Below are 41,680 nucleotides of genomic sequence, written 5' to 3'. Positions count from 1 at the left end.
CCGGTCCCCAATCCCGGTCCCACTAACACGCTCTGTGGGAGAATAAGGGTCTCCGCTTCCAGCGGTGTTCCCCTCCGCTTCCATAGACGCCCATGACCCAGCCCACCCGCCGCCAGCTGGCCAACGCCATCCGTTTTCTTGCCGCAGATGCGGTCGAAGCCGCCAAGTCCGGTCATCCCGGCATGCCGATGGGCATGGCCGATATCGCCGAAGTGCTGTGGAACGATTATTTCCGGCACAACCCCAACAATCCGCAGTGGTTCAACCGCGACCGTTTCGTGCTGTCCAACGGACATGGGTCGATGCTGCAGTACGCGTTGCTGCACCTGTCCGGCTACGACCTGCCGATCGAGCAGCTCAAGCAGTTCCGCCAGCTGCACAGCAAGACCGCCGGTCACCCCGAGCGCAGCGAAACTCCCGGCGTTGAAACCACCACCGGCCCGCTCGGGCAGGGGTTTGCCAATGCGGTGGGCTTTGCGCTGGCCGAGAAGTTGCTGGCGCAGCGCTACAACCGCCCGGAGCTGGAAATCGTCGATCACCGCACTTGGGTGTTCATGGGCGACGGCTGCCTGATGGAAGGCATTTCGCACGAAGCCGCGTCGCTGGCCGGTACCTGGGGCCTTGGCAAGCTGGTGGCATTCTGGGACAACAACCAGATCTCCATCGACGGCAACACCGCCGGCTGGTTCAGCGACGACACCCCGGCGCGTTTCGAGGCCTATGGCTGGCACGTGATCCGCGATGTGGACGGGCATGACGCCGACAAGATCAAGGCCGCCATCGAGACGGCGCTGGAAAAGACCGACAAACCCACGCTGATCTGCTGCCGCACCAAGATCGGCTTCGGTGCGCCGACCAAGGCCGGCAAGGAATCCTCGCATGGCGCTCCGCTGGGCAAGGACGAACTGGAAGGCGCACGCAAGGCGCTGGAATGGCCGTACGGCCCGTTCGAAATCCCCGAAGAGATCTATGCCGGCTGGCGTGCCGGCGGTACCGGGACTTTGCGTCAGGCCGAATGGGAACAGCTGTTCGACAAGTACGCCAAGCGGTACGCCAGCGAAGCCGACGAGCTGACCCGTCGCTCGCACGGCCAGTTGCCGGCCGACTTCATCGCCAAGGCCGATGCCTACATCGCCAAGGCGCAGGAAGAGGGCCAGACCATCGCCTCGCGCAAGGCTTCGCAGCTGGCCATTGAAGCGTTTGCGCCGCTGCTGCCGGAGTTGATCGGCGGCTCGGCCGACCTGGCGCACTCCAACCTGACCTTGTGGAAGGCCAGCAAGTCGGTCGCCGCCGACGACCCGGACGCCAACTATGTGTATTACGGCGTGCGCGAGTTCGGCATGACCGCGATTGCCAATGGCCTGGCGCTGCATGGCGGGTTCATTCCGTTCGATGCCACCTTCCTGGTGTTCAGCGACTACGCACGCAACGGCGTGCGCATGAGCGCGTTGAACCCGGCGCATGCGATTCACGTGTATACGCACGACTCGATCGGCCTGGGCGAAGACGGCCCGACCCATCAGCCGGTGGAACACCTGGCCTCGCTGCGCTACATCCCCAACAACGATGTGTGGCGCCCGGGCGATGCGGTGGAATCAGCAGTGAGCTGGAAGGTGGCCATCACTCGCAAGGACGGCCCGAGTTGCCTGATCTTCAGCCGTCAGAACCTGCAGCATCAGCCGCGCAGCGCCGAGCAGATCAAGTTGATCCAACGCGGTGGCTACGTGCTGGCCGATGCCGAAGGCGGTACGCCGGACGTGATCCTGATCGCCACCGGCTCGGAAGTCGGTCTGGCAGTGGACGCCAAAAAGACGCTGGATGCGTCCGGCCTGAAGACGCGCGTGGTGTCGATGCCCTCGACCGATGTGTTTGATCGCCAGGATGCGGCGTACCGCGAATCCGTGCTGCCGAACGCCGTGCGCAAGCGCGTGGCGGTGGAAGCGGGCGTGACCGGTTTTTGGCGCAAGTACGTGGGCCTGGATGGCGATGTCATCGGCATCGACACCTTCGGCGCCTCGGCGCCGGCCGATCAGTTGTATACGTACTTCAAGATCACTGCCGAGCACGTGGTGCAGGCGGCGAAGGCGCTGTAAGCGCACAGATGGTTGTAATTGAAAACGCCGGCGAAAGCCGGCGTTTTTTGTTGATTGCCTCGGCGCGACGCGTGTCCTGCACGGGCATTGCCATGGGCCGATGACGCAGAGCGTGTGCATGCCGGCGCGCTTGAAGGCACGCTGCGTGCGTGCGCAACGTGGGCCTGCCAGGGACGCTGAGCGCCAACTACTGCTACGTCGCACTCAGGCAGGTGGAGGCGACCCTTCACCCAGCGTGGTACAGCGTGCATGGAGTACACCCGGTCACTGGCCGTGCATGCCCGAGTTGCCGACGTGCTAACGGCCAGCAACACGGATCGAAGATCCGGGCATCGACAGGCGGTGCCGCCAGTCGCGGACCCGGGTGAAATCTCCCCCGTCGGCAAATCGGGATGCAGGGCCTTGCTGTCGCGGTCGCCTTTGCGCCGGAGACGTCGGCACGTGGTCCTGATGGCTCCCGTCGCGGTGCCAGACGGCATCCTCACAGGGGTAAACCTTGGCCCGGCACAGGCCTGCGCGGCCCGGAATCCTGCTGAAGCGTTCGCTTTGACGCGCAGCCGCGGCAGGCAATACGTGTACCACCTGTTTAAAATGTGAATCATTCCCATTAAAATGGTGCGCTGCCGCGGCGACGTGGCGGTCCTCCCCTATGTTCGCCGTCCGGCACTGCCGTGATGGATGCCTTCGACTGTCCGTGCAGGAGCTGTGATGAATCGTCCTACCGTAATGCGTCTCCTTCCCATTGCGCTGCGACCGCGCGCGCGGTCGCATGCGGTGTTCGCTGCGCTTTGCACCTTGTCGGCAGGGCCGGCGCTAGCCGAAACGCCGGCCGGCGATGCGGAGGTCACCACGTTGGACCGGATGATCGTGCAGGGCGAGCAGGCCCAGGGCTACACGGTGGAAAAAACCTCCGCCGGGACGCGCATGAACCTGGCGCTGCGCGAGATTCCGCAGTCGGTCACGGTGATCACCCGCGACCGCATGGACGACCAGAACTTGCAGAGCATCACCGACGTGCTCAACAACGTCGCCGGTATCTCGGCGTCGCAGAACGACAGCGAACGGTTGGACTTCTATGCGCGTGGCTTCTACATCGACAACTACCAGTTCGACGGCATCCCGGTGTACATGGAGCAGGCGTGGAGCTACAGCGATTCCGCGCTGGACCTGGCGTTGTACGATCGCGTGGAAGTAGTACGCGGTGCGACCGGTCTGTTGACCGGTTCGGGTAATCCGTCGGCGTCGATCAATCTGGTACGCAAGCATGCAGTCAGCCGCGACTTCACCGGCACCGTGTCGGTGGGCGGCGGTGACTTCAACAAGACTCGCAGCGTGGCCGATGTCACCGTGCCGTTGAGCCCCAGCGGCAACGTGCGCGCTCGCGTGGTGGGCGTGTATCAGGACGGCGAATCGGATATGGATCGCTACAGCCTGCGCAAGAAGATCGGCTCGGCGATCATCAATGCCGACCTCACCGAGAGCACGCTGTTGAGCGTGGGCTATGAGTACCAGAAGAAGGAATCGGACGATGTCACCTGGGGCGGCTTCCCGCTGTTCTACAGCGATGGCACGCGTACCGACTACAAGCGCTCGTTCAATCCGGCGGCCGACTGGACGTTCTGGGACACGCGTCTGCAGCGCACCTTCGCCAGCCTGCAACAGAGCTTCGACAACGGCTGGATCCTCAAGGCCAATGTGAGCCACGAAAAGACCGAAGCGACGAACCACCTGTTCTATCCGTACTACACGATCTTCGGCTTCGATCGCACCACCGGCGGTGGCGTAGTGGCGTATTCGGGCAACTACCAGACCGAGCGCAAGGCCGACGGCGCCGACGTGTATGCCCAGGGCCCGTTCCAGCTGTTCGGCCGCGAGCATCAGTTGGTGGCCGGCGCCAGCTACAACCGGCGCGAGTACGTCAATAACGGCACCTTCGATTTCCCCGCACCGCTGGACAGCTACCTGGGCTGGAATGGTGCGCGGAGCCTAACTGGAGCCCGCGCACGGTACAGAGCGAAGGCACCATCACGCAGAAAGCCGCCTATGTGGCTGCGCGTTTCTCGCTGGCCGAGCCGCTGACACTGCTGCTGGGCGCCAGATATACCGATTGGCAGATTGATGGCCGCAACGTCGATGCGACGCAGGGGCTTGTCCCGTTCTCCGACACCCAGACCGAAGTCACTCCGTACGCCGGGCTGGTGTACGACATCGACGATGTCTGGTCGACCTACGTCAGCTACACCGAGATCTTCAACCCGCAGACCTTGCGCGACGCCAACGGCGGTTACCTGGATCCGTTGAGCGGCAAGGGCTACGAAGCCGGCGTCAAGGCGGCCTGGTTCGACGATCAGCTCAATGTCTCGCTGGCTCTGTTCCGTATCGAGCAGGACAACCTGGGTGTGGCGACGAGCACTTTGGTGCCGGGGAGCAGCGATTTTGCCTATGTCGCTGCCAATGGTGTGGTCAGCGAAGGTTTCGATTTCGAACTCTCTGGCTGCCTGACCCAGGGCTGGAACGCCACCTTGGGCGCTTCGCACTACACCGTACGCGACGACAGCGGTGCCTCCATCAATACGCAACTGCCGCGCACCACCATCAAGCTGTTCAGTAGCTACACCCCGCAGGGCGCGTGGAGCGACCTGACCGTGGGCGGCGGCGTCAACTGGCAGAACCGTTCGTACTATGTGGACCCGGCGTACGGCACCTTCCAGCAGAGCGCGTACGCACTGGTCAGCGCGTTCGCGCGCTATCGCCTGTCGCCGCAGTTTTCGGTGCAGCTCAACGTCGACAACGGACTCGACAAGCGTTACTACGCGCAGTTCAACAATGGCTATGGCGCGTGGGGCGCTTCGCGTAACGGCATGCTGACTTTCAACTACACGTTCTGATCTGGATCGACATCGGCCGCTATGACGCTCGCTGCGATTGCGCTTTGGCACAGGCATCTTGCGAAAGATGCCTGTGCTTTTTTGGGGCTTCGACTTGCAGCCGATTGCAGGAGTGCACTGCCGCGCAGGACGTGCGTCAGCCGCGCTGATTGCGTGATCGTGGCATGCCAGGCATTGGGATGCCGATTGTCGTGAGGCAGCTGCTGTGCCATCGATACAACAGCAGGCCGTGTGCCGGCCATCAACGGCACAAATATGCTGCGAAATACGCAATGCCGAGTCGCTGTGCGTGACTGCCCATGCGCGCGGCACGCTGCGCTGATGTGCGCGCTGCTTATTGCGAAAGCAACAGTTGCAGATGCGGCGCCGTCACCTCTGCCGCCCAGTCCATGAAGGCGCGCACGCGTTGCGGCCGGTGGCGGTGCTTGCACAAGACGCAGGCCTTAGCGAGACCCATTTGAGCGACCACTTCACTGCAGGAGCTGGTCCCCGTGCAACACCCGATAGGGATTGAGCGCCTCGCCCTTCCACCACTGTTTTTCCGGCCCCAGCCGATGGATCTCGAAGTGCAGATGCGGTGCGGCGGGATTCGCGTTGCCGGTGCTGCCGACATAGCCGATGACCTGGCCGCGCTTGATGGATTGTTTCTCCGCCAGGCCGTCGGCATAGCGCTCCAGATGCGCGTAGTAATAGCAATATTTGCCGCTGGGTTCGAACTGGTAGACGGTCAGGCCGCCCCGGTCGCTGGTGAACAGTTTCTCCACCATGCCGTCGGCAACTGCCACAACCGGTGTGCCGGTGGGAGCGAGGATGTCGATGGCATCGTGCACGCGGCCCTCGCTGCGCGCATCGGTGAAGGTGTCCTGCAGCTGGCCGGCGCCGATGCCCTGCACCGGAATCAGCAAGCCGCTGCCCTGCGTCGCAGTGTCGGGCGACTGCGCTAGGTTGGTGGCGACAGGCATGCTCGCGGGCGCGGCATCGGCGACGGGTGCTGAGGCAACCATCGGTGCCGTCGCGGCCGCTGGTGCCGAAGCCGCCACCGGCGCGGCACTCGCTGCGTTGCGGTCTGCTGCGATGGGTGCAGCGCCGGATGACGGCTCTATTTTCGCTTCCGGCGCGGTGCGTTCCAGCCACCAGTAGCCGGCTGCACCCAGCAAAACGCCCACCACCAAGGTCATCAGCAGTTTCATGTTTATTCCTGCATCACCACCGGTACCGACGGGCCCACCACGCTGGCGAGGTTGACCACGTCCCAGTTGGTCAGACGCACACAGCCATGCGATTCGGTCTTGCCGACGTGGCCGGGTTCTGGTGTGCCATGCAAGCCGTAATGCGGTTTGGACAGATCGATCCAGACGCGGCCGACCGGATTGTTCGGGCCCGCGGGCAAGGTGGCCTTGTGCTCGCCCTTTTTCGCGTCCCAGAACAGCTTGGGGTTGTAATTGAACACCGGGTCGCGCGCGATGCCGAGAATTTTCCAACGGCCAATCGGCAGCGGGTCGTGCTTGCTGCCGGAAGAGACCGGGAATTGCGCGTAGACCTTGCCGTCGGCGTCGAATAGCCGCAGCGTCGAATCGGATTTATCCACCACCAGCTTGGCCGGCTTGGCCAGGAGCGGTACGCCGTCGATGTTGGGTACCTGGATCACGCTGCCGGCCTTGCTCAGATCCACGCCAGGATTGAGTTGGCGCAGCAGCGCGGGGTCTGCGTGGAAACGTTCGCCCAGGGCTTCATCGACGGAGGCGTAGCCGAGCGCAGTCAGCTTGGCCTGCTCGGCAGGTCCTTTGGGAATGGGTTGGAACGGGCCGGCGACATCGGCATCGGTGAGCGTGTACTGCACCAGCGCCGGCGTGGTGTCGGCCTGCAAGGCTTGCCAGGTGGCGTCATCCAGCTCGCCGGTGGCCTTGATGTTGTGGGCGGCCTGGAAGCCGGACACTGCGCGCTTCTGATTGGACCCGCGCTCGCCGTCGATCTGCCCCGGCGAAAAATGCGCGCGATCCAGCAATACCTGCGCGTGCAGATCCGAGCGCGCTCCGGTGGGGACAACCTTGGCCGCGTGAGCCGTGGCCGATGCAGGCGCAGCGGCGGGCGCGGGCTGCTGCGCTTGCGCCAGCGCAGACAAGGAGGTGCCCAATGCAAGGGCAAGCAAGCGGGCGCGAGCGTAGGGGCGTAGTGGCATGGGCAGGTCCGAAAGAGGCATGCGAGCACCTTGCCGCAGCCGCCTGCGTTTTCTGCGTGAAATCGCTGCACCGGTACTAACTGGCAAACGATGCGATGCGTCATTGCTGTGGCCATTGTTGCCGGCGCAATCGACTGACGCAGCACACCGTTGTGATGGAGCCTCACGTGCCGATACCGATACCGATACCGCGGCGCCATGATGCGGCGGTGGTGCAATCGCGTATCGCGCAACGGCGCTGCGCCAGCCGCCAAGTAGCACGTAGGCGGTGGCCGCAGCGGTGTACTTTCCGATGGAAGATCGCCGCTGCAGCGTGCATGCCGCTGTCGATCAGTACGTGTAGCCCAAGGTCAGCATGTAGGTGCGCCCGGTTTGCACATAGGCACCGTCGGCGCCGGGATCGTAGGCCATGTAGCGCTTGGACTTGCCCTGCGTTTCGTAGAACGTGGCGGCATTGAGCAGGTTCTTTGCCGACACGCCGACATCGATATGGTGCGGCAGGTGATAGGTCGCGTTAAAATCCAGCGACTTCACCGGCTGCAGGTAGTAATTGAGGCGGTCGGTGGTGAGACCCAGCAGTTGCAGGCCGGTGTAGTTGTAGCTCAGGTCCGTGCGCAGGTGCGTGTCGTCGTAGAACAGATCCAGGTTGTAGATGCGCTCCGGTGCGCGCGGCAGCCAGGTCGTTTCCGGCTGGTCTCGGCGTTTGCTATCTGCCTGGCTGTGCTGCAGCGTGAGGTTGGCGGTGACGCCGAAATTGCTCCAGAGGCCGGGCAATTGGTGCAGCCGCTTGCTCGCTGCCAACTCCAGCCCATAGAGCTTTGCGGTGCCGCCGTTCTGCGGCATGGTCACCGGCACGCCGTTTTCGAAGGTGGTGCCGGTTGGCACCAGGCCGCCCAGGGTGCTGTCGTTGCTGGTGGCCGATTGCGAGGTATAGATGAACCCATTGATGCGCTTGTAGTACGTCGAGGCGCTGAGCACGCCGCCCTCGTGGTCGTAGAACTCGGCAGACAGGTCGGCGTTGTCGGCGGTGCTCGCCTGCAGGTTGGGGTTGGGCTTGGAGATGCCGACTACCTTCTGGGTGTCGTCGATCGAATACACCGTCTCGCCGGAAATCAGCCCGAACGCCGGGCGGCTGAAACTGCGGCGCAACGATGCGCGATACACGGTGAGATCGTCCGGCCGATAGTTGACGCTGATGCCGGGCAGGAACTTGCCGTAGGTACTGCCGCTGCCGACGAAACTGCCGGTGCTGCCATTCCCGCTGGATTGCCAGGAATCGGCCGAATACTGGGTCAGTTCGTAACGCACGCCGGGCAGGATGCTCACCTTGCCGAGATGCAGCGCGGCCATCGCATAACCCGAATAGATCGCCTCGGTGCTGGAGGTGGTGTTGGCGTTGTAGTCGTTGGCGGTATAGATGCCTGCGCCGTTCGGATCGTCGACGTATTTGTAAGGCAGCGCCTGCGCGCGCATCCAGCCGCGATCCAGCAGTTTGAACGGCCCCGCGTAGTGACCATCGAATGCGTTGTAAGTGATGCGGCCGGGAATTGCACTGAGCTGCGGGCCACCGGCGGTGGGGAATGCGTAGTTCGGGCCGCCAAAATACGGGCCATTGGTGACGAAGTTGCCATCCTTGTGGAAGAAGGGGTGATCATAGGCGTCGCGCTCGGAGTGATCGGCCGACAGGCCAAGCTTGACGCTGTCCAGCACAGCGCCATCGACCTGGTACGCGATATCGGTATGCGCGTTGAAGCGGTTATCGTGGCTGCCGGCGTCGTGGCCCTGCACCTTCCACAGCAGCGAAGAATCCAGGTTGTAGAAGAAGTCCTTCAACGCCGGCGAGCTTGGGCCGATGCTCGGGTAGGTGGGGTCGCTGAGGTCGAAGGCGAAGCTGCCCCGGGTAAACCCATACAGGCTGGCGGATACGTAATCCGGCCGGCTGCGGGTGCCGCGGCCGAACGAGGTGCCGTAGTCGAGGTGCAAGCGGTCGAGTGTGGTCTGCCCACCCAACTGCACCGTGGCCAGGGTCTCGTCGATATCGTGCGTGTTGAAGTAGCCGCCGCGCACCGCCGTGGGCCGATTGCGATAGGTCTCCAGGCGCGCACTGGACTGGTCCTGCGTGCCGGTGACGCCATAGCTGCCGTAGATGGCACGCGCATACAGCGCGCTGCTCTCGCCTTGCCAATCCAGCGACAGGTTGCCGCCATAGCGTTCGATCTGGCTGGCGTACACGCTGTACTTGTAGCGCGTGCTGATCAACGGGCCGACATCGCGCAAATCGGTGGCTGCGGCGAGCGCAGGGTCGGCGGGCACGTATTTGCTGTTGGGCGCCGGGGCCTGCGCCATGTTGTTGTTCTTGCCGTAATAGGCCGATGCGTAGATGCCGAAGGCATCGCCTTCCCCGAACTTCCAGGCCAGCTCCTGCTGGAAGGTACCGCCGCTGTCCTTGCCGCCCAGATGGTTGGCCAATGCGTTGAACTGGCCTTGCGCGGTGCTCTTGGCGTACACATCACGGTCGAAATCGAATGCATTCGGCGTGCGCATGTCGATCGCGCCGCCGATGGCATCGCCGGGCATGTCGGGCGTTGGCGATTTAGAAACCTGCACCGACTGGATGCCGAACGGTGCCAGCATGTTCAAGGAGATGGCGCGTGTCGAGGAGTCGGTTTCCGGCATGCCGAACCCGTTGAGCGTGTATGCGTTATAGCTGGCGTCCATGCCGCGGATGCTGACGTAGGCGTTCTCGCCGGTGGTGGCCTGGCCAAGATGCATGTCGCTGTAGGACGACAACCCCGGCATGTGCGCCACCACATCGGCAATGCCGCCGGAGGGGATTGCATCGATCTGCTGCTTGCTCATCACGCTGTTGACGCTATTGGACAGGCGCTGCTCGTTGAGCGAGCCCGGCGCCGCGGCCTGCGTGGCTTGCACGTTGACCGAGTCCAACGTGGTGGTGGTCATCTCTGCAGCGCACGCAAGCGATGGTGCGCAAAGCACCGCGGCAATGGCGCAGCTCAAACGATTGAAGGAGCGGGAAAACTGCATCTTGGGGGCTCGCGTGATGGGGGAAGGAAAGCCCGCGTCCGGTCAGCGGGCACGGTCATGGATCGCCGACGCTTCCATTGCGACAGGGCTGATGCGTAGGGCCGCGTGCGCTGCCCTTAGTGGTGCAGGTCGATGCTGTCGCAGCCCACATCTGGTCGCTGCGGATTGCAACGCGCCACCGCATCGCCATCGAAGCGCACCACGTAGCCGTTATCGGCCGGCTCGTTGATCGGAAAGTCCGTACTGAGCAATTGCGCGCCGCTGGCCAGCATGGCGTCGCGCCGGGCGGTGTCGTTGTGCTGCGCTTCCTTCAAATTCGCATCGGTACGTGTGCGCACCAGGTAGCCGGCCTTGACCAGCTTGGTGATGTCATCGGCAGGGCCGTCGTTGCGTTCGACGAAAGCCGCATCGTCTTCGCCGGGCACCGCGTTGGTGAAACACACCCGGCCGCGCAGGGATGGGTGGCCGGGCAGGTAGCTGGCGCTGGCAGCGCGTTGGTCGAGCAGAAACACGACCTTGCCCCGCGCCTGGGCCAACGACGGCCAGCCATGCGCGAGTACGCCCGCATTGAGCGTAGGCGCGCGGCCCCGCACTTGATCGGGACTGATGTATTCGCCGGGTTGGAAGACCGAGCGCAATTCGGCATCCAGCGCGTCCATCGCCTTTGCATCGAAGGGTTCAGGTTGCACGGTGGGAAACGCCAGCTGGATCGGTGCCTGCTTGGTTTCGAGCAGGATGAAGATGGGCACGTGGCCGGGGTGCTGCCTCGACCAGGTGCGGATTTCGTGCAGGCAGGCAATCAAGGGTTGGCAGTTGCTGCGCTGGTCCAGATCCTGCACGTGCATGACCTTGAAGCCGGGTCGGTCCATCACTCCGGTGGGCGCGCTCGCCGGGGCGGTCGGCAGACCTGCCTTGGCAATCTGCGTAACGATGGCCGGGTGTACGTAGCGCCCGCCCTGTGCATCGGCGAAGACGTCCAGTTCGAGTTGGCGCACGCCATCGTCAAGTTGCTGCGTCAAGGCGGGATGGCGGTAATCCAGTGCGGCAAACAGCGCCGGGTCCAGTTGTTTCAACAACGCCGCTTCGCTGGGCGCAAAGCCGGCGTGGTAGCTGTTGTGGCTGCCGATGTACTGCAGGTCGGTCAGGCGCGGCGCGGCTTGCGCGACGAGACTGCTCAGCAACAACGCGGCGAAGATGGCGCTACGCCGCGTCTTTCTTCGCTTTGCGCGCATCAACTTCGTTTTGCGATTGATCCCTGACGTGACAGCAGTAAACGCGCGAAAAAGATGCATGCAGCACAGCCGGAAAGAGACGAGGTCGCCATCATCCCGGCCCAGTTTGACGCACATCTTTCCGCTGTGTGTCCGTGATGCGTCAGTGCTTGTCGCCGTGTGTTCGTGTCGTTTGCAAATCGCGAAGTTTATGAAGCGGCGGTCTGCCGCAGTGCATAGGTCAGCAGCCGCGCCTGCAGGCGATCGCCAAGGCTCTTTGGCGCATCGAGTGCCATGCGTTGCAGGCAGGCAACATCATCGGCACCGGATGCTTCGCGCTTGAGCAGTGCACGCCCCACCGTGGCGATTTTGCCGCCAGTGCTGGCGGTTGCGGTTTTGATCCAGCCCAGTGCGGGCAGCAGACGCTGTTCGATCTCGGTGAAGTCGCTGCCGAGCGGGTAGTCGGGCAAGCTGCCGTCGCGTCGAAACGGCGCCAGCGCCTGTTCCAGTGCCTGTGGTGTGTTGCGCTGCGCGCGAAGGGGCAATTCCGGCGCGGCACGCAGCTTGCGCGACCGTTTCGCCTGGGCAAGCAGTTCATCCTGGAAGCGGGCATCGCAGATGGCGGCCATTTCCAGCACGCAGTCCTGATCGGTCTTGTGGCGTAGATCGGCGATGCCGTATTCGGTGATGTAGAGATCGCGCAGGTGGCGTGGAATGGTGGTATGGCCGTAATTCCAGCGCACGTGGCTGGCAGTGTGTGCGCCAGCCTCGCGCGTGGCGCGCAGCATCAAGGTGGCTACGTGCCTGCGGCAGCGCATGCGCCATTGTCACGAAGTTGTACTGCCCGCCGACCCCGGACACGATGCGCCCATCTTCCAGCCCGTCGGAGACCGCCGCACCCAGCGCGGTCGCCATCATGCAGGAGTTGAAGAAGCGTGCATCCTTGCGTTTCAACCGGTTTAACGTCTCGTTGCCGCCGTAGAGCTGATTGATCTCGCTGATGCGGCGCATGCCGATCGCCGCGCGTGTCGGTGCATCCAGATCGCGCAACCATTGATAGAACGCAGGCGAGCCGAGATAGAACGCGCCATGCAGGAACTGGCCTTCGTCGGCCAGGCGTGCGTGGTCGGCCGCATCGGCGCTGCCATCGCTGATGCGCTGCATCAGCGGCAGATCGTCGTGCGCTTTGCGGCGGATCACGCCACTGTCCACCAGTTGCTTGAAGCCTTCGTTGAGCATCTCGCTGCAGCCGTACAAGCCGATGGCGAACGGCTCCAGGCCGCCGCTTGCCTGCACGGCCGGGTGCTGCTCCAGTGCCGGATTCAGCGCGTGCAGCACGCGGCGATAGGTTGCGTTGTCGGTGTGCCGCAGCACCAGCGCATGGCTCAGTGCATCGGCCAGCGTGCCGATGCCAATCTGCAAGGTGCCGCCATCGCGCACCAGGGCACTGGCATACAGGCCGATGGCGTAGTCGACGCTGTTCACCGCCTGCTGCGGCAAGCCGAACAGCTGCGGGAATGGGCCTGGCAAATCGATGATCAGATCGAAGAACGCGGCATCTACCGCTGCGGTGCCTCCCATCCACGGCAATTGTGGATCGACTTCCGCCACCAGCATCGGGCGCGGCAAGCCAAGTGCCTGCACCGCATCCAGCGTGTCCTGGGTGATGTCGTTGTTGCACGACAACGACAGCCGCGTGCTGCCGGGTTCGCGCGCCACTTTTTGCACGATCAGATTGGGCGCGCGTTGCGCCACCGCTGCGGCAGCATGCGTGTAGTTCAGACTCGTGTAGTCGGCCTGGGCCTGGGTGGAATGCAATAGCCCGCCGGACTGCATGTAGAACTCTTCCACCTGCACATGCGCGGGCAAGGCATCGCGCAGCATGGCGTCGACATACGCAAGGCGAGGGAAATCCTCGCCGAAATGACGCGCGATGAACGGTGCGGCAAAGCGCGCCTCCAATCCGGCACCTGGCTTGGGTGGGTTGAGCGATAAAGCCGTGTAAATCGCCAGTGGCCGCGACGGCGTGTCCTTGAGCTGTGCGTAGAGCGCGTTCAACAAACGGTGCGGCTTGCCGATGCCCAACGGTGCGCCAATGCGCAGCGGGCCGTCGATGCGTTGCAGGATGTGCGAAACCGCTGTGCTCAAGTCACTGACATATGTGCTCATGCGCGAAAGCGTAGCCGAAAGTGTTGTCGGGTAGGCACCGACAGCCGTCAGGCCGGGCCCGACGCCGCGCAACGAAGTGCTATTGCAGACATTACAGCTCGATAACACACGGCTCATGGTCACTTAATCGAGCTGGCCGAGCATGCGCTGCATGATCACTTCCACGCCTTCCAGGTCGTATTCCCGCCACGGCTTTGCCAGTGCCAGCCTGGTCGAGGCGGGGCACCCGCAGCGCCAGGAGGTGGAGCGCTTTATCGCGGCGGTCTATCTGCGGCGCTACGGCGCGCAGCTGCACAGCTTCCTGCCGCAGTTGCTGGTCTACCGCGATGCTGGTGGCGCACTGATGGCGGCAGTGGGCATGCGGCTCGGCAGCGCTGGCGGCTTGTTCGTTGAGCAATATCTCGATGAGCCTGCCGAGTCGGCGCTGGCGGCCCGCATGGCGGCCCCGGTGTCACGCGCTGGCCTGGCCGAGGTGGGCAACTTCGCGGCGATCAGCTCCGGCAGCGCGCGCGCACTGATTCCGCAGATGACCCATGCGCTGCACAACGCCGGCGTGCGCTGGGTGTTGTTCGCCGCGACCCGGGGCCTGCGCAATACCTTCGACCGGCTGCAGCTTCGGCCGCTGGTGCTGGCACCAGCCCTGCAGTCGCGCCTTCGCGACGATGACACCGACTGGGGCAGTTACTACGCCAAGCACCCGCAGGTGGTATGCGGCGACGTTGCCGCCGGCCATGCCTGTTTGCTGGAGCGACAGGCGCCGCATCCGCAGTCTGCGCGCCCGGGCGTGGAGCTAACGCCTTACCTGATGGGAGTGAGCGCATGAATGCACGTTTCGCCCAGTTGCTCGGTGAGCCACCTGCGCAGGCACCGCGGGTGCTGAGCGCCACCGGCACCCAGAACACGCAGACGCTTGCCGACGTGGACGCGCGGTTGGCAGCTGGCCTGCAGGCAGCGCGGTTGACGCGGGTGGCGAGCCGGCTCGACAACGGTCCGCACTGGTTGACCCTGGATCTGGCGCTCCGTCTGGTCGATGCAGTGCATGTGCCATTGCCGACGTTCTTCTCCGACGCCCAGGTGTTGCACGCGCTGACCACCAGTGGCGCGCAATGCGTGGTCACCGACGCGGCCGCTGCTGCGCTGCCCGGCACCAGCGGCCCGCTCCCGGCACTGCAGCACGATGGGCTGCGCGTGTGGCGGGTGGCCGCGGTCGTCGAGCGGCCTGCGTTGCCGGATGCCACGGCCTGCATCACCTATACCTCGGGCACCACCGGCCGCCCCAAGGGCGTGTGCCTGTCCGCTGACAGTTTGCTCACGGTGGCAGCGTCGCTGGTGGATGCCTCCGCTGCCATCGCACCGCGTCGGCATCTGTGCCTGATGCGGTTGTCCACCTTGCTGGAAAACGTGGCCGGGCTATATGCAACCTTGTTGTCGGGCGCGCAGGTGGCGCTGCCGTCGCTGGCGCAGATCGGTTACACCGGCGCCAGCGGCCTGGATGTGCCCACGCTGCTGCGTTGCCTGCACCAGTATCAACCCGAGAGCGTGATCCTGGTGCCGCAGTTGTTGCTGGCCCTGGTCAGCGCTGTCGAACAAGGCGTAGCCCTGCCGGCATCGCTGCACTATATCGCCGTCGGCGGCGGGCACATCGGTCCCAGTTTGCTTGGGCGTGCCGCTGCGTTGGGGCTGCCGGTGTTCGAGGGCTACGGCTTGACCGAATGCGGCTCGGTGGTCTGTCTCAACCGGCCGAGCGTAGTGCGTGCCGGCAGTGTCGGTCAGCCCTTGGCGCATGCGCAGGTGCAGATCGTCGATGGCGAAATTCAGGTCGATGGCGTGCAGGCACTTGGCTATCTGGGTGAGGACGCGCCACCGCCAGGGCCGGTGCGCATTGGCGATCTGGGGCACGTGGACCAGGATGGTTTCGTGCACATCACCGGGCGTCGCAAGCATGTCTTCATCACCGCTTTCGGCCGCAACGTCTCGCCCGACTGGGTGGAAAGCGAACTGCTGCAGCACCCGTTGCTTGCACAGACAGTGGTGTGGGGCGAGGCGTAGGCCGACAACGTCGCAGTGCTATGGCCGCGCCGGCACGACAGCGACGACGCAGCGCTCGTCAAAGCACTGGCCGAGGTCAAGGCCGGCTTGCCCGACTACGCACGCGTGGCGCGCTTCGTCCGCGCCGATGCACCTTTCAGCGCACACGAAGGCCTGCTCACGGCCAACGGGCGCCCCCGCCGCGACGCGATCCTCGCGCGCTATCAATCTGCCGTCGATCGTAGCTATCGGTCGCCGGCCACCGTGGTCTCTCAAGGAATTTCTCCATGCCGTTTTATGCATCCCCGCTGGCACAGACCCAGGCCGAACGCGAACGCATGACCCAGGTGCCGATCATCCAGGCGGCACTAGCCGGCAACATCGCGCGCGCCGACTACGTTGCGTTTCTCGGTCAGGCCTATCACCACGTGCGGCATACGGTGCCGTTGCTGATGGCCTGCGGTGCACGCCTGCCGGCGCGGCTGGAATGGTTGCGCGAAGCCATCGGCGAGTACATCGAGGAAGAGATGGGGCACCAGGAGTGGATCCTGGATGATCTTGTGGCGTGTGGGCAGGCGCGGGAAACGACTGTACTCGCCGGCCCGTCGCTGGCCACCGATTTGTTGGTCAGCTACGTCTACGACACCATCCAGCGCGGCAACCTGGGCGGTTCTTCGGCATTGTGCTGATGTTGGAAGGTACCAGCGTGGCGTTGGCCACGCGTGCGGCCAACAGCATTGCACAGTCGCTGGACTTGCCACGCAATGCCTTCAGTTACCTGCTGTCGCATGGTGATCTGGATATCGAACATGCCGGCTTCTTCGAGAAGCTGATGAACCGGCTCGACGACCCACTCGACCAGCAGGCGGTAGTGCATGCGGCCAAGCGTTTTTACGTGCTGTACGGCGATCTGTTTCGCACCCTGCGCAGAGACGGAGTGCGTCTGGCGGAGGCGGCGTAATGGATCTCCACGGCAAGTGCGTCATCGTGACCGGCGCCACTGGTGGCATCGGCAGCGCACTGTGCGCCGGCCTGATCAAAGCGGGGGCAACCGTCGTCGCGGTGGGGCGAACGGAGCAGACGTTGCAGCAGCTGGCTGCGCGCACCCGCCCGGTCGCGTCGTGCCGGTGGTCGCGGACTGGGCCAGCGGCTCGGGCCGTGCCGTGTTGCTGGCACGCACGCATGAGATACGCCCGGCACCGTCGGTGCTTGCGCATGCGCAAAGCCATTTCGGATTGCTGCAGGATCAAGACCCGGCGGCCCTGGCTGCAGTCGTGCATCTGAATCTCACCGTGCCGATGCTGCTGGTGCAGGCGTTGCTGCCGGCCTTCGCGCGTCAGCCGGAGGCAGCGATCGTGGCGGTGGGTTCCACCTTCGGCAGCATTGGTTTTGCCGGTTTTGCCGGCTACAGCGCCAGCAAGTTCGGTCTGCGTGGCCTGTTCGAAGCGCTGGCGCGCGAGCATGCCGGTACCAGCATGCGTTTTCAGTATATATCGCCGCGTGCCACTGCCACCGCGTTCAATCCGGCGGCAGTGGATGCGCTCAATGCGGAGCTGGGGCACTGAGCAGGCTTCCAGACTGCACTGCATGCGCATTCTGCTGGTTGAAGACGATCTTTCACTCGGCGAGGGCATTCGCACCGCGCTGCGACGTGCCGCCTATGCAGTGGACTGGGTGCATGACGGCGTCAGTGCGTTGATGGCGTTGCAGGAGGAGACCATGGATCTGGTCATCCTGGATTTGGGCTTGCCGCGCATGGATGGCATCGAGGTCATTCGCACCGCACGCGCACGTGCGCTGGACACGCCGATTCTGGTGCTCAGTGCACGCGAGCGTGCAGCCGACCGCGCGCTTGGCCTGGATGTCGGTGCAGACGATTATCTGGGCAAGCCCTTCGACACCAATGAGCTGTTGGCGCGCACGCGGGCCTTGCTGCGCCGCTCGGCCGGACGCGCGCAGCCGGCATTGCCGGCCGGCGCATTGCGGCTGGATCCGGCCGGCATGTCGATCCGCTGGCACAGCCGCGATCTGGACCTGACCCGCCGCGAGTTCGCATTAGTTGTGGCTGTTGATGGAGCAGCGTGGCCGGCCCATCGGTCGCGAACGCATCCAGCAGCATCTCTATGGATGGGACGAAGACGTCGCCAGCAATGCGGTGCACGTGCATGTACACCAGCTGCGTCGCAAGCTGTCGGCAGCCGTGATCCGCACTGGTCGCGGCATCGGCTATGCATTGGACGAACAGGCCGCACAGGCGGCCGCGGCTCCGCCGCAGGCGCCGCAATGAATTCGATTCGGCGTGCGTTGTTGCTGGCCTTGCTGGGCATGTTGTCTTTGCTGATGCTGGCCGCCGCCGGTTTCAGTTATCGCGCAGGTCTGCAGGAAGCCGGCGAGATGTTCGATGCACGTCTTGTGCAATCGGCGCGCGTCCTGCTTTCGTTGGTAGATCAACCCTTGGATGATCTGCGAGCGGGCGAGCCGATCGTGATCCGCGGATGGCATGGGCAGGCGCAAGGCGTTGGCGAAGCGCTGGCATTCCAAGTGCGTAATGCGGACGGCGCGTTGCTCCTGCGCTCGGACAGCGCACCGGCGCAACCAATGGCTCCGCTGCGTGCCGGCTATGCTGACGTGCAACTTGCCGACGGCCAGTGGCGCACATTTACCCTGCGCTCGCCAGGCGGGCGCTGGTTTCAATCGGCCGAACGCGCCGACATCCGCGAAGAGCTTGCCGAAGATATCGCGCTGGGAACCTTGTTGCCGTTGTTGATGGCGTTGCCATTGATGGCGCTGTTGATCTGGGCGGTGGTGAATTGGGCCAAACGTTCGCTGGTGCGTGTCTCCGACGATCGGCGAGCGCGACCCCAAGCGTCTGCAACCGCTGCAGCCGCAGCACATGCCGCGCGAAGTGCATGGGTTGGTACGTGCGGTTAACGGTTTGATGGATCGCGTGCAGGAAGGACTGGAGCGCGAACGTCGCTTCATCGCCGATGCCGCACATGAGCTGCGCACGCCGATTGCCGCATTGAAGGTGCATGCGGCCAACCTGCGTCTGGCCGCCAATGCACGGGAGCGTGACGAATCGCAACAGCAACTGGATGCCAACGTGCTGCGCATCGAACGCATGGTGGCGCAATTGCTTGCCTTGAGCCGGGTCGAAGCGGTGGCCGCCTTGCCCCGCCGCAACGAGAACCTCGACACCCTCGTGCGCAGTGAATCCGAAGACGTGCTGGCGATTGCGCTGCAGCGACAGCAGACCCTGGAACTGGTACTGCAACCAGTGCAGGTCATCGCCGACGAGACCCCGTTGTCGCTGATGCTGCGCAACCTGCTGGAGAATGCGGTGCGCTACACGCCGCTGGGTGGACGCATCCTGGTCAGCACGCACAGCGCGCCGATGCCAACGCTGGTGGTGGAAGATTTCGGCCCAGGCATTCCCGAAGCCGCGCGCGCGTTCCATCGCTTCCATCGCGAACTGGGCACGTGTGGAGGGCAGCGGGCTGGGTTTGTCGATCGTGCACGACATCGCCGTAGCACATGCCGCGCGCGTGCAGCTGGATGAATCGCCCACCTGGGGCGGCCTGCGCGTCAGCGTGCAATTTGCCGGCAACCCGACTGGCTAACAAACGATCTGTAGGGCGAGGCCGATAACGCACCGACAAACGGCGCTTGACAACGGTTCAAATTACGTGCGTAATCGCATGTCGATCAGTGATGCCGAAGCAGTGGTGATGCAGGTGCTTTGGGATGATGCCCCGCGCACGGCAGACGAGGTGATCGCCGCGTTGGCGCACACCGGCTGGGCCGAGCCCACCATCAAGACCTTGCTGAATCGTCTGCTCACCAAGGGCGCCGTGGCGGCAGAAAAACACGGCCGCAAATATCACTACGCACCGCTGCTGGCGCGCGAACAATGGGTGCAGCAGCAGAGCGAAGGACTGCTGCAGCGGTTGTTTGGCGGGCGGGTGGCGCCGCTGGTGGCGCACTTCAGCGAACGCGGGCAACTCAGTGCCTCGGATATTGCAGAGTTGAAGCGTCTGCTCAAGGAGTTGGACGATGCACATTGACCTGCCATTGCTGTTGCGCGTCACCCTGTATAGCAGCGCCGCGTTGCTGGCATGTCTGGTGCTGCGGCGCGCACTGCGTGCATGGTTGGGCGCAACAGCGGCGTATGCGATCTGGGCCGCCGTGCCACTGTCCGTGTTGGCAGCTGCAATACCACCGCTGCCGATAGCGACAGCGGTGCCGAGGATGCCGGCGATGGTCGCGATGCCGCTCAACCTGCAAGGTAGCGATCACGCATGGGCGAGCACCTTGATGGTCACCTGGCTGGCCGGTGCGGTCGCAATGGCCGTAGCGCTTTGGTGGCGTCAACGGCGATTCGTGCGCAGCTTGGGTGCGTTGCATGCGCTCGACGGTGGTGTGTGGATGGCGACCCATACCGTGGGGTTGCCCGTGTCGCTGGGTCTCTGGCGCCCACGCATCGTGTTGCCGATGGATTTCGATACACGCTATGGCGCCGCCGAACGCACCTTGATCCTGGCGCACGAGCGCCTGCATCTGTGGCGCGGCGATCTGTACGCCAATCTGCTGGCGGCACTGTTGCTGTGCATCGGCTGGTGGAATCCGTTGATGCATCTGGCATGGCGCGCGTTTCGGCTGGATCAGGAACTGGCCTGTGACGCAGAGGTGCTGACGCGTTACCCGGGCAAGCGCCGCAGTTACGCCACCGCGATGCTCAAGACCCACTGTGGTGACGACTGGGCGCCGACCGCCTGCCATTGGAACGCGCCGCACGCGCTCACCCAACGCGTGGCTGCCTTGCTGAAGCCTGCGGTGGAGGTGCCCCGCGCGCGATGGAACCTGCGCGTCGTCGTGGCATTGGCGGTGATGGTCAGTGGCACCTGCTGGGCCCTCCAACCTGCACAGCTGCAGGGCATGCGCATACCCGGCAACGCGCTGGATTTCCGCACCATGCAGCCACCCAGGTATCCGCCAGACGCGGTGGCTGCAGGCCTGGCAGGATTTGTCGAACTGCAGATCGCAGTGAGCTCAACTGGAGCACCCGAGCATTTCGCCATCGTGCGCAGCACGCCGGCGGGCGTGTTCGATCAGGCCGTGCTCGAGGCAGCACGCCACTGGCGCTTCACACCTGCGCTGGAGGAGGGCAAGGCAGTCGCGTCCGAGGTCCGCGTGCCGGTGAAGTTCGAATTGGATCCACCGGACACGGCATCGGCAGTTGCGGATCTCCATTCCGTTACCGAGGCGACTGGACGCCCACACGCTGTCGATCAGTTCAAAGGTATTGCCAGCTGCGCACCTGCGGGATGCGCCTCACGCGGAGCGTTGCGATGAACCGCCGCCTGATCGGCAGCCTCGCCCTGATGCTGGCCGCGAGTAGTTGTGCCACCCGCCACGTCGCGGAGCAGCAACGCAGCCAGCGCGAGGATTCGGTTGATCAACGCATGCTGCCTTCACAGCCGGACGGCGGCGGTGCTGCAGGTGTCCAACCCTACACACTGGCGCCAACGCAACGCTTTCGCATGCCACGCGCGGTGCGTAGCGACGCCCCGGTACTGCCCGCCGATTCGCCGCGCCAGAGCCTGGCGCCCACCACCGTTTGCGCGCATCTCATTCTGAGCGCAGAGGGTATGGTGCAACGCGTGGATCCGATGTCCGACCGCGACGAATGCGCCGCCGGTTTGCTGCCGGACAACGCCGATCTCATGCAAGCGGTGCGCACGACCGCGCTGCGATGGCAGTTTGTTCCGGCGGCGCTGTGCACGTATCCCTCGGGAGTTGCGCAACCGGCAGCGCCAGACGACTGCACTGATGCTACCCAGATCGAGCCGGTGCCGGTGACGCTGTCGTTCGCGTTTACCTTCGAAGTGCGGCAAGGCAAGGTGAGCGGACGGACCGGGAAGGTGGTCCGATAGCTGCTACGGCCGTTGCGCAGCGTGTTCCTGGCACAACAACGCTGCGTCGTCTCACAACGTGTCAAACGCAAGCGCTATCCAGACCCGCACGCCTTCAATCCAGCACATGCACGCTGTCGGCAATACGCTGGACTTCATCGGGGTTGTGGCTGACGTAGAGCATCGGCAGGCGAATCTCGTCGCGCACGCGCTGCAGGTAAGGAATCAATTCTTCGCGGCGCGCCTGATCCAGGGCCGACAAGGGTTCGTCGAACAGCAGAATCGCCGGTTGCGCCAACAACGCGCGACCAATCGCCACGCGTTGCGCTTCGCCGCCAGAGAGGTTGCGCGGTCGGCGCTGCAACAGTGGTGCAATGCCGAGCAAGGCCACCACATCGTCGAAGCCGAAGGGCGCCGTGCCGCGCGCATGCCGGCCGTAGCGCAGGTTGCGCCGCACATCCAGATGCGGGAACAGCCGCGCATCCTGGAACACATAACCGATCCGGCGCTGGTGCGTAGGCAGGTCGATGCCTTGCCCGGCGTCGTACAGGCAGCGCCCATCGATACGGATATGCCCGGCCTGCGGGCACACCAGGCCGGCAATTGCGTTGAGCACCGTGGTCTTGCCCGCGCCGGAGGGCCCCACCAGCGCCACGACACGCGCATCGTCATGGATGCGGATGCGCCGTTCGAAGGTGCCGCGCTGCAGCTGCAGGTCGATATCCAGCATCACGCGTCCTCGCGCGGATGCGGCCGGCGTACCAGCCATTCGGACAGCAGCAGTGCCGCCAACGAAATTGCCAGCGCCACGCCGGCCAGCCGCCAGATGCCCGATTCCATCCCCGGGACCTGCATCAGCCCGTAGATGGCCGACGACAAGGTTTGCGTTTCGCCGGGAATGTTCGACACGAAGGTGATAGTGGCGCCGAACTCGCCCAATGCCTTGGCGAACGCGAGCACCATGCCGGCCACCAGGCCCGACCAGGCCAGCGGCAAGGTGATGCTGAAAAACACCCGCCACGGCCCGGCGCCCAGCGTGGCGGCGGCCGCTTCCAGGCGACGATCGGTGGCTTCGATGGACAGACGAATCGCGCGCACCATCAGCGGAAATCCCATTACCGCGCACGCCAGCGCCGCGCCGGTCCAGCGGAAGGCGAACTGGATACCGACGTGTTCCAGCAACCAGCTGCCCACCGGCCCCTGCGTGCCCAGCACCACCAGCAGCGCATAGCCGGTGACCACCGGCGGCATCACCAAGGGTAGATGCAGCAGCGCGTCCAGCAGGGCCTTGCCGGGGAAGCGGCGGCGCGCCAGCAGCCAGCCGCAGGCAATGCCCGGCGGCAGGCTGGCGAGCGTTGCCACGATCGCGACCTTGAGGCTCAAGCCGATCGCGGTCAGCTCTTCCGGGGTAAACATCGACAAACGGTGTGCCTCAATCCTTCAACGAAAAACCACGGCGCGCAAAGATCGCCTTGGCCGGCTTGCTTTCCAGCCAGGTTACGAACGCTACGGCGGCGGGATTGCTGCGGTTCTTCAATGCGGCGACCGGATACACGATGGCGTCATGGCTGTCGTCGGGGAAGGTGGCGACCACACGCACCTTGGCATCGGCGCGCGCATCCGAGCCATACACGATGCCCAGCGGCGCCTCGCCACGCGAGACCAGCATCAATGCCGCGCGCACGCTTTCCGATTCGGCAAGCCGGTTGCTGACGCTCTCCCATTGACCGAGCTTGCGCAGCGCGGCGGCTGTGTACTTGCCGGCCGGCACGCTGGCGGTCTGGCCCACGGCCAGGCGCCCGCTCTGCCCAAGCGCCTTGGCAATGGCGCCGGGCGCACGCGGATCCACGCGCAGCCTGCTGTTCGTCGGCGCGACCAATACCAGCGTGTTGCCGAGCAGGTTGTGACGCTGCGCCGGCAGCACCAGCCCACGCTGCTGCAGATAGTCCATCCATTCCAGGTCGGCCGAGAAGAACACGTCCGCCGGTGCGCCCTGTTCGATCTGACGTGCCAGCGCAGAACTGGCTGCATACGACACCCGTACCGGCGTGCCGGTCGCTTTTTCGTACGCGGTGGCGGCTTCGTCCATCGATTCTTTGAGGCTGGCGGCCGCAAACACCGTCACCGGGGCGGTCTGCGTACTCGCCAGCAGGGGCAACGCCAGCATCAGCACGCACAACGCGCGCTGCCAGAAACAGATCATGCGCATCGAAGGCTCCTTACCAGGACAGGGCCCCGATCATAGCGGCTACGCGATGCGCACCGCGTGGCGAGCCTGTGTGCGCTACAGGACCACTCCGGCGCAACGCCCGGCCTGAAGATTGGTTTGCAGTGCCGGGCGGATCAGCTTGGGCTGGGGCAAGGTGGCATCGCGCGCATGCCGCTGCGCCACGAAGGTCTCCACGTCCACGCCGTCGCGCACGTGGATGTTGCTGCGCCGCTGCGCACCGATACTGGTCTGATGCGCCACCGCGCGCCCGCCCGGGCCGTAGTCGTGGCAGACGAACACGCGGGTGCTTTCCGGCAGCGCATACAGGCGCTGGATCGAGGCAAACAGCTGGCGTGCATCGCCGCCGGGAAAATCGCAACGCGCCGTGCCCGCATCCGGCATGAACAACGAGTCGCCAGGAAACAGCGCATCGCCGATCAGATACGCAATGCTGTCGCTGGTGTGGCCGGGCACCGCGATGACGCGTGCTGCGATACCGCCAAGCTTGAAGCGCTCGTCGTCGGCAAACAGATGATCGAATTGCGAGCCATCGGCGCGGAAGTCTTCCGGCAACGCGTACTGCGGGGCAAGGGTTCGTTGCACCTGGCAAATACCCTCGCCGATACCGATGCGCGCCTGCGGCCAATGCTGCTTCAGCCACTGCGCCGCAGACAGGTGATCGGCATGCGCATGGGTTTCCAGCAGCCACTGCAGCTGCCATCCGTGTTGTTGGATGGCGGCAAGGACGGCCTGCGCCGACTGGCTGCCGATGACGCCGCTATCGGCCGCATAGTCCAGCGCCGGGTCGATCACTGCCGCCGCACCGGTGGCCGTATCGGCGACCACGTAGGTGAAGGTGTTGCTGTCGGCATGAAAGAAAGCAAGCACCTGGGGCTGCATCGGCGACTCCATGTCAGGGGCTGGCCAGCGCCGCGTTGAGGATGGCGGCAAGCCGGTCACCTGCGATGCGCAGCTGGGTTTCGGCGATCGGGCGATAGGTGGCGATGTACGTGGCGGGCAACACGTGCGCGTTCGGGTAGACGCCCGGCGTGATGGCGATCTTGCACGACGCCTGTGCCCATGCCGCAGCCGGCGGTGGCAGGGCCGCAGACACCGCAGTGGCGGCGGGCAGTGCCAGCAAGCGTTGCAGGTACGCATCGTCGCTCAGGTGGCGGTCGTTGAGCATGCCGCTGTCCCACAGCGCATGCAGGTTGCTGCCCTTGCCGTCGATCTGCAGCTGGAAGTCGTTGCCGCCCTTGTCGTGCGCATAGCCGGCGTGCATCGGCTGATGGATGTCGCCGACGAAATGCACCACGAACTTCAAGGCCTGGCGGCGGACATCCAGCGGCTGGGTGCGATCTGCGAGCAGGGCGGCTTGCTGGTCGAGCGCGGCGATCACGCAGTTGCCGTCCGGGCAGTCGCGCGGCGGCGCGTACGTGCAGTCGTGTTCGCCAAGGTTGACGTAGTGCCACGGCCCGGAGCGCTTGCCCAGGTCAGGGTCGTGCTCGCGCAACTCATCGGCCCAGGTGGCCACGCCGTGTAGGGTCGGGTCCGGCTCATCGGCCAGCAATTGCGCCACCTGAGCGCGTGCCTGCGGGCTCAGTTCGGTTTCGGCGATGCGCGCCACCAGGCGATGGCCTTGCGGGCCCCAGGCCAAGGCGGTGGTGGGGTGGATCGCGGCGGCCATTGCCGTCGCAACAACGAATGCAGAGAGGGAAAGTGTCTTCATCCTGCGATTGTACGCATCGGTCCGGGACGGTTTGATGGCCGTCCCGGCGCTGCGACAGCCACGCCTCAGCATGGCGCCGACTCGTGCCTGGAGCGCGCCCGGATGGAGCAAGCCGTCGTCGGGCGGGTTTGCACGCAACGCGGCAACTGCAGCATCCGCATGGGGCATGCCGCACCAGGTGCTGGCCGCGCCCATCTGGCGATGAGCGCAGTCGTGGTGCGAGGCGCTCTCAGTAATACACCAGGTATGACAGGCCGAAGGTCAACGGATCGATCCGCGCCTTGCCCAGCCGCGCGCCATTGAGGTCGACATTGCTGCGCGAATCGGTCCAGCGCGCATCCACGCGCAGGCCGCTACGGTCGTTGAAGATGAAGTCCACGCCGACATGTGCAGTGGCGCCGACCGAATCGTCGAAACGCAGATCGCCGCTACCAACTGCCGGCTCGGTGTCTTCGCCCAGGAACGTGGTGTAGTTGATGCCGACGCCAACGAACGGCGACACCGTGCCATAGCCGTTGATGTGGTACTGCAGCAGCACGCTCGGTGGCACCGACCAATAGCTACCCACCTTGCCGATGCCCTGCAGTTCGAGGTCGTGCTTGCCGGCAACTGCGGCCTGCACTTCGATGCCCAGGTTGTTGCGCAGGAAGTATTCGTAGGTGAACGACAGTGCCGGCGCGCCCTTGATTTCGGCCTGGGTGCCGCCGAAGGTGCCGCTATTGGACTTGGGCGAGACATAGCCGGCACCGTAACCGGTCGTCCAATGACCGGCCGACTGTGCAAGGACGGGTGCGGCCGAGGCGGCCAGTGCGATGGCGAGGGCGGTGCGAGTCAGCGTGTTCATGGAATCCCCGGTAGGTCGGACAGACGGGCGACGTGACCGACCTGTCCGCAACTCCGGCGGTGGATGCACGTCCCTGGACGGCAAGTGTGCCAGAGATGCGCCGCCCACGCCGCGGGATCAGAACCGGTGCACGTAGGCCACGCCGTAGACCAGCGGATCGATGTTGACCGTGCCGATACGGTTGCCGTCCAGGCGCGCTTGGGTATCGAGATCGATCCAGCGCAGGTTGATGCGCAGCGCGCCACGGTCGCTGAGCGTGTAGTCCACGCCTGCATGCAGTGCCAGGCCCCAGGAATCGTCCAGCTCCAGCGTGCTGCCGGCCAGCGCGCCGCGGGTATCGGTGTCGAAGAAACGCGTGTAGTTGATGCCGGCGCCAATGAACGGCGATAGCGTGCCTTGGGCGTTGAAGTGGTACTGCAGTGAGATCACCGGCGGCACATGCTTGGTGCTGCCCACCCGGCCCAGGCCGCGAATTGCAATGTCGTGCTCGAACGGCAGCGCGGCCAGGACCTCGATGCCGAGGTTGTCTGCGATGAAGTATTCGGCGGTGAAGGTCGGCTTGATGTCCTTGCCTACGTCTGCTTCCAGTGTGCCGCCGACCAGGCGGCCATTGTCGGATTTGGGAGCGACCTGGTGGGCGCCGACGGCAACGGTCCAGTCGCCTTTAGGATTGCGCCAGTGCGGGAGGCTGACGCAAGAAGCGGCCAGGCCGACGAACAAAAGGGTAGAGCGCATACGCATGGGAAGTCTCGTGGGGTGCAATGGATGTGGGAAGTCTTGGCGCTTGGCGTCGCCGCTGCCTTGATCCTGATCAATTCGGCTGTGCGCTCAGGCACACGGGCCTGCAGGGGCTGCAATCACACTCGCGCGGACGGCGGCGTCTGCGCGCCGTGCCGGTGCGCGCAGCGGCGCATCGCACGTGTGGCATCGTGCGATGCGCTCGGCACAGCTGTCGGCGCGGGAAGGGTACCGATGGTTGCCTGCGCAGTGGCCTCGACAGCGATTCGATCGCCGATGCGATGTGCCGCTTACTTGACCTTGGCGACCTTGGGTGCATCTACTTGCGGCATAGCCGAATTGTGTTGGTTGATGATCAGCCACTTGCCGTCGCGCTTTTCGTACACGAAGGTGTAGCGGGCCTGCACGTTGCTCTTCTTGCCGGCCTTGTCGGTCAAGGTTAAGGTGTACACGCCGGCATCCACAGCGCTGTCGTCGTCGAGCACGCGCACGGTGCGGTAATTGACCACGCCCTGCGGCTTCTTGGTCAGGAACATCTCGAAGTCGTTTTCGATCTGCTCGCGCGAGGCGCGCACTTCGTTGGAGACCGTCGGCAGCAACACGCCGTCCGGTGCGTACAGGTCGGCCACCTTGTGCGGGTTGCCGGTGGCCAGCGCCGCGTTCCAGGTGTCGAACAGCGCAGCGACTTCGCGCTCTTCGCCGCCGGCCGGCAGCTTGGCCTTGTCGGTGTAATGCATCACGCCGCCAGCCAGCGCCGGGGTGGCTGCCACCGCCAGAACAGAGAGAAGAGGGTGCGACGCATGGGAAATCTCCGTGTGATTGATGGGGTGCCTCAGCAGGCAGGGCCAGTATCGAAATCCACGGGGTGCCGAAATGCTGCTGTTCGGCATAGCATTGAATATGCTCTTCAGCATATCTGCTTTGACTTTAAGTGGATGAAATGTATGGAGGTACGACCTCTTTCATCCCGCACGACGAAATGACGCTTCATGTCATTGGCATGGGTCATCCGGAAACCATCGGTCGTCGATGCCGTGGCGCGCGGCTTGGCCGCTCACGCGTGTTCACGCACGGGCCGAGCGTAGTTGCGGTCCAGTTGCTCACAGGCACCGTGCAGAACTCCTTCACTGGCGATCCGCTAACCAATTCCCAATGCCCATTCCCCAATTACAGCACATACCAACACGGCTGCAGACAAACGACGCTGCTAGAATGACAGCCCCTTTCCATCCGCCGCGCTGTCGCGGTCGCAGGAGCTTGTGAACATGGCAATCAAGGTTGGCATCAACGGATTCGGTCGCATCGGACGCAACGTGCTGCGCTCTGCGGTGCAGAACTTCGCCAATGACATCGAGATCGTGGCCATCAATGACCTGCTCGAGCCCGACTACCTGGCCTACATGCTGCAGTACGACTCGGTGCATGGCCGCTTCAAGGCCGAGGTATCGGTCGACGGCAATACGCTGATCGTCAACGGCAAGAAGATCCGCCTGACCCAGGAACGCGACCCGGCCAACCTCAAGTGGGATGCCGTGGGCGCTGACGTGGTGATCGAGTCCACCGGCCTGTTCCTGACCAAGGAAACCGCACAGAAGCACATCGATGCAGGTGCCAAGAAAGTGATCCTGTCGGCGCCGTCCAAGGACGACACCCCGATGTTCGTCTACGGCGTCAACGACAAGACCTACAAGGGCGAAGCGATCATCTCCAACGCCTCGTGCACCACCAACTGCCTGGCGCCGTTGGCCAAGGTGATCAACGACAAGTGGGGCATCAAGCGCGGCCTGATGACCACCGTGCATGCGGCCACTGCGACGCAGAAGACCGTGGACGGCCCGTCCAACAAGGATTGGCGCGGCGGCCGTGGCATCCTGGAGAACATCATCCCGTCTTCCACCGGCGCGGCCAAGGCCGTGGGCGTGGTGATTCCCGAGCTCAACAAGAAGCTCACCGGCATGAGCTTTCGCGTGCCGACCTCCGACGTGTCGGTGGTCGACCTCACGGTCGAACTGGAAAAGCCGGCCACCTACGCCGAAATCTGCGCCGAGGTGAAGGCACAGAGCGAAGGCGCACTGAAGGGTGTGCTGGGGTATACCGAAGACAAGGTCGTGGCCACCGATTTCCGCGGCGAAACCTGCACCTCGGTATTCGACGCCGACGCCGGCATCGCGTTGGACTCCACCTTCGTCAAGCTGGTGTCCTGGTACGACAACGAGTGGGGCTATTCCAACAAGTGCCTGGAAATGGTGCGGGTTGTGGCCAAGTAAGTTTTTGGCGCAGTGATGAAACAGGCCCCGGCATGCCGGGGCTTTTTCATTTTTGGCCATGGATGTTGTGTTTCTTGCGCTGTGACGCCTTCGGTAGCCGCACGGAAGTGGACTTTGCTGGACTCACGTGCGCTAATTTGCACGCACGGCGGCCGTTCCCGTGTCGTGTACGAAGGATCGGGGAACTCCATGGATCGAGAGAAAAGTGATGAATAAGTTTTTGGCAGGCGCCTTGGCGCTGAGTGTGGTTGTTGCGTGTTCCGTGCCCTCGACGAGTTGGGCTGCAAAAAAGCAGACCGGTACGCCGGCCTGGATGAATGCCGATGGTGAGGTGATCAAGTCGTCCGATGTCGAGGCGGGCTACGGCGAGACCGTCAAGGGCGTCAATGATTACGAGGGCGAGATCACCGGCAAGCCGGCGCCTGGCAGCAAGTTCACCCAGCTGAAAATCGGTATGCCGATGAAGCAGGTCACCGACCTGATTGGTCAGCCGAACGACCAGGGGGCTTACGTGACCGGCAAGGCATTTATCCCGTTCTTCTTTGGTGGCGACCGCTACCGTTACGAAATGGCCTATAAGGGCCAGGGGCGCCTGGTGTTCGCTGGCAAGTCGATGGGGACCGGCGGCAACCTGATCTGGATCATCCATAACAAGAACGACAGCGGCTACCGCGAATAACTGTTCAAAGCGCCCGGTTTTCCGGGCGTTTTCTTGTGTGAGGCATGCACGCAAGCATGCATGCGACTACAGCTTGCCGACGCTCCATCCGTCGTCTGCGCGAGAGGCTGGCTGCCCAGCCGCAGCCCGAGGCTGTATGGTGCGCGCATTCGGCTGGACGCCGGCTCGGGGTTGCTGCGTTGGAAACGATAATCGTGTTGGTGGCCTTGGTGCTGCTTGCCGTGCCGGTGGGTGTGGTGATTGCGCTGGTGTGGATTGCCGGGCTGCGGCGGCGGGTAGCGGCGCTGGAGCAGCGGCTTGCGCAGTGGCAGAGCAGTGGTGCCGAGCGCGCGGATGCGCCAGCGCAAGCACCCGCGGACGCGCAGGGCAGGGCATGGGAACGACCAGACGAGGCGCCCGATGTCGGCGCTGGTCCGGGCTCTGTCGCCGACCGCGATCTACCCGGGTACCGCGCCTCCGACGCAGCGCGTCAGGACGTTGGCTGGGATGCGCCGGGCGCGGATCACCAGGGGTTGGTGTGTCTGGCTCGGCGGTGCCGCCGCCATTGCCGGTGCAGGCACCTGCAGATGCGATGGCGCGCAGTGCAATCGTGGGGTCGGAACGTCCCGGCGCGCAAGCGCAGGCAACGCGCGCTCAGCCGGCGCAACCGCAATCGGCACAAGCGCAACCACCCCAGCTTCCAGCCGCGCCCAGCGCCATCGCGCGCGCGGCCAGCGCCTTGAAGCGTTGGTTCACCGAGAGCAATGTGCCGGTCAAGGTTGGCATGCTGGTGTTGTTGGCCGGCGTGGCGTCGCTGTTGAAGTACGCCAGCGACCAGGGCTGGATGCGCATGCCGATCGAGCTGCGCTTGGCCGGCATCAGCGTTCTGGCATTGGCCGGTCTGATCTTCGGTTGGAAGCAGCGCGCGCAGCGGCCGGGCTTTGCGTTGGCGTTGCAGGGCGGCGCCATCGGTGGCTTGTTGTTGACCGTGTTCGCGGCGTTCAAGTTGTACGGCTTGCTCGATGCCGGGATGGCGCTGGGCATCAGCGTGGTGCTGATCGCAGGCATGTGTGTGCTGGCGGTGCTGCAGGATTCGCGCACGTTGGCGGTGCTGGGCGTGCTGGCCGGTTTTCTTGCGCCGATCTGGTTGTCTACCGGCAGCGGCAATCATGTCGCGCTGTTTTCGTACTACGCCGTGCTCAACGCCGGCATCGTGGCGATTGCATGGACACGCCCATGGCGCGTGCTGAACCTGCTGGGGTTTGTTTTCACCTTCGGCATCGGCACCGTGTGGGGTGCGCTGCAGTACACCCCGGCGAAATTCGCCACGATCGAGCCGTTCCTGTTGCTGTTCTTCGCGATGTATGTGGCGATTCCGGTCCTGCATGCGCGCCGCGGCGACGGCAGTGCCGGCAGGCTCATCGATGGCAGCCTGTTGTTCGGAACGCCGCTGGTGGCCTTCGCGTTGCAGGCGCGACTGCTTGAGGGCGATCGGCAGCCATTGGCGTTGGCGCGGTGGCGGTGGCCGCGTTGTCTGCGGGGCTGGCCAGTTGGCTGCTGCGCTGCGCGTCCACGCGCTTGCTGGGCCAGGCGCACGCGATGCTGGCGGTCGGGTTCGCAACCCTGGCCGTACCGCTGGCGCTGTCGGCACGTGCCACTGCGAGCGTGTTTGCTCTGGAAGGCGTCGGTTTGCTGTGGCTGGGGCTTCGCCAACAACGGCGGATCCCGCAGGTCAGCGGTGTCGCGCTGCAGGTGTTTGCGGCGGTGGGTGTCGCCTTCGGCGTGGATGCCTGGCGCGAGGATGCGGTCGCGGTGGCCAACGCAACCTGCATGAGTACCTTGCTGCTGGCGCTGGCCGGCTGGGCCAGTGCCTGGTTCCTGCGCGATGCGGGGCATCGGCGGCGTGCGCTGGTGGCGTATCTGTGGGGACTGGGTTGGTGGACGCTGTGCGGCGTGCACGAGATCCTGCGTTTTGCCGATCTGCGCAGCGAACCGGATCTGCTGCTGGGCTTGGTCGCACTTAGTCTATGGCTGGCGGCCGAAGTGCATCGGCGCCGTCCTGCAGCGGCGTTGGTGTGGACGGTGATGTCGGGTCCGGCGCTGGCGGCTCCGTTGGCGCTGTGGCAAGACGCAGCGCACACCCAGCCATTCGCGCATTGGGGCGCGCTGGCTTGGGCAGTGTTTGCGGTGGCGGGCGCGCGAGCGCTGTGGTGCCTGCGCACCCAGCAAGGTGCTGGCGCCATCGCGGCGCAGTTCATCTGGTGGCTGCTGTGGCCGTTGGTCATCTCGTTGGGCGCGGCCTGGCTGGCCGATGCGTTCTCGCTGGCCAATGGCTGGCGTTGCGCCTTGCTGGCGGCGCCATGGTTGCTGGTGGCGGCGCTGGGGCTGTTGCGCTGGCCGTGGCTGGCCTGGCCGCAGGGAGACAGCTTGGATCCCGCACGCAACGCGTTGCTGAGTTGCGGGTTCGCGGTGTTGGGACTCGGCTGGCTGCTCGCGTTGCTGGACCCGGTGAGCGCTGTGTGGCTGCCGTTGCTCAATCCCGCCGAGCTGGCGCAATTGGCGGTTGTTGCCTTGCTTGCGCGCTGGGCCTGGTCGGCACCTGCGCCGACAGTGCTGCAGCGCAGGCGCGTGAGCGCGCTAGGGGTGCTGGGTTGGGCGTTGATCACCGGCAGCACCTTGCACAGCGTGCATCACTGGGGCGGTGTGCCGTGGGATTCGGCGCTGATCGGCGCCACCTTGTCGCAGACCAGCCTCACCATCGTCTGGAGCGTGCTTGGCGTGCTGGGCTGGGTGATCGGCTCGCGTCGTGGGCAACGCGGGCTGTGGCTGGGCGGCGCGCTGCTGATGGGGCTGGTCCTGGCGAAGTTGGTGCTGGTCGACCGCCAGCATCTTGGCAATCTTCTCGGCATCGGCTCGTTCATGGCCTATGGCCTGTTGTGCACGGTGGTGGGCTATCTGGCGTCGGCGCCACCGTGTGCGGTCGCGACCGAAGGTCATGCTGTCGAAGAGAACGGCGTCGAAAAGGATCAGGAATGAACGCGATGCGATGGGCGCTGCTGCTGATGGTGCCGATGCTGGCGCAGGCCGCCGATCTGCGGCAGGACTACCGCCGGCAGTGGCTGCTGCAGGTCACCGGCTCGGATGCCGGGCTCTATCAGGTGAGCTTGAATGCGGCGGTGTATCGCACCGCGCACGACGCGGCGCTGCGCGATGTCACGGTGGTCGATGCGCGTGGGCAAGAGCTGCCCACCGCCTGGCTGCCGATGGATGCAGCACCGGCGGCTGCGGTACGCCGTCAGCGCCTGCCCCTGTTTGCGCTGCCGGCCGGTGCCGCGCCGGCCGACGGCAATCTGCAGTTGATTGCCGAGCGCGACGCCAGTGGTGCGGTGCGCCGCCTGGAAGGCCGCTTTGCGACCGGGGCCGTTGCTGTGGGCCACGGTGTCAGCTGGCTGATCGATGCCAGCGCGCTGCGCGAACGCCCGCGTGCGCTATTGCTGGATTGGGAGGGCGACATGCCGGTGCAGGCTCAGGTGCGTGTGGAAGGCAGCGACGATCTGCGCGACTGGCGCGTGCTCGCCTCCGACGCCACGGTCATTGCGCTGGACAATCAGGCGCAGCAACTGCAGCAGCGGCGCATCGCCCTGGACGATGCTGCGCGTTACTTGCGCCTGGTCACTGCATCGGGCGAGCTGCCGGCATTACGCGTGGTCGAGGCGGAGCTGGAAGGTATCGCCATGTCCACACCGCCGCAGTGGCTGGACTTGCCAGGCACCGCACAAGATGCGGCGCTGGTGTATGCCTTGCCCGGTCGCTTTCCGATCAACCAACTGGATGTCGGCGGCAGTCAGGCCGAGGCGGTCGAGTGGATCGTGGCAAGTCGCGATACCGACGATGCGCCGTGGCTGCAACGTGCCGGCCCATGGTTGGCGTATCGACTGGGCCAGGGCACGGCCGCCGCGTCACCGCCGCAACTGCTGTCTGCCCCCGTGCGCGATCGTCAATGGCGGTTGGTCGCCGCGCAGGGGCGCAGCACCGCCGTGCCGACGCTGCGCGTCGGGTACCAGCCGGAGCGGCTGATGTTTCTCGCTCAGGGCCAGCCACCGTATGCGCTGGTCGCCGGCAGTGCGCGTGCGCAGCGCACCGACGCACCGCTGGGCGTAATGCTGCAGGCACTGCGGCGCGAACGCGGCGCACAGTGGCAGCCGGCGCAGGCCCGTCTGGCTGCGCAGGCACAGCCGCTGGCGGGCGATGCCGCGCTGCAGCCGGTCGCCACGCCGCGCGACTGGAAGCGTTGGCTGCTGTGGGGCCTGCTGGTCGGTGGCGCCTTGCTGGTCGGCGGTTTCGCGGTGAGCCTGTTGCGTAGCGCGTCGGCCAATCGCAACGGCTGATTGCGCTCGCTTCGCACGGCGGTTTGCCGCTGCGGCGCGAAGGTCGGACAATGGGCGTCCCCCGTGACCAAGGCAGCCGTATTGCCCGTCGTTTTCGACCAAGCATCCCGCGCCTCGCCGACCGTCTTGGCGGCCTCGCGCGTGGTGGGCAATATGCGCGCCACGCGGTCCGCCCGCGGGCGCAACGACATCGCGATGGCGATCCACATCCAGTTGCCGTCAACGGCACAGCGCTCACCTGTTTGCACCGGCGCGCCTGCTGGGTGCTTCTGCCTGACCATTCCCCATTCCCCCTCCCTAGACCGAACGAGCTGACCCCATGTCCATTGTTCGCATGACCGACCTCGATCTCTCCGGCAAGCGCGTATTGATCCGCCAGGATCTCAACGTGCCGATCGACAACGGCCAGATCACCTCCGAACAGCGCATCACCGCCTCGGTGCCCACCATCAAATTGGCGCTGGAAAAAGGCGCGGCCGTGATGGTGACCTCGCACCTGGGCCGGCCCAAGGAAGGCAGCTGGACCGAAGAAGATTCACTGGCGCCGGTGGCCACGCGTCTGGCCGCGTTGCTGGGGGTGGACGTGCCGCTGGTGCGCGACTGGGTCGATGGCGTGGAGGTCGCGCCAGGCCAGGTGGTGCTGCTGGAAAACTGCCGCATGAATGTCGGCGAGGGCAAGGACGACGAGACGCTGGCGCGCAAATATGCCGCGCTGTGCGATGTCTTCGTGATGGATGCCTTCGGCACCGCGCACCGTGCGCAGGCGTCCACGCATGGCGTGATCCGTTTCGCGCCGGTCGCGGCAGGTGGCCCGCTGTTGATGGCCGAACTCGACGCCCTGGCCAAGGCGTTGGACAACCCGGCCAAGCCTTTGCTGGCGATCGTTGCCGGCAGCAAGGTGTCCACCAAGCTGGAGCTGCTGTCCAACCTGGTCAACAAGGTCGACCAGCTGATCGTCGGCGGCGGCATCGCCAACACCTTCATTGCCGCGGCCGGGCATGCCGTGGGCAAGTCGCTGAACGAGCCGGACTTGATCCCGACCGCCAACCAGATCGTGGCCGCTGCCAAGGCGCGTGGCGCCGAGATTCCGCTGCCCACCGATGTGGTCGTTGCCAAACAGTTCCTGCCCGATGCGCAAGCGAGCGTGAAGGCGCTGGATGCGGTCGATGCGGACGATCTGATCCTGGATATCGGCCCGCAAACCGCGCAGCGCTACGCCGAGCTGATCGCCAGTGCCGGCACGGTGGTGTGGAACGGGCCGGTGGGCGTGTTCGAATTCGAGTCCTTCAGTCACGGCACCGAAACGTTGGCGCGCGCGATCGCCAGTTCCAAGGCGTTCTCGATCGCCGGCGGTGGCGACACCCTGGCCGCAGTGGACAAATACGACATCGCCCAGGACGTCACCTACATTTCCACAGGCGGCGGCGCATTCCTGGAGTTTCTGGAAGGCAAGACCTTGCCGGCGGTGGCCGCACTGCAGGCCCGCGGTCAGTGAGTGCAGCTACGCTGTTTTTCGATCTGGACGGCACGCTGGTCGATTCGGAGCCAGGCATCGTTGCCAGCATCGTGCATGCCTTCGACGAGCTCGGCCAGCCGCGCCCGTCGGCGCAGACCTTGCGCGCCTGGATCGGCCCACCGTTGCGCGACAGCTTCACCGAGTGTTTTCCGAACGATCCGGAGTTGGTGCAGCGTGCGCTCGGGCTCTACCGTGCACGTTACGACGCGGTGGGCTGGACCGAACTCAGCGTGTTCGACGGCATTGGCGAGGTTGTCACCGACCTGCAGCGGGCCGGTCATCGTCTGGCCGTGGTGACCTCGAAAAATGAGCGCTATGCGCGGCGCATCGTCGAGCACCTGCCCTTCGGCGCGTGCTTCGAACAGGTGATCGGTGCCAGCGAAGATGGCGAACGTCGCTTCAAGCCAGACCTCATTGCCGAAGCGCTGCGCCGTTTGCAGATCGACAAGGCCGGCTGCGTGATGATCGGCGACTGCCGAATGGATATCGATGGCGCCAATCACCACGGCATCCACAGCATTGGCGTGTTGTGGGGCTTCGGCGACGAAGCCGAACTGCGTGCGGCCGGTGCCGGTGCGCTGGCACGCACGCCGGCTGAACTGGCGGCGTTGCTTCAGTGATGAGCAGCGCGCGTCGGCCGTTGCGTTCGCTTGGTCCACGCGCCTGCAAACACGCTTCGCAGCGCGCAGAACACGCTTCACCGCTGCCGGGTTAGGGTGGCGACCGTTCGCGTTGCCCAGGGCAGCGCGGGCGCAGGCGTACGTACTGTCCCGCACTGTCTACAAGACATGCCGGAATCGGAGGAAGGCTATGCCGCAATGCCATCCTCGGTAAGTGACGCGTGTGTGTTAAGTTTCGCTGCTTTTACAGGGAAGCCATCATGAAAGAACGTCAACGCCGTACCAAGATCCTCGCCACCCTCGGACCGGCAACGGATGCGCCCGGTGTGCTGGATACACTGTTCAAGGCGGGCGTCAACGTGGTGCGCCTCAACTTCAGCCATGGCGACCCGTCCGGCCAGGCCAAGCGGGCTGCCGAAGTACGTGCCGCCGCGGCGCGCGTCGGTGCCGAAGTCGGCATCCTGGCCGACTTGCCGGGCCCGAAGATCCGTATCGAACGTTTTGCCGAAGGCAAGATCAAGCTGGCCATGGGCGATCGCTTCGACCTGGTGGCCGATGCCAACGCGCCGGCTGGCGACCAGACGCAGGTTGGCGTCAGCTATCTGGGACTGCCGCAGGACGTGACCGCCGGCGACGTGCTGCTGCTCGACGATGGCCTGATGCAGTTGCAGGTCACCGATGTGCAGGGTGAGCGCATCGTCACCAAGGTGTTGAACGATGGCGTGCTGTCCGACCGCAAGGGCCTCAACAAGCAGGGCGGTGGTCTGTCGCTGGGCGCATTGACCGAGCGCGACAAGGAGCTGATCGGCATCGTGGCCGAGATCGGCGTGGACTTCATCGCGGTGTCGTTCTGCCGTAACGCGCAGGACATGCACGATGCACGTCAGATCGCGCAGCAGCATGGCTGCGATGCGCAGCTGGTGTCCAAGATCGAGCGCACCGAGGCAATCGAAAACCTGGTCGAGATCGTCGAAGCCTCCGATGTGGTGATGGTGGCGCGTGGCGACCTGGGCGTTGAAATCGGCGATGCCGAACTGCCGGGTCTGCAGAAGAAGATCATTCGCGAATCGCTGGCGCAGAACAAGGTGGTGATCACCGCCACGCAGATGCTGCAGTCGATGGTCGAAAGCCCGATCCCCACCCGCGCCGAAGTGCTGGACGTGGCCAACGCGGTCATCGACGGCACCGATGCGGTAATGCTCTCGGCCGAAACCGCCGCCGGTGCTTACCCGGTGCGTGCGGTGGAAGCGATGGCGCGCATCTGCCTGGGGGCCGAGCACCAGTTCGAATTCGACACCGATTTTGAAGCGGCGCAACGCAACCTGCAGCGTGCCGACCAGGCGATTGCGATGGCGACCATGTTCCTGTCCGAGCATATCGGCCTGGGCGGCGTGGTGGCATTGACCGAATCCGGCGGCACCCCGCGCTTCCTGTCGCGCTTCCGCTCCAATATGCCGATCTACGCCTTCACCCGTCACGATGGCGCGCGCCGCCAGATGGCGATGATGCGCGGTGTGTTCCCGATCAATTTCGACAGCCGCGGCCTGACCCCGCGCGAGGCCGCACGTGCGGCGATCCGTCTGCTGGTGGAGAACGAGCGCATGGGGCCTGGCGACCGCGTGGTCTTTACCAGCGGCGAGCACATGGAAACCCACGGTGCCACCAATACGCTGCGCCTGCTGGAAGTCGGCGAAGACGGCCGCGCCACCGGTCTGGGCGAGCTGTAACGCCTGTCGACCGCATCCGGCGCATTACCTGAGCCAGAACAGACGGGACACACAACGGCGGCCCCAGGGCCGCCGTTGTGCTGTGTGGCGACCTGACCGCTGGGCGAGCGCTCGGTCGTGGCCGGGATCGTTGGTCAACGGCCGCATCCGGCGAGTACCGGTTCGCGCAACATCGCGCCGCGCTGCCGCAACGGTGCTGGTTATGTAGCACAAGGGCTGTCCACGATGTAACGCGTGCCGCAGGCGCAACTCTACTGCGACAGACGAAGCAGCAAAGCGGCCGACCCTCAAAGTGTCAGCTGACTCACGCATGGCCCAGTATCAACGCGCCGGCGCAGGTCATTGCCGTGCTGCGTCACAGGGACGCAAGCACCAAGCCGCGCCGCATGCTCCGCTTTGCCGATTCCCGATTCCCGATTCCCGATTCCCGATTCCCGATTCCCGCGATGCGAGCATCACCACACATCCTGTCACGCAGATCACGTGTAATCGGTTGTAGGCATTCCGTGAAGGAATGTGTACGATTTTCGTCGCTATACTTTCGTTCTCCCCCGCAGCTGCCACAGGAACTACATGAGCATCGAACAGCTTGCCGAAACCGCCCAGGCCATGGTCGCCCCGGGTAAGGGCATCATCGCCATCGACGAATCGACCAGCACGATCGCCAAGCGTTTTGCCAGCGTCGGCATCGAGAACATCGAAGAAAACCGTCGCGCCTACCGCGAACTGTTGCTGACCACGCCCAAGCTGAGCGACTACATCTCCGGCGCCATTCTGTTTGACGAGACCATCCGTCAGAAGACCAAGGATGGCGTGCCGTTCGCCGAGTACATGACCGCACACGGCATCATCCCGGGCATTAAGGTCGACAAGGGTGCGCAGCCGTTGGCCAGCATGCCGGGCGAATTGGTCACCGAAGGCCTGGATGGCTTGCGTGCACGTCTAGAGGAGTACTACACGCTGGGCGCACGCTTCGCCAAGTGGCGTGCGGTCATCAACATCGGCGAAGACATCCCGTCCGGCACCTGCATCGAGGCCAACTCGCACGCGCTGGCGCGTTACGCTGCGCTGTGCCAGGAGCAGGGCCTGGTGCCGATGGTCGAGCCGGAAGTGATCATGGACGGCAGCCATGACATCGAAACCTGCTACGAAGTGACAGAAGCCACGCTGCGCTCGCTGTTCGGTGCGCTGTATGAGCAGAACGTCGTGCTCGAGGGCACCATCCTGAAGGCGTCGATGGTCATTTCCGGCAAGAGCTGCGAAGAGCAGGCCAGCATCGAAGAGGTGGCCGAGTCCACCGTGATGTGCCTGAAGTCCACCGTGCCGGCGATCCTGCCGGGCATCGTGTTCCTGTCCGGCGGCCAGACCGACGAGCAGTCCACCGCCCACCTCAACGAAATGCACCAGCTCGGCAACCTGCCGTGGCCGCTGAGCTTCTCTTACGGCCGCGCCATGCAGCAGGCCGCGCTGAAGCTGTGGGCCAAGGACATGACCGGCAACTTCGCCAAGGCGCAGCAGGTCATTTACGAGCGCGCCAAGGAAAACGGCCTGGCCGCGCTGGGTAAGTGGAAGGGTTGATCGATTGATGGTGGCTGCAAGGCCGCCGCATCGATAAAACAAAAACGCCGTCAGCGATGCCGGCGTTTTTGTTTGCTGCATTTGCAGGTGCATCCGATGCCGCGCGGAAAACAAAGGGCGCCTTGCGGCGCCCTTTTGTCAATCAAATTTGCTCGATCCAGCCGGTCGATGCGACGTGCGTCCACATCAACCAATCTCAGGCCGCCGCAGTTTCCTGCGTCGCCAACGCTTGCTGGTAGGCCTTGTAGGTTGCTTCGTTGTAGGCCACCAATACGATGTGCTTGGGCACCTTGTGCGAGCGCTGCCAATCGCGCGTTTCGGTCACGGCGATGCGCGCTGCCTGATACAGCGGATAGCCGTAGATGCCGCAGCTGATCGCCGGGAACGCGATCGAATGCAGCATCATCTGTTCGGCGAGTTTCAGCGATTGCCAATAGCAGTTGGCCAGCTGTTCGGGCTCGTTGTGCTTGCCGTCGCGCCACACCGGGCCAACGGTATGAAAGATGTGGCGTGCCTTCAGATTGAAACCGTCGGTGATGCGGATTTCGCCGGTGGGGCAGCGCACGCCCGGACGCACTTGCGGCAATGCTTCGCAGGCTTCCAGCAAACGCGGGCCGGCGGCGCGGTGGATGGCGCCATCGACGCCACCACCGCCCAGCAGTGATTCGTTGGCGGCGTTGACGATGACGTCAACGTCGAGTTCGGTGATGTCGCCTTGCCAGACTTCGATTCTCATGGCGCGATAATTATGCGAATTGCATGATGGGCGCGTGATGGGGAGCACGCTGCTGAATCCGCACGCTATCGGTCATTCATCTCATCTGCTGTGACTGTCTGACGGAGTGGAATGTATGCTGTCCGGCGACATCTGTGCGCTCTCTCGGAGCGATCGGCAGCATCCATTGCCACGCATGAGGTAATGCGTGTCGCGTCTACAACCAGCGGCGCACGCGCGCGCAATAGTCGTTGTAGTGGCGGCCGAATTCGGCGCGCAGACGCGCCTCTTCGAACGGGATGACATAGCGCTGCAGCGCAAGCCACGGCAGCGGTACCAACGCAACGGCCCACAGCAGGCCAAGTTGCAGGCACAGGCCGACGTAGCTCAGCACCAAGGCCAGGTACATCGGGTTGCGGGTAACGCGATACGGGCCGTCCAGCACCAGTCGCGAAGGATGACCGCTAGGCATGATGGTGGTGCGTCGACGCGCAAACAGGATGAAGCAGCTCACCGCCAGCGCCAGGCCGAGACAGGCGATGCCGCCGCCAGCCAATTCGATCCAGGCCAGCGGCGCGGGTGGAGGTAGAGGCAGATCCAGCGCATCCTGCAGCCATGCGCCCAGCCCCAGGGCGAGCGCAAAGTGGACCGGGGAGGTCATTTTTACCAGCCATGGCGCCCGCGCGGCGCGGGTCTCGATGTGTCTCCATACGGCTGATTGCTCACACATCTCTCCCGACATCACGGCCGCCATCCTAACGTTTCCTTGACATGGACGGGAGTGTGGGCACTTGAAGCTGTGGTCCAGAAAGCCAGCAGGCGGATGGCGAGCACTGTCTGCCATGAACTGCAAATGCGAACCTGATTAGCCCCATCGCTCAGCCGTAGTTGCAGGATCTGCGACGAGGCGGTTGGACAATGGCCCCAGCTGAAGGCAACGGAGGTGGGAGATGGGGATCAACATCGTGCAGTTTCAGCCGGGATTGTCGCTGACCGAGTGCGTGGATCGCTACGGAACCGAAGCCACGTGTTACCGGGCGTTGTATCGGTGGCGCTGGCCGAAGGGATTTCGCTGTCCGCAGTGCGACGGCCGTGCGCGTTCGCGCTTTCGACGCGATGGGCAGGTGTACGACCAGTGCCGTGCGTGCCGGCATCAAACCACCTTG

General features: G+C 64.6%; 26 protein-coding genes and 9 pseudogenes. 20 read left to right on the top strand and 15 right to left on the bottom strand.

The genetic code is table 11. The features are described 5' to 3' along the window. Positions 1-92 precede the first annotated feature (92 nt). Positions 93-2,093: a transketolase gene (tkt, locus tag XAXN_RS04495; protein ID WP_054318652.1), complete on the top strand. Its 2,001-nt coding sequence runs from the start codon at positions 93-95 to the stop codon at positions 2,091-2,093. 708 nt (positions 2,094-2,801) lie between these two features. Continuing rightward, positions 2,802-4,981: pseudogene (gene fhuE, locus XAXN_RS04490) on the top strand (ferric-rhodotorulic acid/ferric-coprogen receptor FhuE). Positions 4,982-5,451: 470 nt separating this feature from the next. On the opposite strand, the gene XAXN_RS04485 reads toward fhuE, so the two are convergent. The 5 genes and pseudogenes from XAXN_RS04485 to XAXN_RS04465 form a co-directional block, all read right to left on the bottom strand. Next, positions 5,452-6,171, bottom strand: a complete 720-nt coding sequence (locus XAXN_RS04485; RefSeq protein ID WP_054318651.1) for a M23 family metallopeptidase — start codon at positions 6,169-6,171, stop codon at positions 5,452-5,454. 2 nt (positions 6,172-6,173) lie between these two features. Continuing rightward, a complete protein-coding gene (locus XAXN_RS04480; protein WP_174515505.1) occupies positions 6,174-7,103 on the bottom strand; it encodes a L,D-transpeptidase family protein in 930 nt (309 codons plus the stop codon). Between the two features lie 387 nt (positions 7,104-7,490). After that, on the bottom strand, positions 7,491-10,205 hold the full coding sequence (locus XAXN_RS04475; protein ID WP_054318649.1) for a TonB-dependent receptor: 2,715 nt from the start codon (positions 10,203-10,205) through the stop codon (positions 7,491-7,493). 116 nt (positions 10,206-10,321) lie between these two features. Next, positions 10,322-11,497 carry a phosphatidylinositol-specific phospholipase C1-like protein gene (locus XAXN_RS04470; RefSeq protein ID WP_054318648.1) on the bottom strand — a complete coding sequence of 392 codons (1,176 nt, stop codon included), beginning with the start codon at positions 11,495-11,497 and terminating at the stop codon, positions 10,322-10,324. A gap of 128 nt (positions 11,498-11,625) precedes the next feature. Further along, positions 11,626-13,585 (bottom strand): annotated as a pseudogene (locus XAXN_RS04465) (acetyl-CoA hydrolase/transferase C-terminal domain-containing protein). 151 nt (positions 13,586-13,736) lie between these two features. On the opposite strand from XAXN_RS04465, the gene XAXN_RS04460 reads away from it, so the two are divergent. From XAXN_RS04460 to XAXN_RS04425, 9 genes and pseudogenes are all read left to right on the top strand, one after another. After that, a complete protein-coding gene (locus XAXN_RS04460; protein WP_054318647.1) occupies positions 13,737-14,408 on the top strand; it encodes a thermostable hemolysin in 672 nt (223 codons plus the stop codon). Beyond that, positions 14,405-15,955: pseudogene (locus tag XAXN_RS04455) on the top strand (AMP-binding protein). Before XAXN_RS04460 ends, XAXN_RS04455 begins: the two are co-directional and overlap by 4 nt. Continuing rightward, positions 15,901-16,574 (top strand): annotated as a pseudogene (locus tag XAXN_RS04450) (iron-containing redox enzyme family protein). The pseudogenes XAXN_RS04455 and XAXN_RS04450 overlap by 55 nt, the downstream one beginning before the upstream one ends. After that, positions 16,574-17,172 (top strand): annotated as a pseudogene (locus tag XAXN_RS04445) (SDR family oxidoreductase); the annotation flags it as partial. The pseudogenes XAXN_RS04450 and XAXN_RS04445, both read left to right, overlap by 1 nt. Positions 17,173-17,200: 28 nt before the next feature. Beyond that, positions 17,201-17,900: pseudogene (locus XAXN_RS20545) on the top strand (response regulator transcription factor). 17 nt (positions 17,901-17,917) lie between these two features. Beyond that, positions 17,918-19,233, top strand: a pseudogene (locus XAXN_RS04440) (ATP-binding protein). A 78-nt stretch (positions 19,234-19,311) separates the two neighbouring features. Continuing rightward, positions 19,312-19,677 (top strand): BlaI/MecI/CopY family transcriptional regulator, encoded by a 366-nt coding sequence (locus XAXN_RS04435; protein WP_054318646.1) that lies wholly within the window; start codon positions 19,312-19,314, stop codon positions 19,675-19,677. Continuing rightward, positions 19,667-20,965 (top strand): TonB family protein, encoded by a 1,299-nt coding sequence (locus XAXN_RS04430; protein WP_054318645.1) that lies wholly within the window; start codon positions 19,667-19,669, stop codon positions 20,963-20,965. The genes XAXN_RS04435 and XAXN_RS04430 overlap by 11 nt, the downstream gene beginning before the upstream one ends. Next, positions 20,962-21,546 carry a hypothetical protein gene (locus tag XAXN_RS04425; RefSeq protein WP_054318644.1) on the top strand — a complete coding sequence of 195 codons (585 nt, stop codon included), beginning with the start codon at positions 20,962-20,964 and terminating at the stop codon, positions 21,544-21,546. The genes XAXN_RS04430 and XAXN_RS04425 overlap by 4 nt, the downstream gene beginning before the upstream one ends. Before the next feature lie 94 nt (positions 21,547-21,640). Here XAXN_RS04425 and modC read toward each other — a convergent pair whose 3' ends face one another. The 8 genes and pseudogenes from modC to XAXN_RS04385 form a co-directional block, all read right to left on the bottom strand. Continuing rightward, entirely contained in the window at positions 21,641-22,255 is a 615-nt protein-coding gene (gene modC / locus XAXN_RS04420; RefSeq protein WP_042823508.1) for a molybdenum ABC transporter ATP-binding protein, read from the bottom strand. Beyond that, positions 22,255-22,941, bottom strand: coding sequence for a molybdate ABC transporter permease subunit (gene modB / locus XAXN_RS04415; protein WP_174515473.1), 687 nt, complete (start codon positions 22,939-22,941; stop codon positions 22,255-22,257). Before modB ends, modC begins: the two co-directional genes overlap by 1 nt. 16 nt (positions 22,942-22,957) lie before the next feature. Further along, the gene (gene modA / locus XAXN_RS04410) at positions 22,958-23,734 is read right to left on the bottom strand and encodes a molybdate ABC transporter substrate-binding protein (protein WP_054318642.1); all 777 of its coding nucleotides are present in this window, start codon (positions 23,732-23,734) and stop codon (positions 22,958-22,960) included. A 75-nt stretch (positions 23,735-23,809) separates the two neighbouring features. Then, complete coding sequence (locus XAXN_RS04405; protein WP_054318654.1) at positions 23,810-24,634, bottom strand: MBL fold metallo-hydrolase; 825 nt, start codon at positions 24,632-24,634, stop codon at positions 23,810-23,812. A 13-nt stretch (positions 24,635-24,647) separates the two neighbouring features. Beyond that, positions 24,648-25,421 (bottom strand): S1/P1 nuclease, encoded by a 774-nt coding sequence (locus tag XAXN_RS04400; protein ID WP_134980148.1) that lies wholly within the window; start codon positions 25,419-25,421, stop codon positions 24,648-24,650. A gap of 271 nt (positions 25,422-25,692) precedes the next feature. Further along, the gene (locus tag XAXN_RS04395; RefSeq protein ID WP_054318641.1) at positions 25,693-26,307 is read right to left on the bottom strand and encodes an OmpW/AlkL family protein; all 615 of its coding nucleotides are present in this window, start codon (positions 26,305-26,307) and stop codon (positions 25,693-25,695) included. 117 nt (positions 26,308-26,424) lie between these two features. Beyond that, positions 26,425-27,048 (bottom strand): OmpW/AlkL family protein, encoded by a 624-nt coding sequence (locus XAXN_RS04390; protein WP_054318640.1) that lies wholly within the window; start codon positions 27,046-27,048, stop codon positions 26,425-26,427. 287 nt (positions 27,049-27,335) lie between these two features. Further along, a pseudogene (locus XAXN_RS04385) lies at positions 27,336-27,847 on the bottom strand (SgcJ/EcaC family oxidoreductase). A 463-nt stretch (positions 27,848-28,310) separates the two neighbouring features. Between XAXN_RS04385 and gap the strand changes: the two are divergent. The 8 genes and pseudogenes from gap to XAXN_RS04345 all read left to right on the top strand — a co-directional run bounded on the left by gap (position 28,311) and on the right by XAXN_RS04345 (position 39,799). Further along, positions 28,311-29,312, top strand: coding sequence for a type I glyceraldehyde-3-phosphate dehydrogenase (gap, locus tag XAXN_RS04380; protein WP_042823501.1), 1,002 nt, complete (start codon positions 28,311-28,313; stop codon positions 29,310-29,312). A gap of 208 nt (positions 29,313-29,520) precedes the next feature. Continuing rightward, positions 29,521-29,991: a hypothetical protein gene (locus XAXN_RS04375; protein ID WP_054318639.1), complete on the top strand. Its 471-nt coding sequence runs from the start codon at positions 29,521-29,523 to the stop codon at positions 29,989-29,991. A 179-nt stretch (positions 29,992-30,170) separates the two neighbouring features. Continuing rightward, a pseudogene (locus XAXN_RS04370) lies at positions 30,171-33,006 on the top strand (DUF2339 domain-containing protein). Then, positions 33,003-34,358, top strand: coding sequence for a DUF3999 domain-containing protein (locus tag XAXN_RS04365; protein WP_054318638.1), 1,356 nt, complete (start codon positions 33,003-33,005; stop codon positions 34,356-34,358). Before XAXN_RS04370 ends, XAXN_RS04365 begins: the two are co-directional and overlap by 4 nt. A gap of 319 nt (positions 34,359-34,677) precedes the next feature. After that, the gene (locus XAXN_RS04360) at positions 34,678-35,853 is read left to right on the top strand and encodes a phosphoglycerate kinase (RefSeq protein ID WP_054318637.1); all 1,176 of its coding nucleotides are present in this window, start codon (positions 34,678-34,680) and stop codon (positions 35,851-35,853) included. After that, positions 35,850-36,494: an HAD family hydrolase gene (locus tag XAXN_RS04355; RefSeq protein WP_054318636.1), complete on the top strand. Its 645-nt coding sequence runs from the start codon at positions 35,850-35,852 to the stop codon at positions 36,492-36,494. The genes XAXN_RS04360 and XAXN_RS04355 overlap by 4 nt, the downstream gene beginning before the upstream one ends. Before the next feature lie 260 nt (positions 36,495-36,754). After that, positions 36,755-38,221, top strand: a complete 1,467-nt coding sequence (pyk, locus tag XAXN_RS04350; RefSeq protein ID WP_054318635.1) for a pyruvate kinase — start codon at positions 36,755-36,757, stop codon at positions 38,219-38,221. Positions 38,222-38,794: 573 nt separating this feature from the next. After that, positions 38,795-39,799, top strand: a complete 1,005-nt coding sequence (locus tag XAXN_RS04345; protein ID WP_042823495.1) for a class I fructose-bisphosphate aldolase — start codon at positions 38,795-38,797, stop codon at positions 39,797-39,799. A 196-nt stretch (positions 39,800-39,995) separates the two neighbouring features. Here XAXN_RS04345 and XAXN_RS04340 read toward each other — a convergent pair whose 3' ends face one another. Together XAXN_RS04340 and XAXN_RS04335 are read right to left on the bottom strand one after the other, a co-directional pair. After that, a complete protein-coding gene (locus XAXN_RS04340; RefSeq protein ID WP_054318634.1) occupies positions 39,996-40,535 on the bottom strand; it encodes an O-acetyl-ADP-ribose deacetylase in 540 nt (179 codons plus the stop codon). A 196-nt stretch (positions 40,536-40,731) separates the two neighbouring features. After that, a complete protein-coding gene (locus XAXN_RS04335; protein ID WP_134980644.1) occupies positions 40,732-41,175 on the bottom strand; it encodes a methyltransferase family protein in 444 nt (147 codons plus the stop codon). A gap of 289 nt (positions 41,176-41,464) precedes the next feature. Between XAXN_RS04335 and XAXN_RS04330 the strand changes: the two genes are divergently transcribed. Beyond that, positions 41,465-41,680, top strand: a 216-nt coding sequence (locus XAXN_RS04330; RefSeq protein ID WP_134984836.1) for a transposase, incomplete at its 3' end; no start/stop codon positions are given.

Source organism: Xanthomonas axonopodis (genome assembly GCF_001304695.1).
In the GTDB taxonomy this organism is placed as follows: Bacteria; Pseudomonadota; Gammaproteobacteria; order Xanthomonadales; family Xanthomonadaceae; genus Xanthomonas; species Xanthomonas axonopodis.
This window is presented reverse-complemented; position numbering and strand designations above follow the sequence as displayed.

What these genes read in the sequence shown, in the direction of transcription:
- modA (WP_054318642.1), bottom strand. Translation starts at nt 23,734, where the DNA reads ATGCGCATGATCTGTTTCTGGCAGCGCGCGTTGTGCGTGCTGATGCTG.
- XAXN_RS04365 (WP_054318638.1), top strand. Translation starts at nt 33,003, where the DNA reads ATGAACGCGATGCGATGGGCGCTGCTGCTGATGGTGCCGATGCTGGCG.
- XAXN_RS04395 (WP_054318641.1), bottom strand. Translation starts at nt 26,307, where the DNA reads ATGAACACGCTGACTCGCACCGCCCTCGCCATCGCACTGGCCGCCTCG.
- XAXN_RS04360 (WP_054318637.1), top strand. Translation starts at nt 34,678, where the DNA reads ATGTCCATTGTTCGCATGACCGACCTCGATCTCTCCGGCAAGCGCGTA.
- modC (WP_042823508.1), bottom strand. Translation starts at nt 22,255, where the DNA reads ATGCTGGATATCGACCTGCAGCTGCAGCGCGGCACCTTCGAACGGCGC.
- XAXN_RS04400 (WP_134980148.1), bottom strand. Translation starts at nt 25,421, where the DNA reads ATGGCCGCCGCGATCCACCCCACCACCGCCTTGGCCTGGGGCCCGCAA.
- XAXN_RS04425 (WP_054318644.1), top strand. Translation starts at nt 20,962, where the DNA reads ATGAACCGCCGCCTGATCGGCAGCCTCGCCCTGATGCTGGCCGCGAGT.
- XAXN_RS04460 (WP_054318647.1), top strand. Translation starts at nt 13,737, where the DNA reads ATGATCACTTCCACGCCTTCCAGGTCGTATTCCCGCCACGGCTTTGCC.
- XAXN_RS04375 (WP_054318639.1), top strand. Translation starts at nt 29,521, where the DNA reads ATGAATAAGTTTTTGGCAGGCGCCTTGGCGCTGAGTGTGGTTGTTGCG.
- XAXN_RS04485 (WP_054318651.1), bottom strand. Translation starts at nt 6,171, where the DNA reads ATGAAACTGCTGATGACCTTGGTGGTGGGCGTTTTGCTGGGTGCAGCC.
- XAXN_RS04435 (WP_054318646.1), top strand. Translation starts at nt 19,312, where the DNA reads ATGTCGATCAGTGATGCCGAAGCAGTGGTGATGCAGGTGCTTTGGGAT.
- XAXN_RS04345 (WP_042823495.1), top strand. Translation starts at nt 38,795, where the DNA reads ATGAGCATCGAACAGCTTGCCGAAACCGCCCAGGCCATGGTCGCCCCG.
- XAXN_RS04390 (WP_054318640.1), bottom strand. Translation starts at nt 27,048, where the DNA reads ATGCGTATGCGCTCTACCCTTTTGTTCGTCGGCCTGGCCGCTTCTTGC.
- XAXN_RS04475 (WP_054318649.1), bottom strand. Translation starts at nt 10,205, where the DNA reads ATGCAGTTTTCCCGCTCCTTCAATCGTTTGAGCTGCGCCATTGCCGCG.
- XAXN_RS04340 (WP_054318634.1), bottom strand. Translation starts at nt 40,535, where the DNA reads ATGAGAATCGAAGTCTGGCAAGGCGACATCACCGAACTCGACGTTGAC.
- XAXN_RS04405 (WP_054318654.1), bottom strand. Translation starts at nt 24,634, where the DNA reads ATGCAGCCCCAGGTGCTTGCTTTCTTTCATGCCGACAGCAACACCTTC.
- XAXN_RS04430 (WP_054318645.1), top strand. Translation starts at nt 19,667, where the DNA reads ATGCACATTGACCTGCCATTGCTGTTGCGCGTCACCCTGTATAGCAGC.
- modB (WP_174515473.1), bottom strand. Translation starts at nt 22,941, where the DNA reads ATGTTTACCCCGGAAGAGCTGACCGCGATCGGCTTGAGCCTCAAGGTC.
- tkt (WP_054318652.1), top strand. Translation starts at nt 93, where the DNA reads ATGACCCAGCCCACCCGCCGCCAGCTGGCCAACGCCATCCGTTTTCTT.
- XAXN_RS04470 (WP_054318648.1), bottom strand. Translation starts at nt 11,497, where the DNA reads ATGCATCTTTTTCGCGCGTTTACTGCTGTCACGTCAGGGATCAATCGC.
- pyk (WP_054318635.1), top strand. Translation starts at nt 36,755, where the DNA reads ATGAAAGAACGTCAACGCCGTACCAAGATCCTCGCCACCCTCGGACCG.
- XAXN_RS04335 (WP_134980644.1), bottom strand. Translation starts at nt 41,175, where the DNA reads ATGACCTCCCCGGTCCACTTTGCGCTCGCCCTGGGGCTGGGCGCATGG.
- gap (WP_042823501.1), top strand. Translation starts at nt 28,311, where the DNA reads ATGGCAATCAAGGTTGGCATCAACGGATTCGGTCGCATCGGACGCAAC.